The sequence below is a fragment of the Roseateles sp. genome (assembly GCF_047654785.1).
Taxonomy (GTDB): Bacteria; Pseudomonadota; Gammaproteobacteria; order Burkholderiales; family Burkholderiaceae_C; genus Pelomonas.
Genome location: NZ_JASGKQ010000002.1, coordinates 396,589 through 454,259, shown reverse-complemented (window position 1 = coordinate 454,259; position 57,671 = coordinate 396,589). Strand labels below are relative to the sequence as shown.

General features: G+C 72.0%; 20 protein-coding genes (2 of these 20 only partly in view). 6 read left to right on the top strand and 14 right to left on the bottom strand.

From position 1 onward, the window contains the following. Positions 1-1,211, top strand: the 3' portion of a protein-coding gene (locus tag QM788_RS06555) for an MFS transporter (RefSeq protein WP_415660676.1). The gene continues 772 nt to the left of window position 1, outside the view; only the last 1,211 of its 1,983 coding nucleotides appear in the window; its start codon lies off the left edge, out of view; it ends in the stop codon at positions 1,209-1,211. Between the two features lie 16 nt (positions 1,212-1,227). Here QM788_RS06555 and QM788_RS06550 read toward each other — a convergent pair whose 3' ends face one another. The 11 genes from QM788_RS06550 to tgt form a co-directional block, all read right to left on the bottom strand. Beyond that, positions 1,228-2,181, bottom strand: coding sequence for a nuclease-related domain-containing protein (locus tag QM788_RS06550; RefSeq protein WP_415660675.1), 954 nt, complete (start codon positions 2,179-2,181; stop codon positions 1,228-1,230). Positions 2,182-2,203: 22 nt separating this feature from the next. Further along, positions 2,204-2,707 (bottom strand): hypothetical protein, encoded by a 504-nt coding sequence (locus QM788_RS06545; protein WP_415660674.1) that lies wholly within the window; start codon positions 2,705-2,707, stop codon positions 2,204-2,206. After that, positions 2,707-3,822, bottom strand: a complete 1,116-nt coding sequence (locus tag QM788_RS06540; protein WP_415660673.1) for an esterase/lipase family protein — start codon at positions 3,820-3,822, stop codon at positions 2,707-2,709. The genes QM788_RS06545 and QM788_RS06540 overlap by 1 nt, the downstream gene beginning before the upstream one ends. After that, positions 3,819-4,622 (bottom strand): efflux RND transporter periplasmic adaptor subunit, encoded by an 804-nt coding sequence (locus QM788_RS06535; RefSeq protein ID WP_415660672.1) that lies wholly within the window; start codon positions 4,620-4,622, stop codon positions 3,819-3,821. The genes QM788_RS06540 and QM788_RS06535 overlap by 4 nt, the downstream gene beginning before the upstream one ends. Continuing rightward, positions 4,619-6,625 (bottom strand): hypothetical protein, encoded by a 2,007-nt coding sequence (locus QM788_RS06530; protein ID WP_415660671.1) that lies wholly within the window; start codon positions 6,623-6,625, stop codon positions 4,619-4,621. Before QM788_RS06530 ends, QM788_RS06535 begins: the two co-directional genes overlap by 4 nt. Next, positions 6,618-8,771, bottom strand: coding sequence for a hypothetical protein (locus QM788_RS06525; RefSeq protein WP_415660670.1), 2,154 nt, complete (start codon positions 8,769-8,771; stop codon positions 6,618-6,620). The genes QM788_RS06530 and QM788_RS06525 overlap by 8 nt, the downstream gene beginning before the upstream one ends. A gap of 4 nt (positions 8,772-8,775) precedes the next feature. Continuing rightward, positions 8,776-10,506: an HlyD family efflux transporter periplasmic adaptor subunit gene (locus QM788_RS06520; protein WP_415660669.1), complete on the bottom strand. Its 1,731-nt coding sequence runs from the start codon at positions 10,504-10,506 to the stop codon at positions 8,776-8,778. Then, positions 10,503-11,846 carry a TolC family outer membrane protein gene (locus QM788_RS06515; RefSeq protein ID WP_415660668.1) on the bottom strand — a complete coding sequence of 448 codons (1,344 nt, stop codon included), beginning with the start codon at positions 11,844-11,846 and terminating at the stop codon, positions 10,503-10,505. Before QM788_RS06515 ends, QM788_RS06520 begins: the two co-directional genes overlap by 4 nt. A gap of 227 nt (positions 11,847-12,073) precedes the next feature. Next, positions 12,074-12,673: a hypothetical protein gene (locus QM788_RS06510; protein WP_415660667.1), complete on the bottom strand. Its 600-nt coding sequence runs from the start codon at positions 12,671-12,673 to the stop codon at positions 12,074-12,076. A gap of 122 nt (positions 12,674-12,795) precedes the next feature. Continuing rightward, positions 12,796-48,375: a calcium-binding protein gene (locus QM788_RS06505; RefSeq protein WP_415660666.1), complete on the bottom strand. Its 35,580-nt coding sequence runs from the start codon at positions 48,373-48,375 to the stop codon at positions 12,796-12,798. A 188-nt stretch (positions 48,376-48,563) separates the two neighbouring features. Continuing rightward, on the bottom strand, positions 48,564-49,691 hold the full coding sequence (gene tgt / locus QM788_RS06500; RefSeq protein ID WP_415660665.1) for a tRNA guanosine(34) transglycosylase Tgt: 1,128 nt from the start codon (positions 49,689-49,691) through the stop codon (positions 48,564-48,566). A 96-nt stretch (positions 49,692-49,787) separates the two neighbouring features. Here tgt and QM788_RS06495 point away from each other — a divergent pair, with 96 nt between their 5' ends. Next, positions 49,788-50,645, top strand: a complete 858-nt coding sequence (locus QM788_RS06495; protein WP_415660664.1) for a substrate-binding periplasmic protein — start codon at positions 49,788-49,790, stop codon at positions 50,643-50,645. After that, positions 50,636-51,241 carry an IMPACT family protein gene (locus QM788_RS06490; protein ID WP_415660663.1) on the top strand — a complete coding sequence of 202 codons (606 nt, stop codon included), beginning with the start codon at positions 50,636-50,638 and terminating at the stop codon, positions 51,239-51,241. Before QM788_RS06495 ends, QM788_RS06490 begins: the two co-directional genes overlap by 10 nt. On the opposite strand, the gene queA is transcribed toward QM788_RS06490, so the two are convergent. Next, complete coding sequence (gene queA, locus QM788_RS06485; RefSeq protein ID WP_415660662.1) at positions 51,193-52,263, bottom strand: tRNA preQ1(34) S-adenosylmethionine ribosyltransferase-isomerase QueA; 1,071 nt, start codon at positions 52,261-52,263, stop codon at positions 51,193-51,195. The genes QM788_RS06490 and queA overlap by 49 nt on opposite strands. A 66-nt stretch (positions 52,264-52,329) precedes the next feature. Here queA and QM788_RS06480 point away from each other — a divergent pair, with 66 nt between their 5' ends. The 3 genes from QM788_RS06480 (at position 52,330) to QM788_RS06470 (ending at position 55,393) form a co-directional block, all read left to right on the top strand. Next, entirely contained in the window at positions 52,330-52,512 is a 183-nt protein-coding gene (locus QM788_RS06480; protein ID WP_415661168.1) for an oxidoreductase-like domain-containing protein, read from the top strand. Positions 52,513-52,552: 40 nt separating this feature from the next. Further along, a complete protein-coding gene (locus QM788_RS06475) occupies positions 52,553-53,464 on the top strand; it encodes a hypothetical protein (RefSeq protein ID WP_415660661.1) in 912 nt (303 codons plus the stop codon). A gap of 66 nt (positions 53,465-53,530) precedes the next feature. Then, on the top strand, positions 53,531-55,393 hold the full coding sequence (locus tag QM788_RS06470; protein ID WP_415661167.1) for an ABC transporter ATP-binding protein: 1,863 nt from the start codon (positions 53,531-53,533) through the stop codon (positions 55,391-55,393). 233 nt (positions 55,394-55,626) lie between these two features. On the opposite strand, the gene QM788_RS06465 is transcribed toward QM788_RS06470, so the two are convergent. Together QM788_RS06465 and QM788_RS06460 are read right to left on the bottom strand one after the other, a co-directional pair. After that, on the bottom strand, positions 55,627-55,929 hold the full coding sequence (locus tag QM788_RS06465) for a hypothetical protein (protein ID WP_415660660.1): 303 nt from the start codon (positions 55,927-55,929) through the stop codon (positions 55,627-55,629). Next, on the bottom strand, positions 55,919-57,671 hold the 3' end of the coding sequence (locus QM788_RS06460; RefSeq protein WP_415660659.1) for an RHS repeat-associated core domain-containing protein. 2,402 nt of this gene lie beyond the right edge of the window; only the last 1,753 of its 4,155 coding nucleotides appear in the window; the start codon falls outside the window, past its right edge; the stop codon is at positions 55,919-55,921. The genes QM788_RS06465 and QM788_RS06460 overlap by 11 nt, the downstream gene beginning before the upstream one ends.

Here is a 57,671-nt window from a genome sequence, read left to right as displayed (position 1 = left end):
CGCGCGAGGACCTGGCCGTGTTCCGCTCGCTGCTGGGCATCTCGTGGATGTGGTTCTTCGGCGCGGTGTTCCTCAGCAACTTCCCCGCCTTCGCCAAGGAGGTGCTGCACGGCGGGCCGCAGGTGGCGTCGCTGCTGCTGGCGGTGTTCTCCATCGGCATCGGCGTCGGCTCGCTGCTGTGCGAGATGCTGTCCAAGCGCCACGTCGAGATCGGCCTGGTGCCGCTGGGCGCCATCGGCATGAGCGTGTTCGCCATCGACCTGTACCTCGCCGCCCGCGGCCTGCCGCCCAGCGCGCCCTACGACGTCGGCGCCTTCCTGGCCCGGCCCGCGCACTGGCGCGTGCTGGCCGACCTGGGCGCGCTGGCGCTGTTCGCCGGCCTGTACAGCGTGCCCATGTACGCGCTGATCCAGCTGCGCGCCCAGGCCACGCACCGCGCCCGCATCATCGCGGCCAACAACATCCTGAACGCGCTGTTCATGATCGCCAGCAGCGTCATCGCCGGGGCGCTGCTGGGCACGGGCCTGGACATCCCGCAGGTCTTCCTCGCCGTGGGCCTGGCCAACGCCGTGGTGGGCGCCTGCATCTTCCTCATCGTGCCGGAATACCTGCTGCGCTTCGCCGCCTTCGTGCTGACGCGGCTGGCCTACCGGCTGCGCATCGCGCACGACGAGCGCCTCCCGGCGGCCGGCCCGGCCGTGCTGTTGTGCAACCACGTCAGCTTCGTCGACGCGCTGCTGCTGATGGCCGCCAGCCCGCGCCCCATCCGCTTCCTGATGGACGCGCAGATCTTCCGCACGCCGGTGCTGGGCGGGCTGTTCCGGCTCTCCCAGGCCATCCCGATCGCGCCGGCCCGGGACGACCCGGCCACCGACGAAGCCGCCTTCGCCGCCGCCCGCGCCGTGCTGGCCGACGGCGGGATGGTCTGCATCTTCCCGGAGGGCCGCATCACGCGCGACGGCCGGCTGCAGCCCTTCAAAGGCGGCGTCATGAAGCTCATCGACGGCCTGCCCGACGTGCCTGTCATCCCGATGGCGCTGGGCAAGCTGTGGGGCAGCGACTTCTCGCACGTGGAAGGCGGCCGGGCGATGGCCAGGCCGCCGCGGCGCGGGCTCTGGAGCCGGATGAGCCTGACCGTGGGGCTGCCGCTCCAGGCCGCCCAGGTGTCGCCGGAACGGCTCAGGGCGGAGGTCGCACAGCTGCTGGGCTGACCGGGCGTGCCGTCCCTCAACGGGGGAAGGCGGCCTGATGCTCGCGGCAGTACTGCAAGCCGCCGAACCGCCGGGATTGCCCCCAGCAGAACTTGCCTTCGGCAAAGCTGATGCGCGCACCGCATCGAGCGCAGATCAGCTTCTTGGCCGGTTCGGCCCCATTTTCAGGCACCTGGACAGCCGGCACGGCCGGTGCTGGCGCGGGCACCCGGACCGGCGCAGGGGCCACCGGCGCATGCACCCGTGGCCGCATGAACTCCGGCAACGCCAGCAAGTCGCTCGGCCGATGCTGGCGGGCGATCTTCTCGCCCCATTCGCGCACGGTGTCCTGCCCGTGCAGATTGAACACGCCGGCCAAGGCCGCCAAGGGAGACAAGTCGTTCACCCAGCGGGTTCTCCACTCGGGAAACTGGTCCGCCTTGATCACATGGCTCGTGTCGTAACGCTTGGGGTCGGGCCGCTGGATGATGGCCTTGGGGTGCAACATCACCACGTGGTGGAACTTGGGCTCGGTGCCGATGCGGCCGCCAATCCCCAGGTGCTCCAGCAACTTGGCCAGTACGCGCGCATGCCGCTGGCTCTGGGCCAGCGGAGAGGGGATGCCGAAGCGCTTGCCGCTTTCGTACTCGACGGTGAACTCGCCCGCCTCGTTGATCAGCACATTGCCGGCGTAGCACTTCGTCTCCACGAGGAAGATGTCCAGCATCCGGCCGACGATCAGATGGTCGATCTGCGCCACGTCATCGCCGACGACGATGCGCAGGTCATGCAGCACCGCGTTATTGCGCCCGTCGCGCAGCACGCTGTCGATATGGAAGGCCGCATCGCGCTCGCCTTCGATGCCCCGCTTGACGTTCCAGTACTCGTCCTTGAGCCAGGCGCGCTGGCGGGCGTCCAGCACCGGAGACGCCTGCAAGTCCTCCAGCAGCTTCAGTCGCTTGGTCTTGTCATCGGCCTGCTTGATCAGCACGGTTTCCGTCCTTGGAGTCGTTCTAGGCCGCCGGAGGCGGGTGGCGGCGCAGCAGCCGCCTCACCCGCAGTTTGACCGCCCGCGCCATGCGCCACACCGCGCTGGCGCGCACCCAGGCCAGCAGTTCGGCCTTCCAGCACGTCCAGCGCGCGTAGAGGCGGGCGAACCAGGGCAGTTGCAGCAGCGCCGGCTGCAGCAGCTGGAACAGCCAGGCCAGCAGCGCCGTGCCGACGAGCTTGGCCGCGACGACGACGGCCAGGCCCAGCGCGACGCGGCCGGTCGCCACCAGGCCCACGGCCAGCAGCTTGACCGGCACGATCAGCAGGCTGGGCAGCACCAGCGCCACCAGCGCCCAGCGCGGCGGCAGGCGTGCGAGCCGCGCCTCCAGCCGCCGGATGAGCGGCAGCCGCGCCAGCCGCGCGAACCCGCGCCGCAGCGGCTCCCAGCCCCATTCCTCGAACAGGATGAGCAGCGCCAGGGCGGCGCGGACCAGCCAGCGCAGCGGGGCGAGCCAGGCCTTGACCATCAGGACATGCCCTCAGCCTCTCCCGGCGCCAGCCAGGCCCGCAGCCGGGCCAGCACGGCCGGATCGGTCTGCAGGCCGAGGTGGCCGAGGCCGGGGAAGCAGGCAGTGTCGGTGAAGCGCAAACGCCGCGCCGGGTCCCGGTGCTGGCCGAGCGCGCTGGCCACGGGCACGAGGCCGTCGCCCAGCCAGCGCGCCGGCGGGCCGGCGGGCGCGCGCGCGGTGGTGGCCGCGACGGCATGGCAGGCCACGCCGTCGGGCAGCGGGATGCGGCTGGCCCGGCCGGCGTCGGCCTCGATCAGGCTGCCGTGGCGCAGGTCGCGGATGCCGGCGCTGCGCCGCGCGGCCAGGGCCGCCAGCGGGCGCGAGTAGGCGCTGAGGGCCAGCAGCTGCTGCAGTTGCTGGCCGCCCCGCTCCAGCGGCGCGCCCAGGTGCGGCGTGCCCAGCGTGACGAGCCGGCGCAGGCGCCGCGGCCAGTGCAGCCCCTCGCGCTGCGCATGCCAGAGGGCGCTGCGCGCGACCAGGCCGCCCATGCTGTGGCCGAGCAGCACCAGCGGGCCGGGCAGGTCGTCGAGCAGCCCGGCGAGCTCGGCGCCGTTGCGCCAGACCGCGCGGCCGCTGTTGTAGCGCAGGCCCCAGGGCCGGTAGCCCAGGCCCGCGAGCGCGGCAGGGAAGTCGGCGCCCTCGCGGCGCCACTGCGCCTCGTTCATGCACAGGCCGTGCAGGAGCACCAGCGGCGGGCCGGCGGCGCCGTCCACCAGCGGGTGCAGGCCCATGGGCGTGGCCAGCGGGTTGGCCGTGTCGTCCAGGTAGTCCCCCAGCACGCCGTTGAGCGCGGCCACGAGCGCGTTCGCCGGCTCGGGGCCGGCCGGCGCCGCCAGCGGGGCGAGGGCGCCCAGCGCGGCGTCCAGCCCGCCGCCCACCAGCCCCGCCACGCCGCGCACGCTGCGGTACACCAGCCCGGCGACGCCCCCGGTGCGCGGGCGCGGCGCCGCCAGCGGCAGCCGCGCGATCCCGGCATGCAGGGCCTCGACCAGGTCGGCGACACCGGTGGTGGCGTCCACCGCCAGGCGGCTGGCGCCGCGCATCTGCCGGACGAGCGGGCCGGGCGGCTTCATCGGCCCTGCAGCCGGACCCGGCAGCGCAGCCCCGCCGGCAGCTCGCCCCGGGCGTTGGGGATCTCGGCGACGATGCCGAAGGTGCCGGCGGCGGCGTCCACCACGCGGTCCACGGTGCGCACCCGGGCCTGGATGGGCCGGTCGGCGAACGGCGCCTCGGGCGTGACGCTGACCGTCTGCCCCACCCGGACCTGCGTGAACGCCTTCACCGGCAGCAGCGCCTGCACCTTCAGCGGGTGGGTCTGCGCGATCTTCAGCACCGGCTTCTTGGTGTCGCTGCTGTCCATCAGCGCGCCGGGGTAGAGGTACTGGTCCACCACCACGCCGCTGAACGGCGCCAGGATCTGGCGGCGGCGCAGCTGGTCGACGGCCTGGCGGTGGTCGAGGCGGGCGATCTGGTGGTTCTCCGCGGCGGTCCGCAGCTCGGCCTCGGCGAGCTTCAGCTCGGCCTGCGCGTCCTCGACCGCCTGCGCCGAGACGAATTCCTCGGCCAGCAGGTCCTGCAGCCGGCGCGCCTTCTCGCGCAGCGCGTCCACCTTGGCCTGCGCCAGCTGGGCCTGCCCCTGGGCGTCGGCGCGCGCCCGGGCCGAGTCGGCCGCGCTGGCCTCCACGCTGCTTTCGATGCTGACCAGCACCTGGCCCTGCCGGATGGCCTCGCCGCGGCGCGCGTGCACGCGCTCGAGGATGCCCACGACGGGACTGCGGATCTCCACCGTCTGCGCGGGCTCGATCATGCAGTCGTACTCCTGCGCGGCGGCGGGCAGGCAGAGCAGTGCGAGGAGGAAAGTCGTGGGCTTCATGTCGTGGAACCGGCGATGCCGATGATGCGATGCAATTCGCGGTCTTGGCGCAGGGTTTGTTTTCGGGCTTGCCAGGCGCGGCGTTCAGCGTCGCGTTGCGCCAGGCGCACGGCCAGCGGCAGGCCCCGGCCGCGCGCGAGCGCGGCGCGCAGCGGCGCGGGCAGGGTCTTGAACAGCGGGTCGTCGGCCGCGACCATCGCGCGCACGCTGCCCACCTGGCCCTGGCGGCCGCTGCGGCCGAACAGCTGGCGGTCCACGCGCGGGGACTCGTGGTATTCGGTCAGGATGACGTGCAGCCCGCCCGCGGCCAGGGCCGCCGGGTCGGGCTTGATGTCGGTGCCGCGGCCGGCCATGTTGGTGGCCACCGTGATGCGGCCCGACGCGCCGGCGCGGCCGACGATGGCGGCCTCCTCGGCGTCCTGCCGCGCGTTCAGCACGGTGGCCTCGGCACCGCGCGCCAGCAGCGCCGCCATCGCGGCCTCGCTGGCCTCGACGCTGCGCGTGCCCACCAGCACGGCCTGGCCGCGCGCGGCGGCGGCGATGGCCTCGCCGGCCACGGCCCGCCACTTGGCGGCGGCGTCGGCGAAGCAGGCGGCGGGCAGCTCGCGGCGCTGCACGGGCCGGTGGGTCGGCAGCCGGCGCACGCGCAGCCGGTAGGTGGACCACAGCTCCGTGGCCGCCTCGGCGGCCGTGCCGGTCAGGCCCGCGAGCAGGTAGTAGCGGCGGAAGAAGCGCTGGAAGGTCATGCGCGCCAGCGTGTCCCGGCCCTTCGTCAGCGGCACGCCCTCCTTGGTCTCGATGAGCTGGTGCAGGCCCTGCTCCCAGCTGCGGTCGGCCATCACGCGGCCGGTGCTCTCGTCGACGATCTGCACCTTCAGGCCCTCCTCGGGCTTCTCGCCGGGCGCGAGGATGTAGTGCTGGTCGCGCTGGTACAGGTGCAGCGCCGTCAGCGCCTGGCGCAGCACCTGCTCGCGCCAGGCGCGCGCGCGCCAGACGGGGCGCACGTCGCCGGGCAGCGGCGGGCAGGCGTCCACGGCGGCGGGCAGCAGCTCGATCTCGCGCCGCCCGTCGGCGCGCCGGAAGTGCTCGCCCTCGCGCAGCGCCCGCGCGCCGGCCATGGCCCAGGCGAGCAGCGCGGGCTCGTGCAGGCCCTCGGCCTCCTGCGAGATGATCATCGGCGTGCGGGCCTCGTCGATGAGCACGCTGTCGGCCTCGTCGACGATGGCGACGTGCAGCGCCGGGATCAGCGGCTCGGCGGCGTCGCCGCGCACGAAGCCGCGCAGCCCCGCGACGCGCGCCGGCAGCAGGCCGTGGCCGGCGAGGCGGTCCTTCAGGTAGTCGAACACCAGCTCCTTGCCGCTGACGTAGCAGATGGCGTGGCGGTAGGCGGCGCGGCGCTCGTCGGGCGCCATGCCGCCCTTGACGAAGCCGCCGTCGAGGCCGAAGAACGCGAACAGCGCCTGCATCTCGCCGCAGTCGCGCTCGGCCAGGTAGTCGTTGGTGCTGACCACGTGCACGCGCGCGCCGCTGGCGGCCATCACGGTGGCGGCGAGCGCGGCGACCAGCGTCTTGCCCTCGCCGGTGCGCATCTCGGCCAGCCGCCCGGTGATCAGGAGGCGCGCACCGGCGAACTGCACCGCGTGCGGCCACAGGCCCAGCGTGCGCCGCGCGCCCTCGCCCACCGCGCCCAGCGCCTGCGCGAGCGCGGCGGGGTCGGCCGCGTCGGCGCGCAGCGCGGCCATCGCGGCCCGCAGCAGCCCGCGCACGCCGTCGTCCGCGGCGTCGCGCAGCGGCAGCGCGGCGATGGCGGCCTGCAGCGCGGCGATGCGCCGGGCCGGCTCGGCGCGCACCGGCAGCCAGCCGGCCGCGTCGCGCAGCCAGCGCTCCAGCCTGGCGCCGCCCTCGGCGCCGCGCTCGTCGCGCAGCGTGTCGGCGCGGCGGAACTCGGGGCCGGCCAGCGCGCGCAGCCAGCGCAGGTCGGCAGTGGCGGCGGCGTCAGACATTGAGGCGGGCCAGGAAGGCCTGGCGCAGCCGCAGCAGCCACTGCACGGCCAGCGGCGTGGCGCCCAGGTCGAAACGCACCCAGACCTTGTCGCCGAACACGGCGCCGGGCGCGGGCCGGGCGAGCTGCAGCTCGAGGTCGAAGACGCGGCGCAGGCTGTGCCGGCCGCCTTCCCGGGCCGGGTCCACGCCGATCTCGCCGCCGGCCAGCGAGCCCAGCGCGGCCGACACCAGCTCGAAACCGCCGCCCGGCACCTCGCGGCGCACCTGCGCGTCGCGCACCGCATGCGGCCACTGCAGCAGCCGCACCTGGACGGCGCGCGCGCGGTGCTTGACGAGGTCGGCGTCCTCCTGCGTGACGGCCACGCGCACCCGGTCGGCCGGGCCGGCGACGAGGTAGCCCAGCAGCTCGCCGCGCTTGACCGCGCGGCCGGCCAGCTCGGTGGGGGCATCGGGCACCCAGCGGCCGGCGACGGCGGCCGCCACGTCCAGCGCGGCCACGCGGGCGCGGGCCTCTGCGTAGCGCGCCTGGCGCGCGGCCAGCTCGCTGCGCAGCGGCTGGGCCCGGGCCGGCTCGGCCACCTCGGCGCGGCGCAGGCTGGCCTCGGCCTGCGCCAGCGCGGCGGCGGCCTGGGTCAGCTCGGCCTGCAGCGGCAGGTTGTCGATCCGCAGGATCGCGCCGCCGCGCGCCACGGCGCTGCCGGGCGGCGCGTGGACGGCGCTGATCTGCCCGGCCGCGTCGGCGCGCACCAGCGCCTCGTCGGGCAGCCAGACCACGCCCTGGTGCACCGAGTAGAACGGCAGCGGCAGCAGGCCCAGGACGGCCAGCGCGCCGGCCGCCATCAGCAGCGCGCGCCGCTTGGCCGCGGCGCGGCGGCGCGCCAGCGAGCCGCCCTCGTCCAGGTGCTTCCAGGCCTTCCACAGCGGCATCGCCAGCGCCTGCCACGCCGCCATGACGGCCATGACCACGCCCAGCAGCAGGTACTCGCCGGCGACGAACCAGATCAGCCCGATCATGACGAGGAAGCGGTAGACCGGCGCGACGGCGCCGTAGAGCGCGAGGATCCGGCGCTCGCCGCGCGAGGCTGCCAGCGGCGGCTCGGCGTCCTTCGCACCGAACAGGAAGCGGTCGCTCAGGTAGACCCAGTAGGCCTGGGCGCGCTGCGCGAGGTTGGGCAGCTCCAGCAGGTCGGTGGCGATGAAGTAGCCGTCGTAGCGCATCAGCGGGTTGCCGTTGACCAGCAGCGTGGACACGCCGGCGATGAGGATGACGTTGTAGGCCACCGCCGTGATCCAGCCCGGCTCGGCCGCCAGCCACACGTACAGCGCCACGGCGCCCAGCGCCAGCTCGGCCATGATGCCGGCCGCCGCCACCTGCGCGCGCGCCCACTTGGACGGGAAGCGGTACGACGAGGTGGCGTCCACGTAGGGCACCGGCGCGAAGACGATGAACAGCAGCCCGATCTCGCGCACCGTGCCGCCGCGCGCCTTCACGGCCAGGCCGTGCGCCCATTCATGCGCGGCCTTGACGGCGGGGTAGACGAACCACAGCAGCACCAGGTTGCCGGCGGACAGCACGCGGTCGGACAGGTTCTCGGTCAGCGCCTGCCAGTGCTGCGCGCCGAGCACCGCCGCAGGCACGACCAGCGCCAGCCACAGCAGCAGCGCCGGCAGGCTGGACAGCGCCCGCGCCAGGCCGGCCTGCCGGTCGAACCAGGCATCGGGGTGGAGCAGCGGCAGCCGCAGGCTCATCAGGTTCAGCCAGTTCTGCTTGATCTTGGCCTTGCGCTGGCGCTGGAAGCGCTCCAGCACCTCGCCGGCATCGGGCGACACCTGGGTCTGCAGCAGGTCGTTGGCGTGCAGCGCGGACACCAGCTGCACCAGCTCGTGCTGCGAGATGCTGCCGCCGCCGTCGCCGGCCGCCGCGCAGGCGGCGTCCCACACCTGGTCCAGCGTGCGGCGGCCGTCGCACAGCGACAGCACCTGCCAGACCTCGGGCGTCATGCGGTGGAAGCGCTGGCTGACCGGGTCGGACAGCAGCACCCAGGCGCGGCCGCGCAGGCGGCGGTGCAGCGGCTCCACGCCGTCGCGCAGGCGCGGCCGCAGGTGCCGCAGCGCATGCCAGTGCTCGGACAGCAGCGCCTGCATGGGGCTAGATCCAGTACTGCCAGAGCTTCAGGCGCAGCCAGGCGACGGACTCGCGCGTCCAGATCGTCAGCAGGTTGGCGCGGCCCACGACGACCTTGGCCACGCCCTGCATGCCGGGGCTCAGCGGCGGCGCCTCGCCCACCCAGGCGGCCTCGGCGCGGAAGCCATTGGCGCCGTCCTGCACGCTGGCCGTGGCGGTCACGCGGCTGAGCTCGAACGCGTGGCCCTCGTGCGGCTGGCCCGCCAGGCGCAGCACGCCGCGCTGGCCGGCGCGCACGCGGGCGATGTCGCGCTCGGGCACGTGCAGCACCACGCGGTAGCCCTCGGACGCGATCTCGAACATCTCCTTGCCCAGCTCGGCCGGCGCGCCCAGCTGCTGCACCCAGTCGCCGGTGACGACCAGGCCGTCGATGGGCGCCACCAGCTGCGCGCGCGCCAGCCTGGCCTCGACCAGCGCGAGCTGGCCCTCGGCGCCCTGCAGCTCGGCGCTGGCCAGCGCCACGCCGGCCGCCTCGCGGTCGGCCATGGCCTGGCGCAGCCGGCCGGCGGCCTGGTCGCGCTCGCCGCGCAGCCGGGCCTGCTCCAGCACCAGCTCGCGGTCGTCCAGCCTCAGCAGGACCTGGCCCCGGCGCACACGGTCGCCCGGGCGCACCAGCGCCTCGGCGATGAAGCCCTCGAACGGCGCGGTGACGAGCTGGCGCGTGCGGCCCTCGATGACGGTGTGCGCCGTGACGCGGTCGTCCACCGGCACCAGCAGCAGCACGGCCAGCAGCAGCGCCGCCGCGACGGCGCCGGCCTTCCAGGCCCAGTGCCCGGGGCCGCGCAGCCTGCCGGCCACGCGGCGCAGCGCGCGCCAGGCCTGCACCGGCAGCGGCAGCTCGGCCGCGCGCCAGTGGCGCAGCAGCGGCTCGGCCAGCGCGGCGCTGCTGCGCAGCACCAGCCGGGCCGCGGGCGAGACCTCGCCCTGTGCGACCAGCACCGCGGCGACCTCGCCCTGGTCCAGCAGCGGCAGCGCCCAGGCCTGGCCCTGGCCCTCGGCCTCGGCGAGCTCGCGGCCTTCGACGAAGGCGCGCTGCGCGACCTCGGTGGCCGCCTGCACGGCGGGGCTGCCGGTCTCGGCATGGGCCACGTCGGCGGCCACCCACCAGCGCGCGCGCTCGTGCCGCACCTCGAACAGCGAGAGCCGCAGCCGGCCCTCGGGCGGCAGCTCGCGCCGCGCCCAGGCGGCCGTGCGGTTGACCCAGTCCTGCGCCGCCGCGCGCGCGTCCCGGTGCGACGCGACGTGGCCCATCAGCTCCAGCAGCTCGGCGGCGCGCTGGTTGTGCGCCAGGCTGGCCGCGGCGAGCGTCAGCTGCAGCCAGCCCAGCGACAGCAGCAGCAGTTGCAGGCTGCGGTCGTTGTGCGGCGGGCTCAGCAGCGCGCCGACGATGCCGGGCTGGCCGCTGGGCAGCGCCAGGTGGGTCGCGGCCAGCAGCTCGCCGGACGGCACCCGGCTCAGCGCGACGGGACTGTCGCGCGTGACGCGCACGCGCGCCTCGGCCCAGGCCTCGGCCACGTCGGCGCGCTCGAAGGGCGCGCGCCAGGCCGGGTCCGCCGCATGCAGCGCCACGCCCTGGCAGGCCAGGCCCGCGGCATGCAGGCGCTGCAGCCAGGCCGCCAGCGCGGGCGCCAGCTCGGCCGCCTGCGGCGTGGCGGCGGGCGGCGGCAGCACGACCTCGTGGTCGTCCACCGTCATGGGCCGCCCCGCGCGCGGCCGATCTCGCCGGGCTGGTGGGCCACCAGCTGCGCGTCCAGCGCCTGCCAGTCGCCCTCGCCCAGCGCGCCGCTGAGCGCGCGCAGCCTGAAATAGCCCGCCCAGGCGTCATGCCGTGCCCGCGACAGGTCGCGGCGCGCCTCGAACAGCCGGCCCTGCGCCTCCAGCACGTCGGCATTGGTCTTGATGCCGACCTCGAAGCCGCGCTGGTTGGCCCGCACCGACAGCGCCTGCGAGCGCTCGGCCGTGGCGAGCGCCCGGGCCTGCGACAGCGCGGACAGCGTGGCCGTGAAGGCCTGGCGCACGCCGATGACGAGCGTGCGGCGTGCCAGGTCCAGCTCGCCGGCGGCCTTGTCGCGCAGCGCCATCGCCTCGACGACCTTGGACTGCGTGGCGCCGCTGGCGAACAGCGGGATGGTCAGCGTCGCGCCGATGGCCGACGTGTTGCCCCGGCGCGGGAAGATGCTGGTCACCGTGCCGGTGTCGTTGGAACGCGTGTAGCTGGCGTTCAGGTCCACCGTGGGCGCGTGCGCGAGCGAGGCCTTGCGCGTCTCGGCCTCGGCGGCCTCCACGGCCAGCCGGGCCTGGCGCAACTGCGGGCTCTCGGCCTCGGCGCGCGACAGCCAGTCCAGCACGCCGCTGGCGGGCAGCGGCGGCAGCGCGTCGGGCGCGATGGCGCGGGCCAGCAGCGCCGGCGCCGGCCCGCCGGCGACCTCGGCGAGCACCTGCCGGCGCAGGTCCAGCTCGGACTCGGCGGCCAGCAACTGGGCCACCGCGCCGTCCACGCGCGCCTCGGCCTCGCGCACCTCGGGCGCCGCCGCGCGGCCGACCTGGAAGCTGCGCCGCGCCGCCGCGAGCTGCTCGCCGTAGGCCTCGCGCAGCGCGACCGCGTGGGCCAGCACGTCGCGCGCCTTGAAGACCTCCAGCACGCTTTCGGCCAGCCGCTGCTGCGCCTCCTGGCGCGCCTGCTGCAGCGCGCCGTCGGCCTGCTCCAGCTGGCTGCGCGCGGCCTGCATGGCCGGGTAGAGCGCACCGCGCCACAGCGGCTGCGTGACCTGCACCGCGTACTGCTCGGACCGGAACGGCCGGTTGCCGTAGGACGGCGCCTCGGCGTAGTGGCTGTTGCTGCCGCTGGCCGTGAAGTTGGCCGTCGGGCCATAGGCGGCCCTGGCCTGGAACAGCCGCTCCTCGGCCGCACGCAGCGAGGCCCCGGTGGCCCGCACGGCGGGGTCGGCGGCGACGGCGCGGTCGGCCAGCTCGGGCAGCGTCTGCGCCGCGGCGGGCAGGGCGATGAGCAGCGGAAGAAGGCGGAGTGATCGCATCACGGATGGGCTCAAACGAACGCGCCGGCTGCGAAGGCCGGCGCGTGAGTGTGCGCGAATTGTGCTCAGAAGGCGTGAATGGACCCGGCGTGGCCGAGCAGGCCGTCCCAAGGTGCGCAAGCGAGGCGCAAAGCGCAGCCATAGCCCGGGCTATGGCGAGCATTGGCAACGAAGCGTGCCTGCCTTGGGGCGGAATGAGCGGCCATGTCGGGTTCGCTCACACCTTCTCAGCCCCGGCGGCGCCGGCGCGTCGCCAGCGCGGCGCCGGCCAGCGCCACCGCGGCCAGCGCGGCTCCGGCGGGCTCGGGGACGGTGCCGCCGGTGGCGTCCTGGGTGCGCAGCGTCAGGCGGACGAAGCCCAGCGCGCCACCGTCATCCGGCGAGGCGGTGCGGATCTCGATCTCATTGAGGGCCGCCAGGCTGCCCAGCAGCGCGCCGAGGTCGAAGGTGTCGAGGTAGGCGTAGTCGTCGCCGGTCGCGCTGGCACTGGCGTCGGCCACCGTCAGCGCGCCCACCCGCTGGCCGTTCAGGAACAGCTGGGCCGGCGCGTCCAGGCCCCAGCCGGCGCTGAACACGTCCAGCTGCGCGCCCACCAGCGGCTGGCTCCAGCTGAGGCCGAGCTGGGTCAGCATGCCGCCTTCACGGAACTGGCCGATGTCGGGGCCATACGCCAGGTCGCCCAGGAAAAGGGTTTCGCCGCTGAGCACACCCATGCCGAAGCCGTCGTCGTTGCCGACCTGCGCGACGACCGTGCCGGCCATGGCGGGCACCGCCAGCAGCGCCAGCGAGAGAAACGTGGTGGGAAGGAGGGAACGTAGAGAAGGCATCGAAAAGTCCAACGGTTGATGTGCCGCGCGGCCGGCAGGCCGGCGGATGTTATGCAGGAGCAGGCAAGCGCCCCATCCCCGGAGCACGGGGCAAACAGGTGCCGCCCAGGTCGAGATCACAGTCATTTGCCCCCCACGAGCTGCTGCCACTGCGCCTTGGCGCGCGCTTCCAGTTCCTTGAGCCAGGCATCGCTGAAGGTGCGGGCGCGCTCCGCCTCGGCCTGCGCCACCTCGGCGGCCGTCTTGGGCAGCGGCGCCGGCTCGGCCGCCGCGCCCAGCTGGCCGCGCCTGTCGGCCAGCGGGTCGTAGGCGGCGGCCGGGGGCGCGGCCACCGCCTGGCTGCCGGCCTGGTGCTGCTGGTGCTGCGCCGCCGCCGTCGTGACGACGAAGGGGTTGACGCCCACCGGCGTCGGCACGGCCGGGCCCGGCAGCACGCGCACGACCAGCTCCTGGCTCACGCTGGCGCTGGCGCCGTTGCTGGTTTCCACGCTCGTGGCGCGCACGGTCAACGCGATCTCGCCGGTGAAGCCGGCCGGCGGCCGGACGCCGAGGCGGCCCAGGTCCCAGCCGGCCAGGTCGATGGCGTCGCCGCCGGCCGCGCTGTGCACGCCGTCGCTGAGCACGGCACCGGCCGGAACGCCCAGCAGGCTCAGCGTCAGCTGCTCGCCGCCCGCGCCCGCGACCGCGGCGCCGATCACCGGCAGCGCCGCCATGGCGTCGAGCAGGCCATAGACGATGCGCGTGCCGACGGGCAGGGTTTCGACCAGGCGGAGGTCGTCCAGCATCGCGCCGCGCTGCGTCGCGTTGCTGGTGGCGATCGCGTCGCCGCCCTCCAGCACGATGGCCAGCGTACGGGCCTGGCCGTTGCCGGCGAAGCTGAAGCTCAGCGCCTGCCAGGTCAGCCCGGTGCGCGGGCTGCTGCCGCCGTAGCCGCCGACCTTCACGCCGTCCACGTAGATGCCGATCTGCGTGTTGGCGGCCGCGAAGCCCGGCGCACCGGCGTAGTCGAGCGACAGCGTGTAGGTGGCGCCGGCGATGGTGTCGATGCTGCGTTCGATGCCCAGCGACTGGTAGGCCAGCGCGCGCGTGCCGTTGGTCAGCTTCAACCACTGCGCGCCGTTGCCCGCCATGGGCTGCGCGGTCACGAAGTTGTTGATGTCGTTGGTCATGCGGTCGCCCGCCGCCCAGATCTCGAAGGCCGCCTGCTTGCCTGCGGCGCCGCCGCGCACCGTCCAGCCCTCCAGGCTGGGGCCGGCCACTGCCGTGGCGGTCGTGCCGGTGTTGGCCGGCGTCTCCCAGCCCGTGGCCCACAGCTCGCGGCTGACGGCGATGTCGCGTGGGCTCAGCGTCAGCGTGGGCGCGTCCGCCACGGCGACGAATTGCAGCGTCATCAGCTGGCTGGCCGTCGCGTATTCGCCCGTCGCGCCTTCGATGGCGGTGGCCTGCAGGTGCAGCACGAGCGTGCCGTTGAAGTCCCGCGGCGGCGTCAGCACGAGGGCGTCGAGCTGCCAGCCGGCGAGGTCGACGACGCGCTGCGCGGCGGACGGGGTGAAGCTGTGCGTGCCGTCGGACAGCGTGAAGCCCTGGCCGTCGAGCACGGGCAGGCCGGTCAGCGTCAGCACCAGGGTCTCGGAGCCGTCGTCGTCCACCAGGCCGGCGACGATGGCGTGCAGGGCCAGCGCCACGTCCTCCAGCCCGGTGACGGTGTTGCCGCCGGTGATGGCGAGCAAGGGCGTGTCGGCGACGGCCGCCAGGTCGATGGCCAGGCTGGCCGCCGCGCTGTACAGCTCGCCGTCGAAGGCTTTGAAGCCGATGCGCGCGTAGGCGTCGCCCGAGGCATTGGCCGCCGGCACGAAGCGCAGGCCGCGCGCGGCCAGGCCGGCTTGCGTGAAGCGCTCGCCCACGGCGACCGCGGCCCAGCTGCCGTCGGCCTGCTGGCGCTGCAGTTCGCCGACCGACGGCAGGGCGGTGATCTCGAGCTGCAGCAGGTCCGGGCGGCTGTCGGGGTCGGTCGCCGCGAAATGCGCCCAGGTCAGCACGACTGCCTCATCCTCGGTGCCGGAGGCCTGGCCGTCCGCGGCCGTCGGCGCCAGGTTGGGCGCGTCGTCGGCGCTGACGGTGATGCTCACCGTGACGATGGCGGACTCGGCCTGGCCGTCGCTGACGCGGTAGCTGAAGCTGTCCGGGCCGGCGAAGCCGCTGGCGGCCTTGTAGCTGAAGCTGCCGTCGGCCAGCACGGTCAGCACGCCGTGCGCCGGGCCGGTGACCACCGCGGCGGTCAGCAGGTCGCCGTCCACGTCAAACGCGGTGCTCAGCGGGTCGATGGCCGCGGTCTGGCCGGCCTGCACCGCCAGGCCGCGGCCGGCGAGCGTGGGCGCGTCGTTGACGGGCCGCACGGTCAGCGTGACGGTGGCGACGTTGCTGGCCCGGCCGTCGATGACGAAGCGGTAGCTGAAGCTGTCGGTGCCGTGGAAGTCGGCGTCCGGCCGGTAGCTGAACTGGCCGTTGGCCAGCAGCACCAGCGTGCCGTGCGCCGGGCCGTCGACCTGCTCGATGGTGACGTGGGTCGCGCCCCCCAGCAGGTCGTTGGCCAGCACGTCGAAGGTGGCCGAGTCGTCCTCGTCCAGCGACACGGCGTCGCCGATGGCCTGCGCGTCGGTGCCGGACAGGCTGACGTCGCGCACGGTCATCGCGCTGGCCTGCGCGGCAAAGCCGAGCAGGTCGAAGCTCAGCAGCACGGCCTTGCCCGCCAGCTCCGGCGCCAGCGCGATGAAGTAGGTGGCGCTGCCGTCGGCGTTGGCCTGCTTGCGCACCGTGGCGGCGAGGCGTTCGCGGCCGCTGGTCTGCAGGTTGAGCAGCGCATCGGAACCGCCGAGGTCGATGCGGCCCGCGATGGGCAGGCCGGTGGCGGCGTCCAGCAGCGCGACCTCGAAGGCATCCCACGGGCCGGCCGCATTGGCGAGCAGGCCCGAGGCTTCGAGGGTGAAGCTGAGCTGCTTGTCGCCGGCACCGATGGTGAACACCTGCGACAGCTGCGCCTGGTGCGCGGCCGATTCGCCCAGCACGGCCTTGCCGCCCTGGATGACGACGTTGCCGCGCGTGCTCCAGCCGGCGGCATCGCTGAAGCTGCCGTTGCGCAGGCTGGCATTGACGGGGAGGCCGGCCAGGAAGCCCGGCGCAGCGCTGGCCGGCGCCGCCGCCGAGGCGGTAGCACTCGACAGCTGCGGCGACGGCACGGCTGCCACGCCGCCTGCGGTCGCATCCGTCGCCGGCGGCGCGCCGAAGTAGGGCGCGCGACGCGCCAGCGCCTGCAGGTACAAGATCAGGCCATCGACCTGCTGGCGGGTCAGCGCGGTGTCGCGGTCGCCCTGGTTGAGCGCCAGGTGCATCAGCTGATTGATTTCGTCCGAACGGGCGACCGAGTTGGCTTCGCCCATGAACGTCGGCTTGCTCACCAGCAGCTGCGGGTTGCCGTTGGCGTCGAGCTTGTACTCGTCCGGCAGCCCCAGGCTGTGCCCGGCTTCGTGCGCGAACAACCACCCGAAGTAGCGGCCCAGCGCGTACATGCGCTGGCTGCGATCCTCGATGCCGCCCACGGCTTCCAGGGCCTCGCGCAGCGCCGCCGGCACGGAGACGAATGGCGCCACACCGTATGCGGTGCCGTTTTGCTGCTGGTTGATCAGCCGGCTGAGCACGTACTCCTTGCTGCGGATGCTCTGTTCGTTGGTCACCGCGCCGGAGGCCGGCGTCAGCAGGAGGTCCATCTGGCTGGACGCGAAGTCCCAGCCGGAGCGGCCCGCCTCGCCGGCGCTGCCGCCGATGCTGCCCTCCAGCCCGATGTTGGTGGTGCGCGCCGCGGTCGGCGCGTCCAGGCTGGCCGCATCGACGAAGGAGAAGTCGATGGCGTTGAAGTAGCGGTCGCGCAGGTAGGCGCCGCCATTCGGGCCGAGCGCCACCTTCACGCCATGGCCCAGCGTCTCCAGGTCGGCGGCGCCGAGGTCGGCGGGCAGCTTGTCCGCGAGCCCGGCAAGCAGGTTGTGGATCGCCAGGTCGTCGCCGCTCAGCGCGGACACGTCGTCGATCCCGGTGTGCGCCAATCCAGCGGCGCGCAGCAGCAGCGCGTTGAGCTGCGCGAGGTCGACGTTGATCTGCTGCGTGGGGCGCACGTCGACGCGGACCTTGGCGCTGAAATAGGTCTGGTTGTTCAGCCTGAAGTCGAGCGTGCTCTCGACGCGGCCGCGGTCCTGGGCGGTGGAGACCAGGGTCAGGGTCGTGACCCCGTCCCGGGTCACGGCCGTCCAGCGGCCGTCGGCTTCGATGACGACGTGGTCCGGGTTGTAGATCCGCAGCGTGCGGGTTTCTCCGGCGCGCAGATCGGCCGCCACCAACACGCCATCGACCTGGTTCAGGTTGGTGAGCTCCCGGAAGTAGTAGGTGCGCAGCGTGATCGCACCCGCATCCACCGGCCCCTGCGGGGTCGGGCGCGTCGAGTCGAAACGCAACAGCGCCGGCAGCAGGGCCGCATCGTAGGCATCGCCCAGGCGCTTGCGCGCGTCATCGGACAGCCGCGCCGCGATGGGCAGGCCTTGGGTGTCGCCCGCCGCCAGCGTGCGGCCGCCGAAGATCACGCGCTCATCGCCCGTGGACGTGGCGTCCGTGCCGATGGCTCCGCCCGCCGCAAAGTGCAGGTACTCGTTCTTCAGCGCCGTGACGCTGTAGGTCAGCGTCGCATCACTGCCGTTGCGCAGCGTCAGCTGATGCTCGTTCGCCTTGCCGAGGGCCGTCGGCGTTTGCCACGCAAGGCCTTCGTCCATGCCCGACGGGGTGCCGGAGTCCTGGAAGAAGACCGTCTGGTCGTCGATCTGGCCACTGGTGTCGGTGAGGCTCAGCGAGGCGCCGATGCGGATGTTGTCGATCACCACCCGGTCGCCAGCCGCCAGCGCCTTGCCCTGCCCGGAGACGTAGTCGGTGTTGACCAGCTCGAAGCGCAGCTTGACGGCCTGGCTCGACAGGCCCCGCACGCTGTCCGGGATGCGCAGGTTGAACATGGCCTTGCCGTCGGTCAGGCCGACCAGGCTGACGGGTTCCAGCCGGGTGGCCGTCTCCGCACCGTTCGCACCCAGGGTGACGAAACTCACCTGAAGCTGCGGCGCGCTGGCCGGGGCCCGCCCAGCGAGTTCGACCTCGAAGCTCAGCATCTGGTCGTTGCGCTGCAGGCTCATCCAGTTGTGGGTCAGCTGGCTGTATGCGTCGTCGAGCAGGAACCCCCATTCCGCCACCTTCTCCAGGTTCAGGCCGAAATCGCCGACCTCCTGGGTCAACCCCAGGTCGTTCTTGAAGAAGTCGTGATCCATCAGTTTCTGGCCCAGCAGCTCGGTGAAGGCCTGGATGAACTCGTTGTCGACCTCGTGCACCTCGGCAATCTTGCCCACCAGCCGGCCGACCAACATGTCGCGCACGGCATCCGCCAGCTGCGAACCCTGGATGGCCGTGACCATGCTGCCCAGCGTGAAGTTGTCGCCATAGGCCAGTTGGTAACGGAGCAGGGTCTGCTTGAAGGTCTGCTGTTCTTCCGCGCCGAGCTCGGCCAGTCGCGCCTCGTCGTAGCCCTTGAACACCAGGCGCATCGCCTGCTGATCGTCCTTGTAGCCGGGGTTGCGCGCATTGTGCTCATCCAGCAGCGCGTTGCCGTTGTGGAAGGACCAGCCGGGCAGTTCGTAGGTCGTCATGAACCGGCCGAAGAACGGCCGGACGCTGGACTGGAAATCACCGTTGAACACCGAGGGCACCGCTTCACCCTTGGCGCCGAACTCGGTGTTGTCCATGTTCACGTCCACGCGCTGGCCAATGCCCGCCAGCGGCCGGTCTTCGGACCCGCCACCCAGGCGCGTGAAGTAGAAGCCCGTGCCCACGCCTTCCCAGGTGTCGGCAATCTGCTTGCCCTTTCCGTTCGTCACCGCCTCGGCGATCCCGGATTGCTTCGGGCCGCCGTTGATGACCGCGCCGACCAGTTTGTCGAGCCGCTGCAGATACCAGGGCGCCTCGTCGTGCCCGTACCAGGACGGATCGATGAGCAATCCAGTCAGTGTCTTCAGGAACGGCGGCACCTCGGGGCGGTTGCGCTCATAGGCGGCGTCCGCACGGCGCTTGATGACCCAGTCCTGGCCGGACGGCTTGGCCGTGCCCTGGATGACGCCCGCGCCGAAATACTGCTGGTTCGCGGTGATGGTGCCGGCATACCAGGCATGCGGCCGGGAGTGCGTCTCGGCCTTGGAGCCGACGAGCGGCACCTCGTCGTCCACCGTGAAACCCTTCAGGCCGGTGAGGTTGAAGTCGATGTCGAAGCCGTTGTGCGGGCGGCCGGGCCGCTGGCCCGCCAGCGACGTGCCATTGGGCGTGACCGTGTTGCCGGGCGCCGCGTTCTCGTCGGCCAGCAACTGGTAGTAGTTGTCCGCGAAGTTGACGCCGCGCCAGGCCTGCACGTCGGGGTCGAAGAACTCGGCGAAGTCGACGTTCTTCAGGCCCAGCTTGGTCGGATCGATCTCTGCCAGCTGCTTGAGCGTGATCGCCAAGTCGGCAGCCCCACCAATCCTACCGGCGAGCTGGAGCAATGTGTCCTGCAACACCTTGGCCACGTCTGCTTCCAGATCCGCGCTGTTGATGCCCAGCGAGGACAGCAGGCCGCTGATGCCCACCGCCTGCATCAAGCTCTCCACCGGCAGGTCCACCAAACCCGCCAGCACCGCCGAGAGGTATTGCCCCTGCTCCAGGTTGCCCAGGATCTTGGACAGCGCCTGCTCCATGATCAGCGAATCCTGCTTGAAGTCATGCGGATCCAGCGTGGTGACCTGGAGGTCCGCAGGCCGGGGCATGCCGTGCTTCTCGACGCCGAGCAGGATGCGCTGGCTCAATTCGGAGTTGACGACGGTGCCGCGGCTGTGGCCGATCAGATGCAGGTTGCCGCTGAGCAGCCGGCCGCCGGTCAGCGTGTTGGCGCTGAGCAGCGAGGCATAGATGGCGTCGGCCGCGGCTTCCGAGAAACCGGAATCGCTGAGGCCGGACTCCAGCACCCAGTCCGGCACCAGCACCACCGGCTTGCCGGCCGCCAGCGCCTCCTCCAGCGCCATGAACGGCGCGCCGCTGTCAGGATCCAGCTCCTTCCATTGGCCGGTCACCTTGTTGTAGCGGTAGGCATAGCCGCCCTGGTCGCGGGCGATCTGGCGCGCGATCTCGGCGGACGCCGTGACGCTGGGATCGGTGCGCTTGCCCTGGAAGAAGGCCGATGCCCCATCCGTGCCGGAGACCAGCGGCGGCTGGTAGCCATGCGTGACGATGGTGACCGAACTGCCGCTGAAGCCCGGCTGCTCGTAGGCGCGCTTGACCGCGAACGGCTGCGACGCGGTGACCTTGGTGCCGTTGGCCAGCACCGCCTCGGCGCCCCACCAGTAAGTCTGGCCGGCCGTGAGCTTGAAGTCCGCGTACGCCGCCAGTTCGGCGAAATCCTTGAACGTGAACACTTCGCCCGCCTTCAGGCTCTTGGCGCCGGGCAGCAAATCCAGCGTCGTCAGGATGCGCTCGGCGTGCGCCGGCCCCTTGTCGCGGGGCTGGCCTTCGACGACGCCACCATGCCAGTCCGGCAGCATGGGCTTGTCGCTCGGGAACAGGCCGTCGCCCGGCCCGAAGGAGCTGACGTAGATGCGCAGCGAGCTGACCTCGCGCGTCGCCTTGAGCTCGAACACCGGACGCGCATCCGCGTTGACGATGGGGCTGATCAGCTGCAGGTCACCATTGTTGGCAATGGTGTCCACGGCCCAGGACTTGAGCAGCGGCTCGTTGCCATGGTTGTCGCTGGCCGGCAGGCTGGTGTAGCGCTTGGGCAGCAGGCCGTTCTGGCCCAGGTCGACGGGCTTGCGCAGGTCGCCATCCGCCTGGTTGGCCGCGACGATCAGACCCTGGACGTTGAACTCGAACAGCGCCGAGAAGAACCGGCTGTAGTAAGTGTCGTCGGGGCCGCCGTACTCATCCACCATCGCGGTGGCCCACAGGCGGGTGCCGTCGGCCGAGATGGACAGGCTCTCCAGGCTGGCGCCCTCGATCGGCGTCGTGGAGCCGACGTACTTCGGGTTGGGTCCGAACGGATCCTTGATGATGCCGATCTTGCCGCCGGTCTGCTTGCCGACCAGCTCGCCATCCATGTAGCCGATCTCGTCGAAGATGTGGTTGTAGTCGGCCACGAAGGCGTAGCTGCCGTCCGCGGTGACGGCCACGCCGGCGGAACGCTGCACGTTCTGCATGAACCGCGAGTTCCGCCACTGCGGCTGGCTGGGCTTGAGGTAGGGGGCGGCGATGGCCGGGTCGTTCCACGCCCCGGTCTCCTCGTCGCGCGACACGGTGACCGCCGCGAAGCCCTTGTTGTAGGCCTGGGTCGTGCTCATGACGAACTGGCCGTCCTGCGGGCCGTTGTCGATGTAGTACGGCAGCTGGCCGGTGCGCGCCTCCACGCTGGTGAAGTCCAGCGCCTTCACGTCCGCGGCATCGACGCGCAGCGCCGTGTCGGCGCCCAGCGTCGCCGCCAGCTGCGCCTCGTGGGCCGCGTCCATGGCCTCCAGGTCGATGATGTAGACGCCGCCCTTCTCGCGGCCGGCGAAGCCGAATCGGGTGAACCGGTCCGCCGGCGCGGTGACGGCCAGGTAGCGGCCGGCACTGACCGCCATGTCCAGGAAGCCGTTGGGGCCGGGCGGCAGGTTGCTCGGCAGCATCAGCTGCTGCACCTGCTGCATGAAGCGCGGATCCTTGCCGTTGATGTTCACGCGCAGCAGGCGCGGCATACCGTCCATGCCATAGCCGCTGCCCTCGGCCACGTAGAGCCAGTCACCCGCGACCGCCAGCGACGTGATGTTGGCGCTGCCATCGCCCACCTGCAGCGTGTAGGTCAGCTTGCGCGTGACCATGTCGATCATGTAGATCTTGCCGTAGCCCGCGACGAACAGCTCGCGGTTGTTGGGGCCGTAGACCAGGGCATCGGTCTTGGTGCCCGCCAGGTAGCCGGGCAGCGACACCGCGTCGGTCAGCACTTTCAACGTCTCATCGGCGTCCGGCGGCAGGTTGCCATTCCCATCCGGATGCACGCCGAAGCTGTCGGTGAACTGCACGGTGGTGCGGTCCAGCACCACGCCCAGTTCGCGCTGGGGCTTGAACTCCACGCGGTTGCTGGGGTTGCCGCTGAACAGGCCGAACAGGCCGCCGCCCGCGCCGTCGCGCGCGGGCTCGTCGAACACGCGCTGTATCCACACCTCGTGCAGGCCCAGCGCGACGCCGTCCGGCACCTTGAACTTCACGGCGGTTTCGTTGGTGCTCAGCACTTCCATGAAGCCGTAGTACAGGCCGCGGTCCGGCTGGGCCGTCATCTCGTCGAGCGCGCTGCCCACCGGCTTCAGGCGCACCTGCACGCGGGTCTGCATGCCAGCCAGCGTGAAGCCGCTGCCATGCAGCGTGAAGGTGTTGGCGTCGTTCTGCTCCAGGCGCGTGATGCTGGGGTCGGTCAGCAGCAGCGGCGGCGGCGCACTGATGTCGATGCTCAGCTTCTCGCCGTCCAGGCGGCTGACGCCGGTCTGCATGTACTGCGCCGTCGTCGTGAAGGTTCTCACCTGGAAGGTCGCCACCGGCAGCATGGACATCAGGCCCACCGCCGCCATCGAGCCGCCCGGCATCGCCGAGATGCCCATCGCCATGTTGATGTGGGCGAACCACATCATCTGCCAGTTGGCGTCCAGCGAGACGATCCGGTCCTCGGCGGCGCCGGTCTTGGGATCCCGCGTCGTGCGCCGTGCGGAGACGAGGTAGTCGCCGCTGGCGGTCACGCCCGGATAGGGCGGGCTGGCCGTGCGGCCCATGCCGTCCGCGCCGATGTGGCCGTTGTCGACCACCCACCAGGTGTCCTGCACCGTGCCGTCGGCCAGCGTGATGCTGCCGCGCCTCAGGATGAGGATCTCGTATTCCGCCGGGTCCAGTCCCTGCGCGCCGACGGCCAGCTGGATGGGCTGGGCGCTGCGCCCGGCGCCGATGTCCAGGTGGAAGCCGGACAGCACCTCGAAGCCGTCGAAGCTCGGCGCCGCCAGCGGCAGGTTGCCCAGGTCCAGGTCGCGCACGCTGACCTGGCGCGGCGCGTCGAACGCACCGGCGGCGATGGCCACCTGCACGCCGCCCGCGGTCTGCAGCACCGCGCCGCCGCCATCGACCTCGATGGCCTGCGTGCCGAGCACGGCCGGCGCCGCGACATGCACCGTCAGCTCCACCTGGCCGGACTTGTGCAGCACGTAGATGCGCGTGGTGCCCGCCGCCTTGGCCGTGATGACGCCGTCGCGGCTCACCTCGACGACACGGTCGTCGCCGACGACGTACTTCGTGTAGATCGAGTCGGCCAGGCTGACGCCGTTGAACACACCGGTCAGCTTGATCTGGCGCCGCCCGCCGCCGCTGCCGTCAGCCGCCGGCGCTGCCAGCGTGACGGAGCCCGGGTACAGGTCCAACCCGCCGAGCGCGAGCGCCAGCGTGTCCATGCTGGGCCCGTCGATCTCGAAGCTGCGCACGCCCTTCAGCTCGCCGCGGCGGGCCAGCACATGGCCCCAGCCGCTGTTGCGGCCGGCCAGCAGCGTGTCGCCCGGCGTCGTGATGACGTCCGCCGCGCCGGCGTGCCAGTTCTGCACCGACCACTGCAGGTAGTTCCCCGTCAGCGCCACGCCCTGCTCGTCGGCGAAGTCGCCATAGGCCTGCAGCTGGCGCGTCTCGCCCGCGCGCAGCGACCCCATGTCGACGATGTTGATCGCCAGCAGCGCCGCGGCGCTGACATTGAACTGCAGCACGATGGGTCCGCTGGCGCCCCAGCCGTCGTCGGCCTCGATGGTGACCGCGGCGGCGCCCGCATAGCCGGGCTCGGGCGTGAACAGCAGGGTCAGGCCGTCCGCGGCCAGCGATGCCGTGCCGTGCGTGGCGCCGATGACGCGCCAGAACACGCTGTCGCCTTCGCGGTCCAGCGCCACGCGGTCCAGCGACAGCCATTTGTTCAGGTCGGTGTGGGCCAGCACCGGCGTCGCGGACGCCACGCTGACCGGCGCCAGGTTGGCGCGCCAGCCGTAGTTCGCGTAGAGCAGCTGGCGGTCGGTGTCGTTGACGGCGCCGTCGCCGTCCAGGTCCACGCCGGCCGCGGCGAAGGCCGCCGAATCGTTGCCGTCGATGCGGCCGTCGTGGTCCAGGTCGCCGGCGATGCCGACCTGGATGCCGGCCGCACCGCTGCCGGTCAGCGTCAACAGCTTCAAGCCGGCGTCGGTGACGCGAATCAGCGTGACGGTCCGGCCGCCATGGCTGGCCTGGCCGAGCACGGTGGCGCCTTCGACGGCCAGGCGCGTGCCGGCCGCGGTCTCGATGGCGTAGACGATGGCGCCGCCGGCGCCCGGCGCCTTCACGGTGCTGGCCAGCTCGCTGTCGCGCACGACGAAGCTGAAGTGCGCCGGCGTACCGGCCTCCAGCGTGCCGCTCCAGCGGTTGGCAGGCGTCGCGCCGCCGGCCAGCCAGCCTGCGGCGGTGCCGAACTGGGCGGTGACCGCTGCGTCGATGACACTGCCGTCGGCGTGGTAGCCGATGGACTGGTTCAGGGTGCCGTCGCCGTACAGGCTGCGCGCCAGCGCCAGGCGGCCGGTGCCGTCGTAGCGGTAGACGATGGCGGCGTCCGCCGTGTCCGTCTGGCGGCCCACGACACGCTCGATGCGGCCCCGGCTGTCGCGCTCGAACACGACGCGCGCGTTCGGGTCGGCGCTGCCGACCAGCGCCACGCCGGCATCGGACACCAGCCATTGCTGGCCGTCCGCGAAGCGCACGCCCTGCACCTGGCCGCGCGCATCCAGGCGGTAGCGCGTGCCGTCGGGGCCGGTCAGCTCGTAGCCGGTGGGCTGCCAGGGCAGGCCGGTCACGCGGTCGAGCAGGCGCTGGCCTTGCGGCAGCAGCGTGACGGGCATCGCGGGGTCGTCGTTGACGACGGCCAGCGTCCAGCCCGGCACCACGCCGGTGAAGACCGGGCGCTGCACCAGCGGCGAGGCCGAGTCGGCGGACAGCGGCGTGCCGACGGTGTCGAGCGTGAAGCTCAGGTAGTGCGTGGCCGCGCCGGCGGCCGACAGGCTGGCCGGCAGCTGCAGCCACACGCGCGCGCCCAGCGTCCAGGCGGCCGCGCCGCCGATGGCGTCGAGGCCGGCCTGGTCGTGGCTCAGGCGGGTGTCCCGCAGCGGCAGCGTCCAGTTGCCGAGATCGCCCACGCCGTTGACGTCCAGGCTGCGCGTCAGCGCGAGCTCGTGGTCACCGAGGCGGAACACCGCGTCGGTGGCCTGGGCCTGCACGAGCTGCTTGGCCGTGGAGTCCACCAGCACGCGGGTGCTGATCTCGGTCGTGCGGCCGGCGAGGTCCCAGCCGCGCAGGCGCAGCTGGTAGACGCCGTTGGCCCAGCGGGACGGATCCAGCGTCGCCAGCGTGAGCTCGCCGTTGACGGCAGCGGCTGGGAAGTCGCTGGACGCCAGCGTGCGCCAGGCGGACTCGTCCACCCGGTCGCCGTTGGAGAGTGCGGCTTCGAGCACGTAGCCCATCAGCTGCAGGTCGGCGATGCGGGCGCTCAGCGCGGTGCTGCTGCCGATGACCGCCGGCGCCAGGCTGCCGGTGTTCAGCGTGCCGCTGAAGGCAAGCGTCGGCGCCGCGCCGTCCAGCGGGTCGCGCACGCGCACGGTCTGCGTGGTGGTGGACGAGAAGCCGTCGGCGTCGACCGCCGTGACGCGCAGCTCGACGAGGCCCGGCTGGCTGGGCGTGATGCGCAGGCGGCCCAGGCCGTCCAGCGTCACCGGCACCCAGTCCGGCTGGCCGATGCCCGCGCCGCGCGCCAGCACCGTGATGCTGGCGATGGGGCTGAACGCATCGGCCCGCACCGTGGCGAGCACCACCTGGCCGGGCAGCACCGGCGTGCTGGGCGTCAGGTTGACCAGCAGCTTGGGCGCGTTGGCTGCGGCTTCGGCGACGACACGCAGCACGAAGCTGCGGGTGGTCGCGTTGCGGCCGTCGCTGACGGTGGCCAGCACGGTGAAGTCGCCGACCTGGCCGGGGCCGGGCGTCCAGTTCAGGCGGCCGGCGGCGGCGTCATACACCGCGCCTTCGGGCAGGCCGGTGAAGCTGACGGCCAGCGCCTGCGTCTGCGCGGCGCCATCGGCATCGAAGGCGCGCAGCGCGCCGACCGGCGCGGCCGCCCCCTTCACGACGGGCAGCGAGAAGCTCTGGCCCACCAGCAGCGCATGGCTGGCGGTGTGGATCTCGGGCACCTGGTTCGCATCGAACACGCGCACCTGCACCGTGCGGATGACCGTGGCCTGGCCGTCGGTGGCGCTGAACTTGAAGGTGAACGCGCGCGACTCGGCCGTGGCGTTGTCGACGGTGTCGGCGCCGGGCGTCCACTCGAAATAGCCGGTCGCGGCATCGAACATCACGCCGCTGGGCGTGTCGGCGTCATGGATCAGCGCAAGCTGCGTCGCGTCGTTGTCGCCATCGGTGGCGCGCATCGTGAAGGCCAGCGTCTGGCCCTCGGGCACCAGCTGCAGCGGCAGCGGCAGCAGCACGGGTGCCTGGTTCACGTTGGCGACGACGATCTCGACCTCGCGCGTGAAGCTGGCGCTGCCGTCGCCGGCGGTCAGCGTCAGCAGGTAGCGGCCGGGAGCGGCGTCGTTCTGGTTGTCGCCCTGCGCGGCGAACAGGCCCGGCGTCCAGTGCAGCTGCAGGCGGGTCTGGCCGCCGCTGCCGGCGGCGGGCACCAGCCGCATGCCGGCGGGCAGGCCTTCGGCGGTCCAGTGCAGCAGGTCGAGGTCGGTGTCGACGCCGGACAGGTCCAGCGTCAGCGGCGTGCCTTCGTCGACGTGGACGACGGTGCGGCCGCCGGCCAGCGGGTCGCCCTGCACCGTGCCGCCGGTGGCGGCCACGGCGAACAGCGTGGGCGCCGCGTTGGCGGCACGCACGACGATGCGCAGATCCTTCACGGCGGTGTTGGGCACCGGCGGGCGGGCCGGGTCCGGCACGTAGCCGGCGTCGGCCGGCGGCAGGCCCTGGTCGGTCACGGCCAGGCTGATGTCGAAGTCGCCGCTCAGGCCGGCGGCGGGCGTCCACACCAGGAAGGCGTGGCCGTAGCGCGGATCGGCCTCGATGCGCGCGCCGGCCGGCAGGTTGGTGGCGGCGTAGGCCAGCGCGTCCTGGTCCAGGTCGGACACCAGGATGGGCACGCGCAGCTCGGTGCCGGCCACGGCGACGACGCGGCTGGGCAGGGTGATGACGGGCGCCTCGCTCGGGCTCCTGACGCTGACGACGAAGCTCTTGGCCACGGCCAGCACCTGGTTCACGTCGCCATCGCCGTCGTCCTGCGCGGCGACCGTTATGGTGTAGTCGCCGCGGTCGCCCGCGCCGGGCGCGAAGCGGATCACGCCGGTCAGCTTGCCGGCGTCGTTCAGCGTCTGCGTGTAGCTGGCGAAGGCCGGCAGGCCCCGGATCGTGAGCGTGATCGGGTTGCCATCGGCGTCGCTGGCCTCCAGCGGGATCTCCAGTACCGCGCCGCGGTCGACGAAGGCGTTCGTGACGTCCCGGATCTCGGGGGCGCGGTTGGCGTTGCTGACGACGATGGGCAGCGTGATCTGGCTGCTCAGCGGCGTGCCGGTGCCGTTGCCGTCGTCGGTGGCCGTCACGGTCACGTAGTAGGTGCCGGCCTGGGCGTAGCCGGGCGTCCAGATGATTTCCAGCGTCTCGGCGTCGAAGCTGGCGCCCGGCGGCAGGCCGGTCACGTCGTAGCCGACGCTGGCCGTCACGGCGGCCGGGCCGCTGGCCTCGCCGCCCGGGATCAGGCGGACCTTGGGCTCGAAGGCCGGGTTGTCCGGGTCGAACGCGAACACGCTGATGCGCAGCGGCTGGCCTTCCAGCACCGCCCAGGTCTGCACCGGGTCGAACACCGGCGCGCCGTTGGCGTTCTTCACGTCGAACTGGATCTCGCGCTTCACGGCGGTGACGGACTTGCTGCCGTCGGCCGCGGTGAAGGTGGCGATCAGCGTGACCGGCAGCGTCAGCTGGCCGGCCTGGGCATAGCCCGGCGTCCACGAGAACCAGCCGGTGTCGGCGTCCAGCGTCGCGCCGCCGGGCAGCCATTCGGCGCTCCACTTCAGCGTCACGCTGCTGCCGTCGGGCTGCTGCAGGCCGCCCGGCACGGCGCCGGGCAGTTGCAGGCCGAAGCGGTCGCCCTCACGCAGCACCTGGGTTTCCAGCGTCGGGAAGATGGGCGCCGGGTAGCCCTGCTTCACCGTCAGGCTGAAGCGGCGCTGCACCTCATGCTTGCCGTCCGTCGCGACGACGGTGATGTCCCGGTAGACGCCGGCCTGGTCGTAGCCGGGCGTCCAGCTGAGGATGCCGGTGGCGGCGTCGAAGAAGGCGCCGGCCGGCAGGTTGCGCACGAGGAGGGTGACGGTATCGCCGTCGGCGTCGCTGGCCAGCAGCGGCAGCTGCAGGCTGTCGCCTTCCTCCAGCGTCAGGTTCTGCACGGCGTCGATGACCGGCACCTGGTTGGCGCCCGCCACGTCCAGCGTGAAGCGTCGCAGCGCCACGCCGCCGCGGCTGTCGATGACGCGCATCAGGATCTGGTTGTCCGTGCGGTCCGTGGCCTGCGGCAGCCAGTGCAGCGTGGCGCGGTTGCCGTAGCCGCTGGCGCCGCTCTCCACCAGCGGGTCCTGCGTGAGGGTCATGCCGGCCGGGGCGCTCACCAGCTCCCAGAAGAACAGGCGGCCATCGCTGTCGCGGGCGGCCAGTTCGGCCGTCCAGGCGGTGCCGGCGGTCGCGGCCGGCAGCGCGGTGGCGGTGAGGTCCAGGCGGCCGTCGGCCTGGAGCTGGCCCAGCACCGGCGGCGTGTTGTCGTAGGGCACGGCGTAGACGCCATGGCCCAGGTTGGCCTTGACGATCTGGCCGGAGCCCGGCGTCGTGCCGAAGCTGCTGGCCGGGCGCACGGTGACGGTGCGGTTGGCCAGGGTTTCGCCGGTCTTCAGCGGCCGGTCCTGCAGCGCGGCCGTCAGGTCCAGCACCCACAGCTCGGCCTGGACACCTTCGCCCTGGCTGGCGCCGACGATACGGTCACCGAAATACCGGCCCGGGTCCAGCAGCAGCATCAGCGGGCCGCGGAGGTCGTCCACGCCGATGTTGGTGAGGTCCACGTCGTAGCTGATCGCGCCGGTCAGGCGGTCGGCGCGCGTGTCGGCGAACTCCAGCCGCACGAGGTTGGAGATGTCGGTGACGGCCGTGAACACCAGGCCCCAGGCCTCGCCCAGCGTGACCTGGCCGGCGCTGCGCACCGTGTTGACGATCTCGACCCGCCAGCCGCCCGCCGGCAGGTTGGGCAGCGTCAGGACGGCACTCTTGCTCGCCGCGTCCCAGCGCACGCTCTCGGGCGTCAGGATCAGCGTGCTGTTCGGGCCGGTGGCGATGAGGCTGTAGTTCTTCGGGTTGAGCACCGAGGCCGCACTGGTCGTGTCGGCCCCGTCCGCGCCGGTCCACATCGCCTGGTCGAAGCTGATCGCCAGCTGCGTCAGCGGCAGCGGGACCAGCGCACCGTCGGCGACGCTGGCGGCGACGACCTGGGGCGCCTTCAGCGGCGCGAGTTCGTCGATGCGATTCGTCTGCGCGACGAGCACGCGGCCGTCGGCGGTGGCGACGATGCCCTCGCCGCGCGTGCCGCCCTCGGCCAGCTTCAGCGCGCGGCGGCTCTTCAGCTCGATGGCCCAGACGGCGCCGGTGTGCGCCACCGGGCTGCTGCCATCGGCGGCCACCGGGCGCTGCGGCGTGTTGCTGCTGGCCAGCAGCAGGCCAGCGAGGCCGGTGCCGGCCTGGCCGAAGGCGATGCTGTCCACCAATCCGGCGAGCCGGTACTCCAGCTCGGCGCGGCCCTTGGTGGCGCCGGCCATCGGGAAGCTGATGATGTCGGTCGTCGCCTCGGGCAGCGCGCCGTTCACGTCGCTGCCGGTCCAGCGCACGGCCCACAGGCGGCCGTCCGGGCCGAAGGCCAGGTCGCCGACCCGGACGTTGCTGAAGTGGCGCCAGGCGCGCGCGGCCTCGGCCGCCGGGTCGAAGATTTCGACGCCGTTGCCGCTGGCCACGAAGATGAGGCCGGTGCCCGGCTGGATGGCCAGCGCGTGCGTCAGCGGCTCGCCGGCCGGGGCGCGGGTACGGCTGATGACGGCGCCGCTGTGGGCGTCCACCATCATCAGCTCGGCGCCGGTCATGACCCACAGGTTGCCGACGGCGTCCAGCGCCATGTCGAGGATGGCGGCGGCGGTCGTGAACAGCGGCTGCACCGAGCGGCCGCCGTCCTTGCCGAAGCGGAACACCTGGTTGCGCTCGCTGCCGGCGCTGGCCAGCACGCTGCCGTCGGCCAGCTCGACCAGCGCGAGCGCGCCCACGTCGCCCTGGCTGGCGCCGAAGCCGCTGGCGAAGCCGCGCAGCTGCAGCGGCGCGAGCACCGACCGCAGGTCCGCCCCGAGGCCGCCGAGGGCCGGCGTGACGACGAAACCGGGCAGCAGCTGCGCGGCCTGCGCGAACAGGTCGCTGGCGGCGTAGCTGCGGTCGGGCGCGGCGGCCGGCAGTTCGGCGGTCGCGTCCAGCGTCTCGGTGACGCCCAGCGCCTGCTGGGCCTCGCCGCGGCTGCCGTCGTCGGGTAGCACGGCGTTGGACACGCTGGCGGCCTCGCGGTTGCCGGCCTGGTCGGTGGCGACGGCCAGGAACTCGTAGTGCCGGCCGGCCTGGCCGGTGAACAGGGCGGTGCTCTCGGCACCGGCCACCTGCTTCTGCCAGATCCTGAAGTCGCCGCCGTCCTCGGCGACGTAGACCGTCACGTGCTTCACGCCGGCCGCGTCGTCCACGCCCTTCCAGTTCACCTTGAACGTGGGCTGGCCGGCGGCGTTGTTGCCGTTGCCGGTGACGGTCAGCGTGGTGCTGGGGGCCTGCGCATCCAGCGTGTGGCTGATGGTGGCGCTGGCGATGGGCGGCATGGCGTCGAAGAACACGCGGGCCGCGGCGCTGATGTTGGCGCCGGTGGGCGCCAGTTCGCTGGCGCGGACGGTGTAGCTGACGAAGCCGCCGGCCGGCTTGCCGTTCGCGTCGGGCGGCAGCAGGCCGCGCAGCGGGTCGTGCAGCACCTCGCCGGTGTCGGGGTCGATGGCCTGCAGCAGCCAGGTGGCCACGCGCGCCTCGGCGTCGATGCCGGCGCTGACGCGCAGCACATAGCCCTTGCCGGGGGCGCCGGTGAAGTCGAAGTCGCCCTGGAAGACGGCCTGGCCGGCGGGGATGTGGAGGTTGATGTCGCCGATCTTCAGGTCGCCCAGGCGCAGGCTGTAGGCGTCGAGGTCGCCGTCGAGGGCGGTCACCAGGCGGATTTCTCCCACGGCGGCGCTGGTCGGGTTGTTGAACGACAGCGTGTAGGGCAGCGCATAGCCGGCCGGCACGTAGGTGGAGCCGTTGGCCGCCGGCAGCGCCTGCGGGCCGCGCACGCTGACGGCGGCGCCGGCATTGGCCTGCGCCTGCGCGGCCTGCTGCAGGTAGCTGGTGAGGTTCAGCGCCTGCGGGCCGACCGGGCGGAACTCGCCGTCCAGCACGCCGATGTGGCGCAGGTATTCGAGCTCGGCGCGGTTGCCGGCGAAGACGTCGAAGCTGATGAAGTGCGTGGCCTGGCCGGCGCGCTGGTCGTGGTCGGCCGGGTCGGGCGCGACGGGCACGGGCACTTCGACATAGGCGTCGTCGGACTGGCGCACTTCCACGTAGTCGACCGGCGCATGCGCGGCGTTCGGGTCGCCGGCGTAGCGGGCCGTGTCGCCGTACCACTGCTGCACCTTGGCGAAGAAGCCCAGCAGGTCGGCCTGGGTGCGGTAGCTCTCGCCGCCCCTGGCCAGCAGGATGCCGGTGGCCAGCGTGGCGTTCAGGCTCAGCACCAGCTCGTCGCTGCGGATGGCCGGCGCCTGGCCCTCGGGGCGCAGCAGGCCGGCGGCCTCCAGCGCGCCCAGCCAGCCCTGCACCCACTGCGCCTCGTCGGAGGCGAGCACGGCCAGCGTGCCGGGCGCCGCGGCGTCGGCCAGGATGGCGGTGCGCAGGCGCTTGGCATGCGCGGTCTGGTCGGCGACGAACTCGGCGCGCGTCAGCGTCGTCACGCTGGCCAGCGTGTCGAAGCGGAAGGGCATGGCCAGCGCCTCTTCCTTGGTGATGTGCACCTCGGGGTCGGTGGACAGGAACTTGCGCGTGAGGCCCGGGGCGATCTTGTCCAGGCCGGTCACGCCTTCGTCGAGCAGGCCGGCGGCCTTCCAGTCGGGGCGGATCGCGTAGAGCTTGTCGCGCAGGCCCTCGAAGTCGTAGTTGATCCACTCCTGCAGGCCCGGGTAGGTCTGCACCCGGAAGGTGGCGCCCGCGAAGCCGTTGGCGGCCACGTCGAGCGCATAGCCCGGGGCGAGGTTCCAGCCCTGGGTGTTGGCCATGCCGTCCAGCGAGGCCCAGGGCACGTCGGCGCGCACGCCGGTGGTGGGCGTGGTGCCGTACTGCTGGTTGTTGCCGTCGCCGGCGCGGATCGCACCGTCGGGCTTGCCGCCGACGTTGCTGCCGAACACGACGTAGGGCAGGTTCAGGCCCTCCAGCACGTATTCGCTGTTGCCCATGTCCGTCGCGCCGATGTCGAAGCGGATGTAGGGCGTGTCGACGTTGGTGAGGCTCTGCAGGCTGACGCTGTAGGTGGCCGAATCGCCCGGCTCGATGTTGCGCGGGCCGCCGATGCCGATCGCGGCGTCGACCTCGATCATGCGTTCCACCAGGTAGCGGTAGGGTTCGACGACGCGCTGGCCATCGGGGTTGGTGACGACCACGTCGTACAGCCCCAGCGGCACGTGGCGCAGGTCGAACACGGCGCGGATGCGGGTCGCGTCCAGCACCTGCCAGCGCTCGGGCTCGATCTCGAACTCGCCCGGGCGGGACAGCTTGACCAGCGCGCCCGCCGCGAAGCGGGCGCCCTCGATGTCCATCGTGACCCAGCGGTGGTCGTCGTCGCCGGCGCCGCCCTGGTCGGGCGTGACCCGGGTGATGGACAGCGGCAGCAGGTCGGCGCGCAGCGTCACCGGCGTGGCCGCGCCGCCCTGGCGGGATTTGACGAGGATGTAGTAGTCGCCGGCCTGGGTGGTGGGCACCAGCAGGGTCTGGTCGGGCGACACGGGGTTGCTGTAGGCCACGTCGAACGCGCTGCCGGTGGGCACGTCGTTCCAGCGCACGTAGACCTCGTTGGCGCCGGTGGCGGCGCTGGCGTCGAGCAGCACGCGCAGCGTCTCGCCGGCGGCCACGCTGACCTTGTAGACCAGCGTCTGGCCGGCGGACAGCGGGGTGGACAGCGCCTGGCCCACGGTCAGCGTGGGCACGTCCACGCGCAGCGTGGCGCCGGAGGCGATGCGGTTGTTGGCCTCGCCGGGCGGCAGGTTCAGGCCGGTCTCGGTGTAGCTGATCCGGCCTTCGAACACCTCGTTGTAGAGGTCGGGGCGCACGATGACGCGCCAGCCGCCGTCCTTCAGCGGCGGCAGCTTGGCCGTCAGCGTGGCGGTGTAGCGGCCGTTGGCGCCCACGTCGCCCACGTGCAGCACCTTGCCCAGCAGCACGTCGCCCAGGTCCCAGGCGTTGTCGGCGGACAGGTAGAGCGCGTCCGTCCAGCGGCCGTAGGCCGGGTTGATGGACGCGTTCTCGATGACGAAGCTGATCTCCACCTCGTCGCCCACCTGGGCGCTGGGCGGCACGGTGACCTGGCTGACGACCAGGTCGGCCGGCGGCGGCGTCTCGATGCGCATGGGCTGGATGGCCGCGCCGTGGTTGTTGTCGTCCTGGCCGAACTCCAGCACCTGGCCGGACTCGCCGCTGCCCCAGATGCGGGCCGGGTCGGTCACCACGAACACGTAGTACGGGCCTTCCAGGTCGCGCGGCGCGGTGAAGCTGAGGCTGCCGGTGTAGCCGGCCCCGGCGGCCAGGCCGCCCGTGTGCTGCACGTAGCCGAGGTAGCGGTCCTTGTTCAGGTCCAGGAAGCGGTCCTTGGACAGGTAGACCATGTCGTACCAGCTGCCCTGGTCCGCCGGGGTCTTGCCGCCGAGGTTCTCGACCTTGAAGTCCACCGTGAAGCTCTGGCCGGCGATCACGGCGTCGGGCGCGGTGACCCGCGTGACCTGCAGATCCGGCGGCGTGGCCAGCGTGATCGGCAGCGCGATCTGCGCGGTGTTGTTGGCCTCGTCCCGGAACTCCAGCACGCCGTTGGCGCCGCTCTCGCGGATGACGCTCAGGCCGCTGCGGATGGTGCTCGGCACCTCGTTGTACGGGTCCTTGAAGACGCCGGTGTCGGCCTTGACGATCAGGTGGAAGTCGCCGCTGATGGAGGTCGGGATCGCGAACGTGGCGGTCTGCGTGTAGCTCTCGCCCGGCTTGAGCATGCGCGGCCTGCCCTGCTCGTCGGTCAGCAGGACCTGGCGCGCGCGCAGCAGCATCTCGATCTCGCTGCCGCGGTCCACCAGCGGGTGGTCGCTCGGGTCCAGCGTCGCGTCGCGCGACAGGTAGACGCCGTCCATCCAGCCGGACACGCGGGTCTCGCGGGTGCCGCGGTTGGTGACCGTCCAGGTGGCGGTGACGGTGTCGCCCGAGCTGGGGTGGGGGTTGTCGACCGTGATCGCGTCGATCTGCAGGTCGGGCTCGCGGTAGATGACGTCCAGCGTGCCCTGGCCGACGTTGTTGTCGCGCCGCTCGCCCTCGAAGACCGAGGTGGCGTAGTAGGTGTCGCGGGTGTAGGCGTTGTAGTCGCTGTGCGCGGGCGGCTGCAGCACCTCGTCGTGCGACTGCTGCCTGGGGTTGGCGCTTTCGTCGCGGCCGATCTCGGGGGCGAGCGACCCGGGGCGGTGCTTGCCGTCCGCGATCACGTAGATGTAGTACTTGCCCTCGGTGCCCGGCGGCAGCTTGACGACGGCGCTGGCCGTGTAGCTCTCGCCGGCGCCCAGCGGGGTCGCGTTGCTGTGCGTGACGGAGCCGATCTGCGTGGCCCGCTGCGGGATGAAGGTCGGGTCGGGGCTGATCCAGATGTGGTCCAGCCAGCCCTGGGTGCCGCGCCACACGGCGGCACCGAAGTTCTGCACGGTCCAGGTGACCGTGGTCTCCTCGCCGGAGTAGTTGGTGGGCAGCGTCGTGACGTCGGTGACGCGCAGGTCGGCCGGCGCGTTGCTGACGCTGGAGGCCGCGCGGTTGACGTTGTTGTCCTCCGCCACCTCGGCCACCTCGTTGCGGCCGGTGTAGCTGTTGTAGCCGGCGTCCGTCTGCACGACGAGGTAGGCGCCGCTGACGGCCGGGCCCAGGTCCACCGTCTGGCTGGCGCCGTAGCTCTCGCCGTTGCCCAGGCTGCGCTGCTGCCTGAACTCGCCCAGCAGCCAGGCGACCTGGGCCTGCGTCGGGTCGGGGTTGTCCATCAGCCAGACCTTGTCCGTCCACTCGCCCTCGAAGGCGTCGCCGCGGTTCTGCACCGTGTAGCTGAAGGTGTAGCGGCCGGCCGCCGCGGCGCTGGCGGGCGCGACAACGCTGCTGACGACCAGGTCCGGCGGCGTGAGGCCCAGCACCTTCATCGGGCCGATGCCCGCGGCGTCGCGCGCCTTGTAGTTGTTGTTGTCGGCCTGGGTCGGGTCGTCGGGGTTGATGTTGCTGGAGAGCGTGTCCTCCAGGATGGCGTCGTAGGTGTCGCTCCAGACGGTCACGTAGTAGCGCGCGGACAGGATGCCGTCCGGGATCTTCACGTTGACCGTGTTGATGTAGTCCTCGCCGACCGCGAGGTTGCCGGTGTGCGTGACCTGGCCGATCTTGATGTCGCCCTTGCCCGGGTTGGGGCGGGTCTTGTCGACGGTCAGCCAGATCGTGTCGGTCCAGCTGTTGGTCGCCGCGGCATCGCCGCGCGTGGTGGCCGAGCCCTTGTTGGTGACCTTGTAGCGGACCTCGATGGTGGCGCCGTGCACGGCCTGGTCGGGCGCCACCACGTCGCTGGTGACGAGGTCGGCGAACGGGACCGGGTTGATGTGCAGCCGCTCGGCACGGACGTTGTTGGCCTCGTTGGGGTACTCGTCGATGCGGTTGCCGCCGTCGGCGACGACGATGATGTAGACGTCGCCGCGGTAGCGGATGGGGATGTCGACGCCGTTCAGGACGGTGGTGTAGCCCGGGTCGCCGGGGTTGAGCGCGGCACCGCTGTCCACGCGGGCCAGCAGCACGTCGTCGGCGCTGACCAGGCCGTCCAGCGACAGGTAGACGTAGTCCTGCCACTGGCCGGACGTGGCCTCCATGCCGGTGTTCTGCACCGTGAACTTCAGGCCGGTGCTGGTGCCCGCGGTCACCTCCGCGGGCAGCTCGATGCCGGTCACGCGCAGGTCGGGGCGCGGGTTGAGCGAGACGAGGATGGCGTCGGTGTCGGTGGCCGTGTTGTTGTCGCGCGCGCCGCCGTGCTCGTAGACCTGCGGCTGGCCGCCGGTGCCCACCAGGCTGTTCGTGACCACGCGCAGCCGGTAGCCGCCCTCGATCTTGGCCGGCAGGCGGACCTGCTCGGTGCGCGAGTAGCGCAGGCCGGCGTCCAGCCCGCGGTCGTAGACGTAGTTGCCCAGCACGACGGTGGCGCCGTTGGGCGCGAGCAGCAGCACGGTGTCCTGCCACTGGCCGGCGGCGCGGGCCAGGCCCTGGTTCAGCACCGTCCAGCTGACGTCCACCAGCGCGCCTTCCTGCGCGGTGGCCGGGGCGTCCAGGCTCTCGACGACCAGGTCCGGCGAGTCGCTGAGCGTGACGGGCACGGCCAGCGAGCGGCCCACGTTGTTGTCGCCGTGGATGAACTCGTAGACGCCGTTGCCCACGGCGGTGGCGACGTTCAGGTACCAGTCGCCCGAGATGCCGTCGGGCAGGCGCACGCTGATGCTGCGGTCGTAGGTGGCGTCCACCGCCATCTGGCCCAGGTGGCCGGCGTTGCCGAGGTCGAAGCGCTGGCCGCTGCCGTCGGCGTTGCGGCTGAGCCAGACGCTGTCGGTCCAGCCCGTCGTGTTGGTGATGCCGATGCCGCGGTTGGCCACGGTCCACTGCACGGCCAGCTCGCGGCCGCTGTAGGCCGCGCCCGGCGTGCTGACGGACTCGACGCGCAGGTCCGCATAGGGGATGGGCATGACGTCGGTGGCGTGGCCGGCGTCGCTGACGTTGTTGGCCTCGCTGCCGTTCTCCCACACGGCGCCGGTGGCGTCGCTCTTCACGAAGACGGTGCCGTGGCGGCTGAACGCGGGGCCGAACTGGTAGGCCAGGCTGCCGGTGTAGCTCGCGCCGGCGGCCAGCGCGCCGTCGCGCACCACGTCGCCGAGCACGATGTCGTCGCCGTCGCCCAGCACGTCGTTGCTGCTGTAGATGACGCGGTCGGTCCAGCGGGCGGTGCGGCCGGCGCCGGGGCCGTCGTTGCGGACGGTCCAGGTCACCGTCATCGTCGCCGGATCGTCGATCAGCTGCGTGGGCGCGCCGACGCTGAGGACGGCGAGGTCCGCATAGGCGTCCTGCGCCACGTCGACGGCCAGCACGCCCAGGTTGTTGCCCTCGTTCGTGGACTCGTTGTTGGCATTGGCCGCGTCGGTGGCGACGATCAGGCGCCACGCGCCGGACAGGTCCACCGGCAGCGTGAAGCCCAGCGAGCCGGCGCTGGACGCCCCGGCGGCCAGCGCGTCGATCAGGCGCTCGCCCAGCAGCGTGTCGCCGCCGTCCACGGCGCCGTCGCGGGACAGGTAGACCCGCTCGCGGATGGCGCCGGCCGGCGCGCTGCCGGCGTTGCGCGTGACCCAGTCCAGCGTGATGGCCTCGCCGCCTTGCAGCAGGCCGGTGGTGGTGAGGTCGCCGACGAGCAGGTCGGGCGCGACGATGGCGATCTCGCGGGCGGCGACGTTGTCCGCCTCGTTCGATTCGGCCACGTGGTTGCCGCGGTCGGCGGCGATCTCCAGGCGCCACAGGCCCGGCGGCAGCGCGGGCACGGCGAGGCTGAGGTGCTGGGCCAGCACGCCGCCGGCGGCCAGCGTCTGGAAGGCCCAGGTGGTGGTGAGCAGCTGCGTGGGCGCCCGGCCCAGCGTGTCGACGAGGCGGATCTCCTCGCCGAAGAAGCCGCTGATGGCGTCGTTGCCGGCGTTGCGCACCGTGTAGTCGAGCTGCACGGTCTGGCCCACGCGCCAGCTGGCGGGCGCACCGAGGCCTTCGATCTGCAGGTTGGGTCGGGGCTCGGCGCGCACCGTGGTGGCTTCCGCGGCGACGACGGTGTTGTTGTCCGTGCGGCCCAGCTCGTAGACGGCCGTGAACGCGTCGGTCTTGACGATGAAGTAGCGTGCGCCGGTCGCGTCGCGCGGCACGGTGAAGTCCAGGCCGGCGGCATAGGACTCGCCGACGGCCAGCGCGCCCACGCGGGTCACGGAGCCCAGCAGCGTGGACTGCGCCGTCAGGCTGGGCGTGCTGCTGAGGTAGACCTGGTCCACCCAGCGGTTCACGTCGGTGGCGACGGTGCCCGCATTGCGGACGGACCACGCCACCCGCGCGCCGCGGCCCGCGAAGACCTCGGCCGGCACGGCGGTCAGCGTGGGCACGAGGTCGGCATGGGTCTGCGCGACCGTGATCGCGGCCGAGACCCTGGCGTTGTCGGCGCGCGTGTCGGGCTCGGTGACCTTGGCGGTCGCGTCGCTGATGACGGCGATGCGGTAGGCGCCGTCGATGCGCGTGGGCAGGCGCACGGTCGCGGTCTGCGCGTAGCTGGCGCCGGCGGCCAGCGCCTCGCCGCGCGGGATCTCGGCGAGCACGATGTCGTCGCCGTTGCCGGCGATGCCGTCGCGGCTCAGCACGATGCGGTCCACCCAGCCACCGGCGGCGGTCGCGGCGGCCGCGCCGTTGTTCTTCACCGTCCAGGCCACGCCGACCTCGCCGCCCGCGTCGGCCGTGGGCGGCACGGTCAGCTCGGTGACGGCCAGGTCGGCATAGGTGCGCAGCGCGGCGGTGAAGCTCCAGGCCGCGTCGTTGTTGCTCTCGGCGCTGCCGTCGGCATTGGTCTCGAAGACGATGCCGGCGCCGGTGCTGCTGCGGTCCACGCTGACGGTGACGTCGAAGGTGCCCGCGCCGCGCGCGCCCTGCGGCAGCGCGAAGCTGTAGCTGCGCTGGCGCACCTCGCCCGCGGCCAGCGGCAGCGCGGCGCTGCCGGCGAAGCTGACCAGCGTGTCCACCAGCACCGCGCCCGGCGTGCCGTCGGCGTTGCGCTGGCGGATCACCACGCGGTCCTGGTGGCCGAGGTGGGTGGCCACGCGGCCCTGGTTGACGTCCTCCCAGCGCAGCGTCAGCACGTCGCCGGACGTGGGCGTGTCGGTGTCCAGGCCGAGGTGGCGGGCGATCAGGTCGCCGCCCACCTCGACGTCGGCCTGCAACTGGTTGTCGTGCTCCAGCGAGCCGGTGCTGTTGAACTCGGCGATCTCGTTGCCGGCGTCCACCGTGACGCGCAGGCGGATGGCGCCGGCCGCGTTGGCGCCGCCGGGCCAGGTGAAGCTGGCCGTGCGGTTCACGCGGGCGCCGGGCGCGGCCTCGGCCGGCATGCCGGTCTGCGTGAGGCTGGCGATGACGGCGCCGGTGGTCTGGTTCAGCACCTCCACGCGCTCGGTCCAGCTGCGGCCCGGCGGGACGGTGCCGGCGTTGGCGGTGGTCCAGCCGACGGTGACGGTGTCGCCCTGCGCCCAGTCGCCCGCGGGGCTGACGCTCAGGTCGCTGGCGACCAGGTTCACGTAGTTGATGTACTCGGCCAGCGTGCTGCTGAAGCCGAGCTGCCCGCGGTTGTTGGTTTCGCCGCGGCCGCCTTCCTGCTGGGTGTTGCCGTAGTCGCTCTCGACCACGGCCAGCAGGCTGCCGGCGCCGGCCGGGCCGTCGGGCAGCTTCAGCGTGGCGCTGCGGGTGACGCTGGCGCCGGACGCCAGTGCGCCGGATGCGGCCACCACATGGGGCAGCAGCAGCTCGGCCAGCACCTCGCCGCTGGCGGAGCGCAGCGTGACGCGGTCGGCGAAGTCGCCGAGGGTGGCGCTGGGGCCCTGGTTGGTGGTGGTCCAGGTGACGGTGACCAGGCCGCCGGACAGGAAGGCCGTGGCGCCGCCGCCCGGGGCGACCGACACGTCCTGCACGACCAGGTCCATGCCGACGGCCTTGTCCACCTCGGCGACGAGCGCGTCGAGATCCCACACGGTGCCGTCGTCGAACCGGACCTGCTGCAGCGGGTTGTACGGGTTGCGCGGGTCGTTGTTGTAGAAGAAGTAGCAGACGGTGACCTGGTCGTCGCTGTTGGCCAGGCCGATGCTGATGGCCGTGTACTGCGCGGTGCGGTAGTCGAACACGCGGCGCACGACGACGTCGGCCGGGCCGACGCCGGGCTTGAACTGCAGCGTGTTGGTCTTGCTGCTGCCGTAGGACGATTCCAGCAGCGTGTCCCGGCCGTCGCCGCGGCCGAACCAGTAGGTGCTGTTGCCGGAGCCGGGGTTGAGGGTGTCGTTGCCGCGGCCGCCGTCGAAGCTGTCATTGCCGTTGCCACCGCTCAGACTGTCGTCGCCCGCGCCGCCGACGAGGCGGTCGTTGCCGGCGCCGCCATGCAGGGTGTCGTCGCCGTCGCCGCCGTCCAGCGCGTCGGCCCCGTCCGTGCCGACGACGGTGTCGCCGCCCGCCGTGCCCGCGAGCGCGCGGGCGACGATGTCGGCCAGCGTCCAGGCGGTGCCGTCCGCGAACTGGATCTTCTGCAGCGGGTTGTAGCCGCGGTTGGGGTCGTCGCCCTCGAAGAAGGCGTTCACCGTCAGCGCGTCGCCGCCGCTGCCATAGGCGATCTCCAGCGCCGTGTCGCTGTGCGCGCCCTGGTCCAGCACGCGGCGCAGCCGCACGTCCGCCGGGCCAATGCCGGGCTTGAACTGCAGCGTGTTGGTCTTGCCGGTCGTGTAGCTGGTGTTGACCAGCAGGTCCCGGCCGTCGCCCAGGCCCAGCAGGATCGTGTTGTTGCCGCCGCCGACGCTGAGATGGTCGTGGCCCGCGCCGCCGTCCAGCGTGTCGTCGCCGCCCTCGCCGTACAGCAGGTCGTCGCCGTCGCCGCCGGTCAGCGTGTCGTTGCCGCCGCGGCCGTACAGCGTGTCGTTGCCGGCGCCGCCGTCCAGCGTGTCGGCCCCGTCCGTGCCGACGACGGTGTCGCTGCCCGCCGTGCCCGCGAGCACGCGCGCGACGATGTCGGCCAGCGTCCAGGCGGTGCCGTCCGCGAACTGGATCTTCTGCAGCGGGTTGTAGCCGCGGTTGGGGTCGTCGCCCTCGAAGAAGGCGTTCACCGTCAGCGCGTCGCCACCGCTGCCGTAAGCGATCTCCAGCGCCGTCTGGGCCTGCGCATCCTGGTCCAGCACGCGGCGCAGCCGCACGTCCGCCGGGCCAATGCCGGGCTTGAACTGCAGCGTGTTGGTCTTGCCGGTCGTGTAGCTGGTGTTGACCAGCAGGTCCCGGCCGTCGCCCAGGCCCAGCAGGATCGTGTTGTTGCCGCCGCCGACGCTGAGATGGTCATTGCCCGCGCCGCCGTCCAGCGTGTCGTCGCCACCCTCGCCGTACAGCAGGTCGTCGCCGTCGCCGCCGGTCAGCGTGTCGTTGCCGCCGCGGCCGTACAGCGTGTCATTGCCGGCGCCGCCGTCCAGCGTGTCATGCCCGTCGGTGCCGATGATGACGTCATGGCCCGCCGTGCCCGCGAGCACGCGCGCGACGATGTCGGCCAGCGTCCAGACGGTGCCGTCCGCGAAGACGATGCGCTGCAGCGGGTTGTAGCCGCGGTTGGGGTCGTCGCCGTCGAAGAAGGCGTTCACCGTCAGCGCGTCGCCGCCGCTGCCGTAGGCGATCTCCAGCGCCGTGTCGCTGTGCGCGCCCTGGTCCAGCACGCGGCGCAGCCGCACGTCCGCCGGGCCGATGCCGGGCTTGAACTGCAGCGTGTTGGTCTTGCCGGTCGTGTAGCTGGTGTTGACCAGCAGGTCCCGGCCGTCGCCCAGGCCCAGCAGGAGGGTGTTGTTGCCGCCGCCGACGCTGAGGACATCGTGGCCCGCGCCGCCGTCCAGCACGTCGTCGCCGCCCTCGCCGTACAGCGTGTCATCGCCGTCGCCGCCGGTCAGCGTGTCGTTGCCGCCACGGCCGTACAGCGTGTCGTTGCCGGCGCCGCCGTCCAGCGTGTCGGCGGCGTTGGAACCGATCAGCGTGTCGGCGCCGTCGGTGGACTGCAGCAGCCGCGCGAACAGCTCGGCCACGGTCCAAATCGTGCCGTCCTCGAAATGGACCTGCTGCACCGGGTTGTAGCGGTTGCCGGGGTCGTCACCGTCGAGGAAGTAGTTGATGAGCAGGCGGTCGGCCGTGCCGGCGATGCCGATCTCCAGCGCCGTGTCGCGCGAGGTCTGGCTGTCGTAGGCGCGGCGCAGCCGCACGTCGGCGGTCGAGATGCCGTCGCCCAGGCGCACGATGTTCAGCCGGGCGGCCGAGGTGTCGCCGCTGTAGAGGAGGGTGTCCACGCCGTCGCCGCGGCCGAACCAATAAGTGTTGTTGCCGGTGCCGCCGGACAGGAAGTCCGTGCCGCCCTTGCCGGCCAGCACGTCGTTGCCGCCCAGGCCGTTGAGGCTTTCGTCGGCGTCCGTGCCCGTCAGCGTGTCGGCCAGGTTGCTGCCGTTGACGGCGATCGTGTCCGGCGGCGTCTCCAGCCGCGCGGCGATGGCGGCCAGGTCCCAGGCGGTGCCGTCGTCGAAGCGGATCTGCTGCACCGGGTTGTAGCCGCTGGACGGATTGCCGCCCTGGAAGAAATAGTTGACCAGCAGCCGGTCCCCGCTGCCGCGGAGGGCGATCTCCAGCGACTCGTTGCTGCCGCCCTGGCTGCCCGTCACCCGGCGCAGGATGACGTCCGCCGGCGCGATGCCGGCCTTCAGCTGCACGGTGTTGAGCTTGCCCGCCGTCGTGTCGTAGGTGTAGGCGATGGTGTCCTGGCCATCGCCCCGGCCGAACCCATAGGTGTTGTCGCCCGTGCCGCCGTCCAGCCAGTCGTTGCCCGCGCCGCCGTCCAGCACGTCGTGGCCCGTGCCGCCATACAGCGCATCGTTGCCGTCGCCGCCCAGCAGCGTGTCGTTGCCGTCCGCCCCTTCCAGCGTGTCGTTGCCGCGGCCGCCCTCGATCCGGTCGCTGCCCGACGTGCCGCGCAGCACGTCGTGGTCCGCCGTCCCCTGGAACAGCTGCCCCAGGATGGCGCCGATGTCCCACGTCGTGCCGTCGTCGAACCGGACCTGCTGCACCGGGTTGTACGCGCTGCCCGGGTTGTCGCCCTGGAAGAAATAGTTGATCAGCAGCCGGTCCTCGCTGCCCACCAGGCTCAGCTCCAGCGACTCGTTGCTGCCGCCCTGGCTGCCCGTCACCCGGCGCAGCCGCACGTCGGACACCGCCACCCCCGCCTTCAGCTGCACCGTGTTGAGCTTGCCCGCCGCCGGGTCGTAGGTGTAGGCGATGGTGTCCCGGCCATCGCCCCAGCCGAACAGATAGGTGTTGTTGCCCGCGCCGCCGTCCAGCCAGTCGTTGCCCGCGCCGCCGTCCAGCACGTCATTGCCGCCCTCGCCGTACAGCGAATCGGCCGCCGCGCCGCCGGTGAGGCGGTCGTCGCCGGCGCCGCCCGCCAGCCAGTTCACGCCGCCGCCGCCCGAGAGGGTGTCCGCGCCCGTGCTGCCGTGGATCACGTCGCGCGCCGCGCCGCCCTGGCCCAGCAGGGCCAGGATGGCGCCGACGTCCCAGGTCGTGCCGTCGTCGAACCGGACCTGCTGCACCGGGTTGTACGCGCTGCCCGGGTTGTCGCCCTGGAAGAAATAGTTGATCAGCAGCCGGTCCTCGCTGCCGGCGATGGCCAGCTCCAGCGACTCGCCGGCACTGCCCTGGCTGCCCGTCACGCGGCGCAGCTGCACGTCGGACACCGCCACCCCCGCCTTCAGCTGCACGGTGTTGAGCTTGCCCGCCGTCGTGTCGTAGGTGTAGGCGATGGTGTCCTGGCCATCGCCCCGGCCGAACCCATAGGTGTTGTCGCCCGTGCCGCCGTCCAGCCAGTCGTTGCCCGCGCCGCCGTCCAGCACGTCGTGGCCCGTGCCGCCATACAGCGCATCGTTGCCGTCGCCGCCCAGCAGCGTGTCGTTGCCGTCCGCCCCTTCCAGCGTGTCGTTGCCGCGGCCGCCCTCGATCCGGTCGCTGCCCGACGTGCCGCGCAGCACGTCGTGGTCCGCCGTCCCCTGGAACAGCTGCCCCAGGATGGCGCCGATGTCCCACGTCGTGCCGTCGTCGAACCGGACCTGCTGCACCGGGTTGTACGCGCTGCCCGGGTTGTCGCCCTGGAAGAAATAGTTGATCAGCAGCCGGTCCTCGCTGCCCACCAGGCTCAGCTCCAGCGACTCGTTGCTGCCGCCCTGGCTGCCCGTCACCCGGCGCAGCCGCACGTCGGACACCGCCACCCCCGCCTTCAGCTGCACCGTGTTGAGCTTGCCCGCCGCCGGGTCGTAGGTGTAGGCGATGGTGTCCCGGCCATCGCCCCAGCCGAACAGATAGGTGTTGTTGCCCGCGCCGCCGTCCAGCCAGTCGTTGCCCGCGCCGCCGTCCAGCACGTCGTTGCCGCCCTCGCCGTACAGCGTGTCGTTGCCGGTGCCGCCCACCAGGCGGTCGTTGCCGTTGTTGCCGTGGAGGATGTCGTCGCCGCGGCCGCCGGTCAGCAGATCGTCGCCCTGGGTGCCGCGCAGGTGGTCGTTGGCCTCGGTGCCGGCGCTCATCAGCTCGACGAGGCGGGCGATGTCCCACACCGTGCCGTCGGCGAAGACGGCTTGCTGCACCGGGTTGTAGGGGTTGGCCGGGTCGTCGTCGTAGAAGAAATGGTTGACCGTGATGCGGTCGTTGCTGCCGACGATGGCCAGCTCCAGCCCGGTGAGGGTGCCGCTCTGGTTCCCGTAGACGCGGCGCACGCTGACGTCGCCGGGCAGCACGTCGCTGCGGAAGCGCAGGGTGTTGGTCTTGCCCGGGGTCCGGTCGTAGGTGTAGCCGATGCTGTCCTGGCCGTCGCCGCGGCCGAACCAGTACGTGTTGTTGCCCGCGCCGCCGTCCAGCCAGTCATTGCCGGCGCCGCCGATCAGCGTGTCGTCGCCGCCCTCGCCATACAGCCTGTCGTCGCCTTCTTCGCCGTACAGCAGGTCATCGCCGCCGCGGCCAGACAGCGTGTCGTTGCCGGCGCCGCCGTGGATCTCGTCGGCCGCATAGGTGCCGGCGACGTTGTCGTCCTGCGGCGTGCCGGCCAGCAACGCCGCCAGGAGGTAGGCGACGTCCCATTCGGTGCCATCGTCGAAGCGCACGCGCTGGATGCCGTTGTACGCATTGGCCGGGTCGTCGTTGACGAAGAAGCCGTTGACGGTGATCGTGTCCGCCGTGCCGGCGATGCTGAACTCCAGCGCCCGGTTGCCGCCGAAGTAGTTGTCGTCGGCCTGCTTGAAGCGCACGTCCGCCGGCGCCACGCCGGCCTTGAACTGCAGCGTGTTGATCCGCGATGCGTCACCGCCGTGGTGGTTGTAGTGGAGCCGGTCCTGGCCGTCGCCGCGGCCGAACAGGAAGGTGTTGCTGCCGCTGCCGCCGCTCAGCGAGTCGTTGCCGGCGCCGCCGTCCAGCAGGTCGTCGCTGGCGCCACCGTCCAGCCAGTCGTCGCCGTCGCCGCCCAGCAGCAGGTCGGCGCCGTTGCCGCCGTTCAGCGTGTCGTTGCCCAGGCCGCCGATCAGCGTGTCGTCGCCGTCGTCGCCGGACAGCGTGTCGTGGCCGTCGCCGCCGTCGATGACGTCGTTGCCGCCCGCGCCGGCGATGGTGTCGTTGCCCAGGCCGCCGCTGAAGTTCTCGTCGGCGTTGGTGCCGCGCACGTTGTCGTCGCCATCGGTGAAGGTCTGCACCTTGGCCACCAGCGCCGCGACGTCCCATTCGGTGCCGTCGTCGAAGCGCACGCGCTGGATGCCGTTGTACGCATTGGCCGGGTCGTCGCCGTAGAAGAAGCCGTTGACGGTGATCGTGTCCGCCGTGCCGGCGATGCTGAACTCCAGCGCCCGGTTGCCGCCGAAGTAGTTGTCGTAGGCCTGGCGGACAGCCACGTCCGCCGGTGCGATGCCGGCCTTGAACTGCAGCGTGTTGATACGCGATGCGTTGCCGCCGTGGTGGTTGTAGTAGAGCCGGTCCTGGCCGTCGCCGCGGCCGAAGACGAAGGTGTTGCTGCCGCTGCCGCCGCTCAGCGAGTCGTTGCCGGCGCCGCCGTCCAGCAGGTCGTCGCTGGCGCCACCGTCCAGCCAGTCGTCGCCGTCGCCGCCCAGCAGCAGGTCGGCGCCGTTGCCGCCGTTCAGCGTGTCGTTGCCGGCACCGCCGATCAGCGTGTCGTCGCCGTCGTCGCCGGACAGCGCGTCGTTGCCGTCGCCGCCGTCGATGACGTCGTTGCCGCCCGCGCCGGCGATGGTGTCGTTGCCCAGGCCGCCGCTGAAGTTCTCGTCGGCGTTGGTGCCGCGCACGTTGTCGTCGCCGTCGGTGAAGGTCTGCACCTTGGCCACCAGCGTCGCGATGTCCCATTCGGTGCCATCGCTGAAACGGATCCGCTGCAGGCCGTTGTAGGCGTTGGCCGGGTCGTCGCCGTAGAAGAAGCCGTTGACAGTGACCGTGTCGGCGGTGCCGGCGATGGCGATTTCCAGCGCCCGGTTGCCGCCGAAATAGTTGTCGTAGGCCAGCTTGAAACGCAGGTCCGCCGGTGCGATGCCGGCCTTGAACTGCAGCGTGTTGATCCGTGACGCGTCGCCGCCGTCGTGGTTGTAGTAGAGCCGGTCCTGGCCGTCGCCACGGCCGAAGACGAAGGTGTTGCTGCCGCTGCCGCCGCTCAGCGAGTCGTTGCCGGCGCCGCCCTCCAGCCAGTCGTCGCCACGGCCCCCGTCCAGCCAGTCGTCGCCCTCACCGCCGAGCAGCTGGTCGGCGCCATCCTCGCCGTACAGCGAGTCATTGCCCGCGCCGCCGGAGAGGATGTCGTCGCCGCCGGCACCGTTCAGCGTGTCGTTGCCGTCGCCGCCGGTGATCGTGTCGGCCGCGCTGGTGCCGCGCAGGTCGTCGTCACCGGGCGTGCCGGCCAGCAGCAGGGCCACCAGCGTGGCGGTGTCCCACTCGGTGCCGTCGTCGAAGCGCACACGCTGCAGGCCCGCATAGGGGTTGGCCGGGTCGTCGCCGTAGAAGAAACCGTTGACGGTGACCTTGTCGGCGGTGCCGGCGATGGCCAGTTCCAGCGCCCGGTTGCCGCCGAAGTAGTTGTCGTAGGCCTGGCGGATGACGATGTCCGCCGGCGCCACGCCGGCCTTGAACTGCAGCGTATTGATGCGCGACGCGTCGCCGCCGTCATGGTTGAAGTACAGGCGATCCTGGCCGTCGCCGCGGCCGAACAGGAAGGTGTTGCTGCCGCTGCCGCCGTTCAGCGAGTCGTTGCCGGCGCCGCCGTCCAGCAGGTCGTCGCCATCGCCGCCCTCCAGCCAGTCGTCGCCGTCGCCGCCATACAAGGTGTCATGGCCGTCGCCGCCATACAGGGCGTCGTTGCCGGCCGCGCCGTTCAGCAGGTCGGCGCCCGCGCCGCCGTCGGCGGTGTCGTCGCCCGGCGTGCCCATGCCGAGCAGGAACAGCAGCTGCGAGAGGTCCCACACGGTGCCGTCCGCGAACGTGACGCGCTGCAACCCGTTGTAGGCATTGGCCGGCGTGCCGCCGTACAGGAAGCCGTTGAAGGTGATGGCGTCGCCGGTGCCGGCGATGGCCAGCGCCAGCGCCACGTCGCCGCCGGCCTGGGCATCGGCCGCGCGCGCGACGCGGACGTCCGCCGGCAGCACGCCGGCCCGGAACTGCAGCGTGTTGAGCTTGCCGAGATTGGGATCGAGGTAGGACTGCACCGTCGTCGCGCCGTCGCCGCGGCCGAACAGGTAGAGGTTGTTGCCCGGGCCGTTCAGCACGATGGCATCGGTCCCGGCGGCCGGGGGCGGCGCGTCGGGCCTGTTCTCGATGAAGCCCGGCAGGTCGTCGGCGCTCCACTGCGTGCCGTCGGCGAAGACCAGGGCCTGCACCGGGTTGGCGTCGGTGAAGAAGCCGCGGATCTGCATGCGGTCGGCGCTGCCGCGCAGCGCGATCTCCAGCGCGTCGGCCTGGCCGGTGGCGTCGTCGACGACGCGCCGCACGGCCACGTCCGCGGGCACGATGCCGGCGCCCAGCCGCAGCAGGCCCGGGCCGCCGCCGTCGCCGGCCGCGCGGGCGTCCACCCAGGCCGCGCCCTCGCCGCGCTCGAACGCGTAGATCCGCGGCGCCGCGGGCTCGCCCTGGGGCGCGATCAGCTGGCTGGCCGGCAGCGCGTCGGCCGACAGCAGCAGCTTGGGCTCCAGCGTCTCGATCTTCCAGGGTTCGGGCCTGTGGGCGGCGGCACGGGCAGAAGCGGTCTTGGAGGCACGGCGCAGGGCGGCCGCTGCGCGGGCGCGCAAGGACTTGATCGACATTCGGGAACCCTCGGAAGTTCGCTGCCGGCGCCCCCGTGGCACGGGAGCGGGCGCAGGCGGCAATGGCCCGCGAATTCTGGAGGGGCAACCGTGACGGATTACCGCGCACGCACCCAAAAACATGGGGGGACATTCCCCATGTCGGCCGTCATCCTCCCCCTAATTCTTGGGAGAATTCGGCGGCAATGTCAGATGCCGCGCGCCCGGTCGGCCGCGAACCGGGCCCGCCAGGCCGCGAAGGCCCCGGCGTCCAGCGCGTCGCGCATCTCCCGCATCAGGTTCAGGTAGTAGTGCAGGTTGTGGATGCTGGTCAGCATCGGGCCCAGCATTTCGCCGCAACGGTCCAGGTGGTGCAGGTAGGCGCGGCTGAAGCCCTGGCAGCACTCGCAGCCGCAGGTCTCGTCCACCGGCCTCTCGTCGGCCTTGTAGCGGGCGTTGCGCAGGCGCAGGTCGCCGAAGCGGGTGAACAGATGGCCGTTGCGCGCGTTGCGGGTGGGCATGACGCAGTCGAACATGTCGATGCCCTGGCTGACGCCTTCCACCAGGTCCTCCGGCGTGCCCACGCCCATCAGGTAGCGCGGCTTGTGCGCCGGCAGCTGGTGGGCGGTGTGGTCGAGGATGCGCTGCATCTCGGCCTTGGGCTCGCCCACCGACAGGCCGCCGATCGCGTAGCCCGGCAGGTCCAGCGCGGCCAGGCCGGCCAGCGAGGCGTCGCGCAGGTTCGTGAACATGCCGCCCTGCACGATGCCGAACAGCGCGTTCGGGTTCTGCAGCCGGCCGAATTCGGCGACGCAGCGCCCGGCCCAGCGCAGCGACATCTCCATGGACTGCCGGGCCTCGCGCTCGGTCGTCAGCTTGCCCTTGCTCTCGTAGGGCGTGCATTCGTCGAACTGCATGACGATGTCGGAGTTCAGCGTCGTCTGGATCTGCATGCTGACCTCGGGCGTCAGGAACAGCTTGTCGCCGTTGACCGGCGACGCGAACCGGACGCCTTCCTCGCTGATCTTGCGCATGTCGCCCAGGCTCCAGACCTGGAAGCCGCCGGAGTCGGTCAGGATGGGCCGGCCCCAGCTCTCGAAGCGGTGCAGGCCGCCGAACTGCTGGATGACGTCCAGCCCCGGCCGCATCCACAGGTGGAAGGTGTTGCCCAGGATGATCTGCGCGCCCATCGCCTCCAGCGACCGCGGCGTGACGCCCTTGACCGTGCCGTAGGTGCCCACGGGCATGAAGATGGGCGTCTGCACGACGCCGTGGTTGAGCGTGAGCGCGCCGCGGCGGGCGCGGCCCTCGGTCTTGAGCAGGTCGAACTTCAGCATGGGGGCGGGATTGTCGCAGCGCGGCCCCTCAGGGTTGGCCGCGGTGCCGCGCCCGCGGCCCGGGGCTAAGCTGGCCGCCCCCGCCCGCCACCGGCCATGCCTCCCGCCCCCCGCCCGCTCCCGGCCCTGTTCGCCGCGTGCCTGCTGGCCTGCCCGGCCGCGGCGCAGGCGGGCGCGCCCTGCGGGCCGCACGTGGCGGCGCTCTACCCGTTCGCCAGGTTCTATTTCGAGGGGCCGCAGACCCGCCCCGGCGGCATCGACCAGGACATGTTCGACGAGCTGGCCCGCCGCTCCGGCTGCCGGCTCACGCTGGTGGTGCAGTCGCGTGCGCGCATCTGGGAGCAGATGCGGCGCGGCAGCGTGCAGCTGACGCTGTCGGCCCTCCCCAGCCCGGAACGCCTGCGGCTGGCCGAGCTGGTGCCCTACGCCCAGGGCCGCTACCAGGTGCTGATGCGCCGCGAGCTGGCCGCGCGCGTGGCCAGCCTCGCCGACTTCGAGGCCGACCCCCGGCTGCGGCTGCTGGACGTGCGTGGCTACGCCCACGGCCCCACGCTCGACGCCTGGGTGCAGCGCATGCGCGGCCAGGGCCGGCTGGTGGAGACGGGCGACTTCAAGACCGCCGAGCGCATGCTGCGCGCCGGCCGCGCGGACGGCCTGCTGACCCTGCCCGACGGCTGGGGCGCGGTGACCGCCGCCGGGGACGGGCCCGGCGGCTTCGTGGCCCTGGACGTGGCCCCCCAGGAACGCAACGCCATCTCGCTGGCGCTGGCCCGCGCGATGCCCGAGGCCGACCGCCTGCGCCTGCGCCGCGCGCTGCAGGCCATGCTGGCCGACGGCACGGTGTACGGCATCCTGCGCCGCCACCTGGGCGACCCGGCGGCCCGGGCCGCGCTGCTGCCGCCCGGCTGCGGCGGCGGCCGGGCGGGCGCGGACAATCCCGCCCCATGCCCCTGACCCTCGCCGCGCCGGCCCGGCACGAACTCGTCGTCAAGAAGAGCCGCTTCCTCGGCTGCGTCGAGCCCTGCGCGGACCGGCAGGCGGCGCTGGCCCGCGTGGCCGGGCTGCGCGCCGAGCACCCCGGCGCGGCCCACGTCTGCTGGGCGCTGCTGGCCGGCGGCCACTCCGCCGCCAACGACGACGGCGAGCCCGGCGGCACCGCCGGCCGGCCCATGCTGGACGTGCTGCGCCACCAGGGCCTGGACGGCGTGCTGGCCACCGCCGTGCGCTACTGGGGCGGCGTGAAGCTCGGCGCCGGCGGCCTGGTGCGCGCCTACACCGACTGCATCGCCCAGGCGCTGCTGGGGGCCGAGAAGATCGAGCGCGTCGCCCGCGTGGAGCTGGCCTGCGGCCTGCCCTACGAGCTGGAGGGCCGGCTGCGCCGCCTGGCCGGGCAGCACGGCGCCGAGCTGCTCGACGTGACCCACGCCGCGCGCGTCGGCATGCGCTTCAGCCTGCCGGCGACGGCGCGGGATGCGTTTGCCGCCGCCGTCGACGAGGTGGCTCAGGGCCGGGTGGACTGGGCGCGGTCCAGCAGCATCGCGTCGCCGTAGCTGAAGAAGCGGTAGCGCTGCTCGACCGCATGCCGGTACAGCGCGCGGATGCGCTCGTGGCCGGCGAAGGCGCTGACCAGCATCATCAGCGTGCTGCGCGGCAGGTGGAAGTTGGTCAGCAGCCGGTCCACCACCTGGAACGAGAAGCCGGGCGTGATGAAGATGTCGGTCTCGCGCGCGCCGGCCTGCAGCAGCGCCGGCAGCCCGGCCTGGCGCGCGGCGACGGCGGCGGACTCCAGCGTGCGCAGCGTCGTCGTGCCCACGGCCAGCACGCGGCCGCCGGCCGCCTTGGTCGCGGCGATGCGCGCAACCGTCTCCGGCGGCACGTGGCAGCACTCGCTGTGCATCCGGTGGTCGGCGATGCGCGCCACGCGCACCGGCTGGAAGGTGCCGGCGCCGACGTGCAGCGTCACCTCGGCCGTGCCCACGCCGCGCGCGGCCAGCGCGGCCAGCACGGCCTCGTCGAAGTGCAGCGCGGCCGTCGGCGCCGCCACGGCACCGGGTTCGGCGGCGAACACCGTCTGGTAGCGGCGCGCGTCGTCCGCATCGTCGGCGTGCGCGATGTAGGGCGGCAGCGGCACGTGGCCGTGCGCGTCCAGCAGCGCGAACGGGTCGCCGTCCAGGCGCAGGTGGAACAGGCCGCCGTCCGGCCCGCAGCGGCCCAGCACCTCGGCGTCGAAGGCCCCGGCGAAGCGCACGCGGCTGCCCGGCTTGGGGCTTTTGCTGGCGCGCAGGTGCATCCACACTTCTTGCGTACCGGGCAGCACGCGCTCGACCAGCGCCTCCACCGCGCCGCCGGTGGCCTTCACCCCATGCAGCCGTGCCTTGATGACGCGGGTGTTGTTGAACACCAGCAGGTCGCCCGCGTCCAGCAGCCCGGGCAGCTCGCGGAACACGCGGTCCACCGGCGCGGGGCCACGGCCGTCCAGCAGGCGCGAGGCGCTGCGCTCGGGCGCCGGGTGCTGGGCGATCAGCTCGGGCGGGAGGTCGAAATCGAAATCGGCGACGGTGTGGATGGACATGGCGGTGCGATTGTCCGCCGCGCCTAATATCGCGGCGTGCAGCCCGACCCCCGCCCCGACGACCCCATGCCGCAGCCGCCGCCCGAGCCCGACTTCGACGCCTGCTGCGGCAACGGCTGCGACCCGTGCATCTTCGACCTGCACGACCTGGCCATGGACGACTACCGCCGCGCGTTGCGCGCCTGGCAGGCGCGCCACCCCGAGGCGGCGGCCACGGCGGCCGGCGGGCCTATCCTTGGCCCCTCCTAGCCTCGCCACCGCTGGCCGTCCGCCGGCCTCAGGAGCCGCCTTGATCCCCCGCGTTGCCCCCACGCCCGCCGCGCAGCCCGGCCCCACCGGCCTGGCACGGCGCCGCCTGCTGTGCCTGGGCGCGGCGCTGGCCTGTCCCGGCGCGGCCCGGGCGGCTGCCGAGGCGCGGCTGCCGGCGCTCATCCCCGACGACGTGCTGCTGGACTACCAGCGCTTCCTGGCCGGGCGGGATCCCGCCACGGTCAGCGACTACGGCGGCGCCCACGCCCGCCGCGACGTGGCGGAGGCGGTACTGATCCAGCAGGCGCTGCTGGCGCGGCCGGGTCCGCCGATGCGGCTGAGCCTGAGGCCCATGCCCACCAGCATGCGGCTGCAGACCGAGCTGCGCACCGGCCACGCCGCCTGCGGCGCGACCACCTACTGGCGCGAGGACTTCCCCGAGCCCGAGGGCCTGCTGTTCAGCGACGCGGTGCTAGCGGACGGGGAGTTCGAGGCCGGCCTCTACACCACGCCCGGCAACGCCCGCGCGCTGGCCGCGCGCAGCCTCGCCGACGTGCGGCGGCTGCGCGTGCTCAGCAACCGCACCTGGCGGGTGGACTGGCAGACGCTGGAGCGGCTGGGCATCACCCAGCTGCAGCACGTGGCCAGCTGGAACCTGATGCCGCGCATGCTGCAGCAGGGCCGGGCCGACGTGCTGCTGGCGCCCTTCCAGCCCACGCCCGACCTGGCGCTGGCGGCGGACGGCGTGCGCCTGCTGCCCATCCCGGGGCTGAAGATCCGCATGCGGGGCACTCGCCACTTCCTCGTCTCGGCGGCGCACCCCTCGGGGCCGCTGCTGCGCGAGCAGCTCGACCTGGGCCTGGCGCGCCTGCGCCAGCAGGGGCTGGTGCGGCGGGCCTATCTGCAAAGCGGCTTCTTCACGCCGCGCGTGGCCGACTGGACGGCGCTCTGACGCCGCTCCGGCGCCGGGCCGGCCGGCGTGCCCGGCGACACTAGCGCGATGCAGCTGCTCCGATCCCTGGCCGCGCGCTTCGAGCGCCTCGTCGACCCCTATCCCGAGCCCACCGGCACCCACCACGCCGCGCCGTTGCCGGGCGGGTTTTTCGCCTTCCTGTGGCGCTGCGCGGACGGCGTGCGGCCGCATTTGCTCGCCGTCACGCTGTTCACCGCCGGCATCGCGGCGGCCGAGGCGCTGCTGTTCAGCCTGATGGCCTCCCTGGTGGACTGGCTGGCCACCGTGAAGCCGGCCGAGCTGTGGACCCGGCCGCAGCCCGTCATCACCGCGCTGCTGGCGGTGCTGGGCGCCAGCGTGGTGCTGGCGGGGGCGCAGTCGCTGACCAAGTACCAGGGCGTGTTCGGCAACTTCCCGATGCGGCTGCGCTGGCTCTTCCACCGCCGCATGCTGGAGCAGAGCCTGGCCTTCTTCGGCGACGAGTTCGCCGGCCGCATCGCCACCAAGGTCATGCAGACCGCGCTGGCGGTGCGCGACACCTGGCTCATCGTCGTGGACATCCTGGTCTACGTGGCCGTCTACTTCGGCACGCTGGTGGCCATCGTCGCCAGCTTCGACGCCTGGCTGATGCTGCCCTTCGCCGGCTGGCTGGCGCTGTACCTGGTCGCGCTGCGCTACTTCGTGCCGCGCCTGGGAAAAATCGCCCAGGCCCAGGCCGACGCGCGCAGCCTGATGACCGGCCGCATCACCGACGCCTACACCAACATCGCCACCGTCAAGCTGTTCGCCCACGGCCGCAGCGAGGCCGCCTACGCCAAGGCGGCGATGCAGGACTTCATGCGCACCGCCTACGGGCAGATGCGGCTGGTGACCGGCTTCGAGATCGTCAACACGCTGCTGTCGGCGCTGCTGGTCGGCAGCACGGCGCTGCTGTCGCTGTGGCTGTGGGGCGTGTCGGCCCTCGGCGTGGGCGCCGTCGCGGCGGCCACCGCGATGGCGATGCGGCTGAACGGCATCTCGCACTGGGTGATGTGGGAGATGGCGTCGCTGTTCGAGCACATCGGCACCGTGCAGGACGGCCTGGCCACGCTGACCCGGCCGCAGGCCATCGCCGACGCGGACGGCGCCGCCGAGCTGGCCGTCACGCGCGGCGAGGTGCGCTTCGAGCAGGTGCGTTTCGCCTACCCGAACGGCAAGGTGGTGGTGGACGGGCTGGACCTGGCCATCCGGCCCGGCGAGAAGATCGGCCTGGTCGGCCGCAGCGGCGCCGGCAAGAGCACGCTGGTGAACCTGCTGCTGCGGCTGTACGACCTGCCCGGCGCGGACGGCGGGCAGGCCGGCGGCCGCATCACCATCGACGGCCAGGACATCGCCCGCGTGACGCAGGACTCGCTGCGCCGCCACATCGGCATGGTCACGCAGGACACCTCGCTGCTGCACCGCTCGGTGGCCGACAACATCCGCTACGGCCGCGCCGAGGCCACGCCGGCCGAGGTGGCGCGCGCCGCCGAGCGGGCGCACGCCAGCGAGTTCATCGCCCAGCTCTCCGACCCCAAGGGCCGCACCGGCTTCGAGGCGCACGTGGGCGAGCGCGGCGTCAAGCTCTCCGGCGGGCAGCGCCAGCGCATCGCCATCGCCCGCGTGATGCTGAAGGACGCGCCCATCCTGCTGCTGGACGAGGCGACCAGCGCGCTGGACAGCGAGGTCGAGGCGGCCATCCAGCAAAGCCTGTACAGCCTGATGGAAGGCAAGACCGTGGTGGCCATCGCGCACCGGCTGTCCACCATCGCCGCGCTGGACCGCCTCGTCGTCATGGACGCCGGCCGCATCGTCGAGCAGGGCACGCACGCCGAGCTGCTGGCCCGGGACGGCATCTATGCGCGGCTGTGGGCGCACCAGAGCGGGGGATTCCTGGGGCTGGACGATTGAGCCGGCGCGGCGGGCCGCTGCAGGGGCTCGCGCCGCACTGATCGGCGGCGGGCGCTTTGAGCCCCTGGCTGATCAACAGCCCGATCTGCGCTCGTTCTTCGAGGCCGAGGTTTGAATGTCCTGTGGACACTTGTGCGAGTCATTGGGGGTTGCTGGCGGGGTTGCACTTCAGATTTGAGCCCGCCCAGTTTTTGAAACAAAGCTCCATCACGTCCGTAAATTCACGATCCCGACTATTCGCCGGAGCCGGGGAAGTTCTCCAACATCGCTTTGATATCGCGGCTGAAGGAAGACAGATGGAACGATGAATGCTCAACAAAGTGAACATCAATATCCACAAGTAGGTCTTCCAACTCGGATGGACTCAAAGTTCGCCCCTTGTTCTTGGCAATGGTTTGCAAAAGCCAGGCACTAGCTCCGACCAAGTCCTGCAAGTCAGCGCAGATGCGCCCATAGGCCTCTTCGTCTGGCGCAAAAGGGCGCAACTGCTCCAAGAGCGACTGCGGAGCAGAAATTATGTTCAGGTCATTTTCCATTCGGAAGCCTCAGACGAAGCCTGTCAATTTCCGACTGCCAGACCTTAATTTCATTGCGCCAGTGATTGGATGCCGGGCAATTAGGTTCTTTGTCCAGCTTCTTGTTGTGGTCGTCAATCTGACCCTGCAGGCCGTCAATGCGCTTGCGCGTCTGCTTATTGTTCTGAGCCAACAGAGGGTCAACGGGGATGGGGGCAAGCGGGTCGCCAAACACTCCTTCGACGACGCGACTCAAGTACGGTTGCACATAAGGGTTGATAACTTCACCGATTCTGTAACCCGTCATCCCAGCGCGATAGACCGCAGCCGCCGGATTCAGTCCCTCTGGATCGGTATAGCTCAGCGGATTTCCCTCGACGTATGCGTAGGTATTGATACCGCCCGCCAGCCCGATGGGGTCACTTTGCGTATACCTGCCCAGAGCTGCATCGTAGTACCTGTTTTGGTTGTACCACAATGAACTTTCTTGATCGTAATACTGCCCGGGGAAACCAGTGTTCAATCCGCCGACAACGTCAACCGCGATGCTGCGGTCAAAAGCGGCATTAACGGCGCGCCATACGACGGCACCCGATGCGTCTGTGAGGGCCTCCGGGCGCCCAGTTTGGTCATTGTGGCTGGCATAAAATTGGCCCGCACGCGCGATGCCAAACAACTCCCCTTCGATTCGAACATAGGCCGTCGAATTGGCTCCGATCTCGTAGAGCAATTCACCGCTCGGCGAATACCCATACCTGGTTTCCACACCAGAAGCGTTCTTAAACACCCGATGCCCCAGGGCGTTACTACGGTACTCAGCGACCCCCAAACCATTGACGCCCAGCGCAGAAAAGCGGTCGAACGCATCGTAGGAATAGAACCTGACGCCATCACTTCGATTCTCACTGGTCAAGTTTCCGTAAGAATCATAGCCAAAATAACGCGCAAGCCCTGGAGCCGTCCACGAGCTCACACGGTTGCTGTTTCCAAAAATTGATACGCCATACGCCATGCCCTGCCGGGTCTGCGCGATGCGGTTTCCGGTGCCATCATAGGTAATGGATTGACTATCGGCTCCAATCACCTCAGAAAGCCGGTCGACAGCGTCATAGCCATAGTTTGCGCTGGTTGCGCCATACAGCGCATCACTGCGCGAGGCGATGGTGTCGACATTGCTATAACCCAAGCTGACGCTCTGAGCCGACGCCCCTGCCATCTGGACGATACGTCCGTCGGCGTCGAGCGTGACAAGCCGCGGGACATTGTTTCCGAAACGCCACCCATATCGCTGGCCAGTACCAGGTTGATAAAGGAAGGAGTCGCTCAATGTCGCCCATGCCCCGCTCAAATTGCTGGAAACCAGGCTGAGTCGGCCAGCGCCGTCATAACTGAAAGACAGATTCAACCCTGTTGGATAGCTCATCCCGGTCAATCGACCATACGTGTCGTAACTCCAACCTGTCATGAAGGAGCTTCCAACAACCGTCGAAATCTGCTGCACCAGTTCACCTGCACCGTTAAACGAATAACTGGTCTGCCCTGTTACATCGTTCAGCCGCGTGAGTCGGCCTTTCCCATACGCACCTTCATCATACGTGCGCGTCTCGCTGATACCACCGGATGTCCGGCTGGCTGGCCGGCCAAGCGCATCATAGGCGTAAGTTATGGTCTTGCCGTTTGATCGGCTTTCGCTGACGAGCCTTCCGCCAGCGTCATAGCCATAGTGTGTGCCCCCAGTATCCGGACTCACGCGCGACACAATG

Coding starts and splice junctions, on each gene's coding strand:
- QM788_RS06495 (WP_415660664.1), top strand. CDS start 49,788: ATGCCTCCCGCCCCCCGCCCGCTCCCGGCCCTGTTCGCCGCGTGCCTG.
- QM788_RS06535 (WP_415660672.1), bottom strand. CDS start 4,622: ATGAAGCCCACGACTTTCCTCCTCGCACTGCTCTGCCTGCCCGCCGCC.
- QM788_RS06505 (WP_415660666.1), bottom strand. CDS start 48,375: ATGTCGATCAAGTCCTTGCGCGCCCGCGCAGCGGCCGCCCTGCGCCGT.
- QM788_RS06490 (WP_415660663.1), top strand. CDS start 50,636: ATGCCCCTGACCCTCGCCGCGCCGGCCCGGCACGAACTCGTCGTCAAG.
- tgt (WP_415660665.1), bottom strand. CDS start 49,691: ATGCTGAAGTTCGACCTGCTCAAGACCGAGGGCCGCGCCCGCCGCGGC.
- QM788_RS06520 (WP_415660669.1), bottom strand. CDS start 10,506: ATGACGGTGGACGACCACGAGGTCGTGCTGCCGCCGCCCGCCGCCACG.
- QM788_RS06540 (WP_415660673.1), bottom strand. CDS start 3,822: ATGAAGCCGCCCGGCCCGCTCGTCCGGCAGATGCGCGGCGCCAGCCGC.
- QM788_RS06525 (WP_415660670.1), bottom strand. CDS start 8,771: ATGCAGGCGCTGCTGTCCGAGCACTGGCATGCGCTGCGGCACCTGCGG.
- QM788_RS06510 (WP_415660667.1), bottom strand. CDS start 12,673: ATGCCTTCTCTACGTTCCCTCCTTCCCACCACGTTTCTCTCGCTGGCG.
- queA (WP_415660662.1), bottom strand. CDS start 52,263: ATGTCCATCCACACCGTCGCCGATTTCGATTTCGACCTCCCGCCCGAG.
- QM788_RS06515 (WP_415660668.1), bottom strand. CDS start 11,846: ATGCGATCACTCCGCCTTCTTCCGCTGCTCATCGCCCTGCCCGCCGCG.
- QM788_RS06465 (WP_415660660.1), bottom strand. CDS start 55,929: ATGGAAAATGACCTGAACATAATTTCTGCTCCGCAGTCGCTCTTGGAG.
- QM788_RS06530 (WP_415660671.1), bottom strand. CDS start 6,625: ATGTCTGACGCCGCCGCCACTGCCGACCTGCGCTGGCTGCGCGCGCTG.
- QM788_RS06480 (WP_415661168.1), top strand. CDS start 52,330: ATGCCGCAGCCGCCGCCCGAGCCCGACTTCGACGCCTGCTGCGGCAAC.
- QM788_RS06545 (WP_415660674.1), bottom strand. CDS start 2,707: ATGGTCAAGGCCTGGCTCGCCCCGCTGCGCTGGCTGGTCCGCGCCGCC.